This is a genomic window from Serratia sp. CoH_122_TC_1, assembly GCF_058191755.1.
The window spans coordinates 1-55511 of sequence record NZ_JBXWLA010000024.1; the positions used below are offsets into that span (position 1 = coordinate 1).

General features: G+C 52.2%; 62 protein-coding genes and 1 pseudogene (1 of these 63 running past the window's edge). 43 read left to right on the forward strand and 20 right to left on the reverse strand.

What is annotated here, in order from left to right; all coding sequences use genetic code 11:
* The 12 genes from AC2FC2_RS24110 to AC2FC2_RS24165 all read right to left on the reverse strand — a co-directional run.
* Positions 1-2120: prophage tail fiber N-terminal domain-containing protein (locus AC2FC2_RS24110; protein WP_490660013.1), on the reverse strand; the 2120-nt coding region annotated here is incomplete at its 3' end.
* A gap of 39 nt (positions 2121-2159) precedes the next feature.
* Positions 2160-5507 carry a TipJ family phage tail tip protein gene (locus AC2FC2_RS24115; protein WP_490660014.1) on the reverse strand — a complete coding sequence of 1116 codons (3348 nt, stop codon included), beginning with the start codon at positions 5505-5507 and terminating at the stop codon, positions 2160-2162.
* A gap of 60 nt (positions 5508-5567) precedes the next feature.
* Positions 5568-6185: a tail assembly protein gene (locus AC2FC2_RS24120; protein ID WP_490660015.1), complete on the reverse strand. Its 618-nt coding sequence runs from the start codon at positions 6183-6185 to the stop codon at positions 5568-5570.
* A gap of 37 nt (positions 6186-6222) precedes the next feature.
* Positions 6223-6810: a hypothetical protein gene (locus tag AC2FC2_RS24125; RefSeq protein ID WP_490660016.1), complete on the reverse strand. Its 588-nt coding sequence runs from the start codon at positions 6808-6810 to the stop codon at positions 6223-6225.
* A gap of 43 nt (positions 6811-6853) precedes the next feature.
* Positions 6854-7555, reverse strand: a complete 702-nt coding sequence (locus AC2FC2_RS24130; protein WP_490660017.1) for a C40 family peptidase — start codon at positions 7553-7555, stop codon at positions 6854-6856.
* 2 nt (positions 7556-7557) lie between these two features.
* Complete coding sequence (locus tag AC2FC2_RS24135; protein WP_490660018.1) at positions 7558-8307, reverse strand: phage minor tail protein L; 750 nt, start codon at positions 8305-8307, stop codon at positions 7558-7560.
* Between the two features lie 8 nt (positions 8308-8315).
* Complete coding sequence (locus tag AC2FC2_RS24140) at positions 8316-8669, reverse strand: phage tail protein (protein ID WP_261162349.1); 354 nt, start codon at positions 8667-8669, stop codon at positions 8316-8318.
* A complete protein-coding gene (locus AC2FC2_RS24145; protein ID WP_490660019.1) occupies positions 8666-12067 on the reverse strand; it encodes a tape measure protein in 3402 nt (1133 codons plus the stop codon). Before AC2FC2_RS24145 ends, AC2FC2_RS24140 begins: the two co-directional genes overlap by 4 nt.
* Before the next feature lie 32 nt (positions 12068-12099).
* Positions 12100-12390, reverse strand: coding sequence for a phage tail assembly protein T (locus AC2FC2_RS24150; RefSeq protein ID WP_116690144.1), 291 nt, complete (start codon positions 12388-12390; stop codon positions 12100-12102).
* Positions 12387-12809 (reverse strand): phage tail assembly chaperone, encoded by a 423-nt coding sequence (locus AC2FC2_RS24155; protein ID WP_116690143.1) that lies wholly within the window; start codon positions 12807-12809, stop codon positions 12387-12389. The genes AC2FC2_RS24150 and AC2FC2_RS24155 overlap by 4 nt, the downstream gene beginning before the upstream one ends.
* Positions 12810-12826: 17 nt before the next feature.
* Positions 12827-13546, reverse strand: coding sequence for a phage tail tube protein (locus AC2FC2_RS24160; protein ID WP_490660020.1), 720 nt, complete (start codon positions 13544-13546; stop codon positions 12827-12829).
* Between the two features lie 352 nt (positions 13547-13898).
* Positions 13899-14447, reverse strand: coding sequence for a hypothetical protein (locus AC2FC2_RS24165; protein WP_490660021.1), 549 nt, complete (start codon positions 14445-14447; stop codon positions 13899-13901).
* Between the two features lie 180 nt (positions 14448-14627).
* Here AC2FC2_RS24165 and AC2FC2_RS24170 point away from each other — a divergent pair, with 180 nt between their 5' ends.
* The 43 genes and pseudogenes from AC2FC2_RS24170 to AC2FC2_RS24380 all read left to right on the forward strand — a co-directional run bounded on the left by AC2FC2_RS24170 (position 14628) and on the right by AC2FC2_RS24380 (position 49444).
* Positions 14628-14873 carry a helix-turn-helix domain-containing protein gene (locus AC2FC2_RS24170; protein WP_174575234.1) on the forward strand — a complete coding sequence of 82 codons (246 nt, stop codon included), beginning with the start codon at positions 14628-14630 and terminating at the stop codon, positions 14871-14873.
* A gap of 2 nt (positions 14874-14875) precedes the next feature.
* The gene (locus AC2FC2_RS24175; RefSeq protein ID WP_490660022.1) at positions 14876-16915 is read left to right on the forward strand and encodes a transposase; all 2040 of its coding nucleotides are present in this window, start codon (positions 14876-14878) and stop codon (positions 16913-16915) included.
* 40 nt (positions 16916-16955) lie between these two features.
* Positions 16956-17849, forward strand: a complete 894-nt coding sequence (locus AC2FC2_RS24180) for an AAA family ATPase (RefSeq protein ID WP_060423623.1) — start codon at positions 16956-16958, stop codon at positions 17847-17849.
* A gap of 9 nt (positions 17850-17858) precedes the next feature.
* Positions 17859-18116: a hypothetical protein gene (locus AC2FC2_RS24185; RefSeq protein WP_490660023.1), complete on the forward strand. Its 258-nt coding sequence runs from the start codon at positions 17859-17861 to the stop codon at positions 18114-18116.
* Positions 18117-18295: 179 nt separating this feature from the next.
* Positions 18296-18934, forward strand: a complete 639-nt coding sequence (locus AC2FC2_RS24190) for a DUF3164 family protein (RefSeq protein WP_060423620.1) — start codon at positions 18296-18298, stop codon at positions 18932-18934.
* A gap of 652 nt (positions 18935-19586) precedes the next feature.
* A pseudogene (locus tag AC2FC2_RS24195) lies at positions 19587-19739 on the forward strand (ead/Ea22-like family protein); the annotation flags it as partial.
* 41 nt (positions 19740-19780) lie between these two features.
* Positions 19781-20005, forward strand: a complete 225-nt coding sequence (locus AC2FC2_RS24200; protein ID WP_060423615.1) for a hypothetical protein — start codon at positions 19781-19783, stop codon at positions 20003-20005.
* The gene (locus tag AC2FC2_RS24205) at positions 20002-20541 is read left to right on the forward strand and encodes a hypothetical protein (RefSeq protein WP_060423612.1); all 540 of its coding nucleotides are present in this window, start codon (positions 20002-20004) and stop codon (positions 20539-20541) included. The genes AC2FC2_RS24200 and AC2FC2_RS24205 overlap by 4 nt, the downstream gene beginning before the upstream one ends.
* Before the next feature lie 179 nt (positions 20542-20720).
* Positions 20721-21323, forward strand: coding sequence for a hypothetical protein (locus AC2FC2_RS24210; protein ID WP_060423784.1), 603 nt, complete (start codon positions 20721-20723; stop codon positions 21321-21323).
* Positions 21324-21403: 80 nt separating this feature from the next.
* Positions 21404-21829 carry a gp16 family protein gene (locus AC2FC2_RS24215; RefSeq protein ID WP_060423609.1) on the forward strand — a complete coding sequence of 142 codons (426 nt, stop codon included), beginning with the start codon at positions 21404-21406 and terminating at the stop codon, positions 21827-21829.
* A gap of 2 nt (positions 21830-21831) precedes the next feature.
* On the forward strand, positions 21832-22266 hold the full coding sequence (locus tag AC2FC2_RS24220) for a Mor transcription activator family protein (RefSeq protein ID WP_060423606.1): 435 nt from the start codon (positions 21832-21834) through the stop codon (positions 22264-22266).
* 11 nt (positions 22267-22277) lie between these two features.
* Positions 22278-22706: a hypothetical protein gene (locus tag AC2FC2_RS24225; RefSeq protein ID WP_490660024.1), complete on the forward strand. Its 429-nt coding sequence runs from the start codon at positions 22278-22280 to the stop codon at positions 22704-22706.
* A 115-nt stretch (positions 22707-22821) separates the two neighbouring features.
* Positions 22822-23460 carry a glycoside hydrolase family 19 protein gene (locus tag AC2FC2_RS24230; protein ID WP_490660025.1) on the forward strand — a complete coding sequence of 213 codons (639 nt, stop codon included), beginning with the start codon at positions 22822-22824 and terminating at the stop codon, positions 23458-23460.
* Positions 23451-23717: a DUF2644 domain-containing protein gene (locus AC2FC2_RS24235; protein ID WP_060423596.1), complete on the forward strand. Its 267-nt coding sequence runs from the start codon at positions 23451-23453 to the stop codon at positions 23715-23717. The genes AC2FC2_RS24230 and AC2FC2_RS24235 overlap by 10 nt, the downstream gene beginning before the upstream one ends.
* Positions 23707-24306: a hypothetical protein gene (locus AC2FC2_RS24240; protein ID WP_060423594.1), complete on the forward strand. Its 600-nt coding sequence runs from the start codon at positions 23707-23709 to the stop codon at positions 24304-24306. Before AC2FC2_RS24235 ends, AC2FC2_RS24240 begins: the two co-directional genes overlap by 11 nt.
* Complete coding sequence (locus tag AC2FC2_RS24245; RefSeq protein WP_060423590.1) at positions 24303-24560, forward strand: hypothetical protein; 258 nt, start codon at positions 24303-24305, stop codon at positions 24558-24560. Before AC2FC2_RS24240 ends, AC2FC2_RS24245 begins: the two co-directional genes overlap by 4 nt.
* The gene (locus AC2FC2_RS24250; RefSeq protein ID WP_060423587.1) at positions 24553-24777 is read left to right on the forward strand and encodes a hypothetical protein; all 225 of its coding nucleotides are present in this window, start codon (positions 24553-24555) and stop codon (positions 24775-24777) included. Before AC2FC2_RS24245 ends, AC2FC2_RS24250 begins: the two co-directional genes overlap by 8 nt.
* 2 nt (positions 24778-24779) lie before the next feature.
* Positions 24780-25280, forward strand: coding sequence for a DUF1804 family protein (locus tag AC2FC2_RS24255; RefSeq protein WP_308317533.1), 501 nt, complete (start codon positions 24780-24782; stop codon positions 25278-25280).
* Entirely contained in the window at positions 25273-25488 is a 216-nt protein-coding gene (locus AC2FC2_RS24260) for a hypothetical protein (protein WP_060423583.1), read from the forward strand. The genes AC2FC2_RS24255 and AC2FC2_RS24260 overlap by 8 nt, the downstream gene beginning before the upstream one ends.
* Positions 25489-25512: 24 nt before the next feature.
* The gene (gene terL / locus AC2FC2_RS24265) at positions 25513-27159 is read left to right on the forward strand and encodes a phage terminase large subunit (RefSeq protein ID WP_490660026.1); all 1647 of its coding nucleotides are present in this window, start codon (positions 25513-25515) and stop codon (positions 27157-27159) included.
* Entirely contained in the window at positions 27159-28739 is a 1581-nt protein-coding gene (locus AC2FC2_RS24270) for a DUF935 domain-containing protein (RefSeq protein ID WP_490660027.1), read from the forward strand. Before terL ends, AC2FC2_RS24270 begins: the two co-directional genes overlap by 1 nt.
* Entirely contained in the window at positions 28726-29988 is a 1263-nt protein-coding gene (locus AC2FC2_RS24275) for a phage head morphogenesis protein (RefSeq protein WP_060423575.1), read from the forward strand. Before AC2FC2_RS24270 ends, AC2FC2_RS24275 begins: the two co-directional genes overlap by 14 nt.
* Entirely contained in the window at positions 29985-30539 is a 555-nt protein-coding gene (locus AC2FC2_RS24280) for a phage virion morphogenesis protein (RefSeq protein ID WP_060423574.1), read from the forward strand. Before AC2FC2_RS24275 ends, AC2FC2_RS24280 begins: the two co-directional genes overlap by 4 nt.
* Positions 30540-30762: 223 nt before the next feature.
* The gene (locus AC2FC2_RS24285) at positions 30763-31899 is read left to right on the forward strand and encodes a phage protease (RefSeq protein ID WP_308363429.1); all 1137 of its coding nucleotides are present in this window, start codon (positions 30763-30765) and stop codon (positions 31897-31899) included.
* The gene (locus AC2FC2_RS24290; RefSeq protein ID WP_060423571.1) at positions 31896-32291 is read left to right on the forward strand and encodes a hypothetical protein; all 396 of its coding nucleotides are present in this window, start codon (positions 31896-31898) and stop codon (positions 32289-32291) included. Before AC2FC2_RS24285 ends, AC2FC2_RS24290 begins: the two co-directional genes overlap by 4 nt.
* A gap of 12 nt (positions 32292-32303) precedes the next feature.
* A complete protein-coding gene (locus tag AC2FC2_RS24295) occupies positions 32304-33212 on the forward strand; it encodes a Mu-like prophage major head subunit gpT family protein (protein ID WP_060423568.1) in 909 nt (302 codons plus the stop codon).
* Positions 33212-33610: an HI1506-related protein gene (locus AC2FC2_RS24300; RefSeq protein WP_060423565.1), complete on the forward strand. Its 399-nt coding sequence runs from the start codon at positions 33212-33214 to the stop codon at positions 33608-33610. The genes AC2FC2_RS24295 and AC2FC2_RS24300 overlap by 1 nt, the downstream gene beginning before the upstream one ends.
* Positions 33611-33619: 9 nt before the next feature.
* Complete coding sequence (locus AC2FC2_RS24305; RefSeq protein WP_060423562.1) at positions 33620-34048, forward strand: gp436 family protein; 429 nt, start codon at positions 33620-33622, stop codon at positions 34046-34048.
* A complete protein-coding gene (locus tag AC2FC2_RS24310) occupies positions 34045-34689 on the forward strand; it encodes a DUF1834 family protein (protein WP_060423559.1) in 645 nt (214 codons plus the stop codon). Before AC2FC2_RS24305 ends, AC2FC2_RS24310 begins: the two co-directional genes overlap by 4 nt.
* Entirely contained in the window at positions 34682-34909 is a 228-nt protein-coding gene (locus AC2FC2_RS24315; RefSeq protein ID WP_060423557.1) for a hypothetical protein, read from the forward strand. Before AC2FC2_RS24310 ends, AC2FC2_RS24315 begins: the two co-directional genes overlap by 8 nt.
* On the forward strand, positions 34896-36317 hold the full coding sequence (locus AC2FC2_RS24320; RefSeq protein WP_060423555.1) for a phage tail sheath C-terminal domain-containing protein: 1422 nt from the start codon (positions 34896-34898) through the stop codon (positions 36315-36317). Before AC2FC2_RS24315 ends, AC2FC2_RS24320 begins: the two co-directional genes overlap by 14 nt.
* Positions 36318-36330: 13 nt before the next feature.
* Positions 36331-36708 (forward strand): hypothetical protein, encoded by a 378-nt coding sequence (locus AC2FC2_RS24325; RefSeq protein WP_060423552.1) that lies wholly within the window; start codon positions 36331-36333, stop codon positions 36706-36708.
* A complete protein-coding gene (locus tag AC2FC2_RS24330; protein ID WP_436331103.1) occupies positions 36708-37094 on the forward strand; it encodes a hypothetical protein in 387 nt (128 codons plus the stop codon). The genes AC2FC2_RS24325 and AC2FC2_RS24330 overlap by 1 nt, the downstream gene beginning before the upstream one ends.
* A gap of 133 nt (positions 37095-37227) precedes the next feature.
* On the forward strand, positions 37228-39378 hold the full coding sequence (locus AC2FC2_RS24335) for a phage tail tape measure protein (RefSeq protein WP_230202070.1): 2151 nt from the start codon (positions 37228-37230) through the stop codon (positions 39376-39378).
* Positions 39375-40694: a DNA circularization protein gene (locus AC2FC2_RS24340; protein ID WP_060423543.1), complete on the forward strand. Its 1320-nt coding sequence runs from the start codon at positions 39375-39377 to the stop codon at positions 40692-40694. Before AC2FC2_RS24335 ends, AC2FC2_RS24340 begins: the two co-directional genes overlap by 4 nt.
* Positions 40678-41880: a phage baseplate assembly protein gene (locus AC2FC2_RS24345; RefSeq protein WP_060423539.1), complete on the forward strand. Its 1203-nt coding sequence runs from the start codon at positions 40678-40680 to the stop codon at positions 41878-41880. The genes AC2FC2_RS24340 and AC2FC2_RS24345 overlap by 17 nt, the downstream gene beginning before the upstream one ends.
* On the forward strand, positions 41870-42523 hold the full coding sequence (locus AC2FC2_RS24350) for a phage baseplate assembly protein V (protein WP_060423534.1): 654 nt from the start codon (positions 41870-41872) through the stop codon (positions 42521-42523). The genes AC2FC2_RS24345 and AC2FC2_RS24350 overlap by 11 nt, the downstream gene beginning before the upstream one ends.
* A gap of 54 nt (positions 42524-42577) precedes the next feature.
* The gene (locus AC2FC2_RS24355; RefSeq protein WP_060423531.1) at positions 42578-42925 is read left to right on the forward strand and encodes a phage GP46 family protein; all 348 of its coding nucleotides are present in this window, start codon (positions 42578-42580) and stop codon (positions 42923-42925) included.
* Positions 42925-43986 (forward strand): baseplate J/gp47 family protein, encoded by a 1062-nt coding sequence (locus AC2FC2_RS24360; RefSeq protein WP_490660028.1) that lies wholly within the window; start codon positions 42925-42927, stop codon positions 43984-43986. Before AC2FC2_RS24355 ends, AC2FC2_RS24360 begins: the two co-directional genes overlap by 1 nt.
* Positions 43983-44645 carry a YmfQ family protein gene (locus tag AC2FC2_RS24365; protein ID WP_490660029.1) on the forward strand — a complete coding sequence of 221 codons (663 nt, stop codon included), beginning with the start codon at positions 43983-43985 and terminating at the stop codon, positions 44643-44645. The genes AC2FC2_RS24360 and AC2FC2_RS24365 overlap by 4 nt, the downstream gene beginning before the upstream one ends.
* 2 nt (positions 44646-44647) lie before the next feature.
* The gene (locus AC2FC2_RS24370) at positions 44648-45658 is read left to right on the forward strand and encodes a hypothetical protein (protein WP_490660030.1); all 1011 of its coding nucleotides are present in this window, start codon (positions 44648-44650) and stop codon (positions 45656-45658) included.
* A 4-nt stretch (positions 45659-45662) separates the two neighbouring features.
* Positions 45663-46178: a tail fiber assembly protein gene (locus AC2FC2_RS24375; protein WP_490660031.1), complete on the forward strand. Its 516-nt coding sequence runs from the start codon at positions 45663-45665 to the stop codon at positions 46176-46178.
* Between the two features lie 2 nt (positions 46179-46180).
* A complete protein-coding gene (locus tag AC2FC2_RS24380; RefSeq protein ID WP_490660032.1) occupies positions 46181-49444 on the forward strand; it encodes a hypothetical protein in 3264 nt (1087 codons plus the stop codon).
* 113 nt (positions 49445-49557) lie between these two features.
* Here AC2FC2_RS24380 and gp17 read toward each other — a convergent pair whose 3' ends face one another.
* The 8 genes in view from gp17 to AC2FC2_RS24420 are tightly spaced (at most 42 nt apart) and all read right to left on the reverse strand, a layout consistent with a single transcriptional unit that may run on beyond the window.
* Positions 49558-49887 (reverse strand): tail completion protein gp17, encoded by a 330-nt coding sequence (gene gp17 / locus AC2FC2_RS24385; protein WP_490660033.1) that lies wholly within the window; start codon positions 49885-49887, stop codon positions 49558-49560.
* On the reverse strand, positions 49884-50300 hold the full coding sequence (locus AC2FC2_RS24390; protein ID WP_116690140.1) for an HK97-gp10 family putative phage morphogenesis protein: 417 nt from the start codon (positions 50298-50300) through the stop codon (positions 49884-49886). Before AC2FC2_RS24390 ends, gp17 begins: the two co-directional genes overlap by 4 nt.
* Positions 50297-50623: a phage head closure protein gene (locus tag AC2FC2_RS24395; RefSeq protein ID WP_116690139.1), complete on the reverse strand. Its 327-nt coding sequence runs from the start codon at positions 50621-50623 to the stop codon at positions 50297-50299. The genes AC2FC2_RS24390 and AC2FC2_RS24395 overlap by 4 nt, the downstream gene beginning before the upstream one ends.
* Entirely contained in the window at positions 50623-50949 is a 327-nt protein-coding gene (locus tag AC2FC2_RS24400; RefSeq protein ID WP_261139708.1) for a head-tail connector protein, read from the reverse strand. The genes AC2FC2_RS24395 and AC2FC2_RS24400 overlap by 1 nt, the downstream gene beginning before the upstream one ends.
* Positions 50950-50991: 42 nt before the next feature.
* Positions 50992-52155 (reverse strand): phage major capsid protein, encoded by a 1164-nt coding sequence (locus AC2FC2_RS24405; RefSeq protein ID WP_261139710.1) that lies wholly within the window; start codon positions 52153-52155, stop codon positions 50992-50994.
* A gap of 1 nt (position 52156) precedes the next feature.
* A complete protein-coding gene (locus AC2FC2_RS24410; RefSeq protein WP_182825090.1) occupies positions 52157-52837 on the reverse strand; it encodes an HK97 family phage prohead protease in 681 nt (226 codons plus the stop codon).
* A 17-nt stretch (positions 52838-52854) separates the two neighbouring features.
* Positions 52855-54123 carry a phage portal protein gene (locus tag AC2FC2_RS24415; protein ID WP_490660034.1) on the reverse strand — a complete coding sequence of 423 codons (1269 nt, stop codon included), beginning with the start codon at positions 54121-54123 and terminating at the stop codon, positions 52855-52857.
* On the reverse strand, positions 54123-55511 hold the 3' portion of the coding sequence (locus tag AC2FC2_RS24420) for a terminase large subunit (RefSeq protein ID WP_490660035.1). The gene runs 348 nt beyond the window's last position; only the last 1389 of its 1737 coding nucleotides appear in the window; its start codon lies beyond the right edge, outside the window; its stop codon occupies positions 54123-54125. Before AC2FC2_RS24420 ends, AC2FC2_RS24415 begins: the two co-directional genes overlap by 1 nt.

Consider the following 55511-nt stretch of genomic DNA (forward strand, 5'->3'; position numbering starts at 1 on the left):
GCCGTTTTGTATTTGTCATCGGCAACAAACGTTTTATCGCCGGTCTGGAAACGTATATCGAAACCATACAGCTTGCCTACCGGAATTTCTTTCGTTGCGATACACATGCCATAACACTGAACCTGACCGCTTTTAAATATCCGATAGCGCACGCGGAGTTTCAGCACCCCGGCTTCAAGTCCATATTTCTCTGAGTTGTAAACAATCACTTCTACCTCAGAGAATACCGGGCCGGTACTGATTTGCCTGACGATCGGTTTGTAGGAAAATCGTGTTAAATCCTCGACGCCAGAAACAAGCCCCCTGAACACAGCAAAATGACTCATGCCATGAACTACGCCATTTTTGTCAACGATAGCCCCCAGCAGGAAGTTGCTGTTATCACGGAACTGGAACGTGTTGCCACCGACAGTCATGTCATAACCATCGCTCACTGCGACCAGTTTCGGATAAATGCCGTGTGTTTGTGGCGTGCTATGGGCATTGAGTTGCACATAGAGCTGCTTCCCTGCCGCGATGTCAGCGTTGAAAAACACCGAGCCTGACTTCAACGAGCTATCAGCGTGCTTACCAATATCCAACTGTTTGCGCAGATTGGTATGGTATTCACCTGCAAACTGGCAATCAATGTTGTTTCCTTGCTCATCGTGCAAAACCAGACACGATGAGGATGGCACTTCCCCCTCTTCGAACGTACACTTCAATTCAACGGGATACTGCGAGAAATTAAGCCCAGTGTTGTTGGTTACATCAGCAACTTTTCTGATGTATTTATCTTCTGGCACGAACTTTAATTTATTGCGTTGACGGATAGTTGCCGCTACCCCCACATCCCCTACGACATCAATAGAATACTCCCCTGCAGGGATAATGATATCGAACTGATTCTCACGTAACGTATATGAACCATACTGGCCAGAATATGCCATCAGCAATGCGTCGTCTGTCTTATCAGCAATGAAGGAGAGGACGCCAGCCTGATCTGGCTGATAGCCCTCACTGACAATTTCAGACAAGACAACAAAAAATTGAACAATATTTTTAGTGGCATGCGCTGAAACGCACGACACCGTCTCTGATGTCAATTTTCCTGCAAATGACGGCTTAAATGTTCCTGATGTGTCTACTACACGATATCGATTATTTTCATCGACCAGGTTATAGTTAACAGGAAGAATATAGCGTACACGTGCGTAGCGATCTGTCAGTTCAGAAAACTCATTTAATGACAGATTCTGATAATAGAAAGGCTGATAGTTAGATGAAATAACACCATTGGCATATTGTGTATGATTTGGCAGATACCAGCGCTTCATCAAGGTAGAGGATGAAACCTGAGAAAACTGAATTGTACTCAGGAATGCATCATGTGTGTTTAAGTCAGTGATACGGATCAGTGATGTATCACCGAGATTAATATTGCCAATATCGTTGAAATCAATTGACGAAACAACGTCAGTATATAGCTCACTATGCAAGTAGTTATTGTTACGCGAGTAGTCATGGAAACTTGTTTGCAATTCAGTGACTGAATTAGCTCCAGCACTTGCGCTAATTTCCACCGCAACCCCATTGACGTTCATGTAGGTTTTTAAACCTTTACCTGGGCCTTGTCCAACACGGAATGATTTGCCGTTCGGCGTTCCGGCTAACCCTGCAATCGTACCGTCTGGATCCTCGGGTGTAATGTAGTAAGTGTTAGCGTCAGCTATGTTCTGTGCATTTTCTGCTGATACTTTGGCGCGCATTGCGGCATCAGAGGCAACCTCTGCATACGCAGCTGCCGCTGCACGCATTTCATCTACCATAGCCACTATTGCAGGCGACAGTTCATCCTGCCCTGGACTGTTCAAAAAAGCATTAAGCGTCCCCGGTTTTGAGTCGCTATATACCGTTATTTGCCCGACCTTTTCGAACGGACGCCCATAAGCCTCAATCATTACGTTATGCGTGCCGACTTCTACCGACAGCGAATAACTACCATCTGCACTGGTTGTTGAGCTTGATGGTGCGAGCTGAACTACTGCCGATGACGTTTTGACCGCTGTCAGCATAATGGTTACACCGGGGCGAGGGTCGCCATTTGGCCCAATGAGTTTACCGCTGATTAAAACAGCCATATTTTCTCCAGTAAAAAACCCGCCGAAGCGGGTTGCTTGTTAATCATGAAATCGGTTGTTCCCTTTTCGGAAAACCATAACAGTCATCGAACTATCATTACCCCAGAATTGCCCTGAAGCGGCCCCGGTTATTCCAAACTCCATATCAACCGTTCCATTCGCTGGAACAGTAACAACTATAGAGCTGTCAAACCTATTTCCCGAAGAAGCAGAACCTCGGTAATAATCCTCCCCATTCACTTTTATATATACTTCGCCACTCCCACCTGGTTTGGTTCCTGTATATAAAGATGGGTTAGGTACTATTAAAATCGATTCATACGGAAGACCACCGGTAAAATATCTATGCTTAGAGTCATTAACTCCATTGTTGGTAATTCGACCCCAGGCTCCAACGGAGACAACATCCCCAACGATATTCTCAGCATAAACAGTGCCTTTAACTACGCAGTTTTCATTGATAGTGACATTATCAAGAGTCCCTTGTTTAGCGTAAATACTCCCCCTTACTGTTGTATCCTGAAATTCTGACGAGCCATCTTTTCGAATAATCCATCCCATCATACCGGAAATGTAATTATTGGAACTTATGTACTCTCCAATTTTCGCATTCGTAATGGAGGCTTCCTTGATGAGGGCTGAGTTAATGAAAACTTGATTATTCTCGATAGCGAACGGCACGGACACCTCAGAGCCCTGCCCGTCGGCGGTGTTCAATACGGCGAATCGATCTGCAAGAATCAGAACCTGTGACTGCATCCCTTCGGGGGTGTTTTCAACGCCCACGCCGATCCCAGCGGTATACAGTTTGCCATCAACAGTCTGGCCAACTTTGACCGACCACATGTCCTTCAGCTTGCCGGCGTCCTCGACCGGCCCCAGTAGCTCCTGCCCCAGCTCCGTTTCGGTGATCTTCCCTTTCAGGTAGTCCAGCACCTCGCTGGCGTCATCGCTGGACGTTCCCTGCGTCCACCCCGTCCACGGCCCCGTATTTCCCAGCTTATCCACCAGACGTGCCTGGAACCAGAAATTCACACCTGCCGCCAGCCCCGTCATCGTGTGGCTGCGCTGCGGGTAGGCATAATCCCCCAGATGCATTTTATTGCTGCCGTCCGAGTTCTGGCTGTACCAGACTTCAGTCCTCTGCGTATCTTCTGCACCGAGAGGAAACTCCCAATTCAAGACGATGCCGAACACCTGGCCGATAGTTGTAAAGCTGACCAGCGCCGGCGGATCACCCAACTTACCGGTTAACACCATTTCGGGCGCGTTCGCCCAGACGCTGGAAATTTCAGAAGGGTTAATCGCACGCACACGGGCCTGATAGCGGCCAGCATAAATTCCCGAAACCTCAAAGCCGAGTGTTGACGTACGCGGTGCTGGTATCCAGTTGCCATTGTCCCTGCGCCACTCCGCCTCGTAGGCAATCGCGCTTTCAGCCCGATCCCATGTAACACGCAGTGTGGCCACGGCCAGCCCTTGAATAATGGCTGACGACTCACCGATCTGTACATTGGTCGGTGGCGGCTGCACACCAGGCGGAATAACGCTGATCGGCGGGTCTTCAATTCGTGCGCCAGTATCAATTTTGGGGTACTTATTCGGGTCATGTTCGACTGCGGTAATATCGAAAGAAACCCCGTCATCGCCTTCTTTAATTCCGGTAACGCGGAACTGCTGTAGCGCGAGGTCTGACGCGTCAACCGCCCACACAGCCTCGGCAACCGGTGTTTCAGAATACGCCGTTGTTACCGTAACGGTTTTACCCGCTACCGCCGCAATGGTTCGGCCTTCCGCTTTTCCGCTCGGCAGGTTCAGAACCAATCGCTCACCGACAACAGCAGAGGAAACGCGATCAAGATTGATATTGCGGCCATCTACAGAACTGATGCGGCCACCGAGCGGTCGCCCTGCCAGCATTTCATCCGCGATTGCAATAATCCACCCCGGCAGCGGTACCTTGCCATCAAGGCCAACAGTGAACGATACCAGGCGATCTTTATCGTTGGTGTGGAGCAGCCATTTTCCCCGGCGAATCCCTTCTGACTTTCGTATGCATCCGATCGCCGTCAGGTCAGCTTGCTTGATGCCATAGCGACGAATCAGCGACTGCTCTGCAACTGGCTCTATCGCATCCTGATAACCGTTTGCCGGGTCGCTCCAGCTCACCATGCAGGTGCTGTAATGCGTTTTTTCGCTGGCGCTGGCATAGGTGAATTTGCCATCTTTAACGTTGGCACGAGTGAAGATGTATTTAACATCTGCGGGCATGTCAGCCAGGGCATTCATGCCGTTATTTGCCCAAAAGGTAGAGCCGCGATAAATGGACGCTATGTCACGTAATACATTCCAAGCATCCTCTTGTGACTGGATATAAATGTCACAAAGAAAACGTGGTTCTTTCCCGTCACCACCCCGGCCATCAGGCACTAATTGATCGCAGTACTGCCCGATCTGATACAAGTCCCATTTTGTCAGCGCGAGGTTTTCCGCCTTAACCCGAGTGCCGATGGAGAACCGGTCATTTATCATTAGGTCGTAGGTTATCCAGGCGGGGTTATTCGTCCACGCTGTTTTAAATGTCCCGTCCCACACCCCGGTATATTCCCGTGTCTCAGGGTTATAATTCGATGGCACGCGGATAATTCTGCCTTTTGGCTCACAGGAAACTTGTGGGATATTAGGAAACTGCTTTGCATCGAACTGGATAAATAACAGCGCTGTTTCTGGATAGCGCAGTTTGGCATCTATCGTCTCTGTAATTGCCTCAATAACCATCTTATCGGCTATACGATTACTGGTGCTGTTCGGCGTCAAACGACGAGCGCGAACCTGCCAGCCAGTTAAAGCCGGGGGTAAATCGATACGGTGACTGCGTTCATATTTTGTTGTTGTTTTGCCATCAACAGCAGTGCGCAGAGCTTCTTGATAAGCGCCGCCATCGGTGGCAACGTCGATCGCATATTCAATACGATACCCCACAACGTCCCCATTATCCTGCTGTTGTTGTAATTGCGCCCAAGAATCCCTTAAACGCACAGCAGAAAGTTGGGTATTGGTCACCGAACGAACCCAGTCGCGCTCACTCGTCAACTCGGTACTGACCGTGATTTCATTTTCAACATCAGGCATTCCGGGGATGTAATCCTGATGTGGTGTACCTGAGCGGAACTCCCATTTCACGCCGGGGAAATTTTCAGTGCCATCTGCTGACGTCAGCGGAGTGCCATCGAGAAAAATTCGGGTACCATCAAGTTCGCCAGCAAACTCTCCCTCACCCAGCGCCAAAAGTATTTTTGCGTAAGATGTGGACTGCAAAGAATCGGGTGATTCTGTCGGAGTGCTTGGGCTGCTGCTGCCACCTTTACGGCCTTCAATAACGTGCATTCTTTTCTCCAGGCGTAAAAAAACCCGCCGGAGCGGGTTCTGTAAATCAGCGTATTTTAATTACTGCTGGTCTTCTGCGTAGATGCCAGCGGAGATAATGGCACCACCTATGCGGCGCTGGCCGTAGAGGATCGGAACCGGATTACCCTGCGCAATGCTATTTACCGGGCCGCCGAATGCGTATGACGGTTTATTGTCCGGATCTTGGCGTGATGCTAGTCCGCCCTGCATCGGTGATAGCATTTGGATAACCCCGCCAAGCATCATAGCGCCACCCATCTGCATCATATAGCTACCCCACGCCGCACCACCTAGCGCTTGCCCCCAGGGGGTAAATGCACCAATAGCGCCGATTACAACCATTACGGCCCCGAGAATAGTTTGGAACATACCTGCTTTTTTACTACCAATAACAACAGGGGCTATACGGATATCAGCCCCATTAGAAGGGAAGGATAAATCATCCTTTGAGATGTTACGCTTTCCCTCGAAAACAGCGAATGTGAGTCCGCGAACTTTGCTCTCTAAAAGAAATTTTTGCAAATCTGGAAAATTCACACATAGAGCTTTAATGGCCTCTTGAGGGCTATCTACAGCAAAGCGATGAACACGCCCAAATTTCTCACCAAGCACTCCATAAAGACGTATGGTTTTTATTTCTGGAATTAACGTTGGCATAAATCCTCGCACAAATAACAGCTCAAGAGAGCTTTACTTATTTTAACCCACAAGAACGCAGAACTTCAGCATATGAATCCACATAGTTTTTCATACTAAAATTCAAGTCCTCATAACCTTTACTATACTCCTGATATCTTACCGAAAGATTATCACCGACATTAACCTTCTCTAAAAACCCACCACGGACAATAAACGCACTACCACTCGGTGTTCTTGATATCATTACCTTGCTTGTAAATGGCTTTTTACTATCAAGTCTAAACATTACTGAATCACCAGTAACTATCCTGTCAACAGCCAAAATGGAAACAATAGGTTCTTTATATTTAGAGTTGCATGAAACACTCAAAATATTATCCATTCCTTCTTTGGATTGTATAGATGCTGTTGTATCCACATAATCAGTCATTGCATCCTTTTCCTTTTTCACAGTCCACCTTTCATCGTTCTGTGAATTTTCTCTATCTACATTTAATGATAAAGAATCTAGTTCCTTTCTGTAATCATGGTCAATTCCATAATTAGAAGGGATTAATCCATTATTTTTCACTCTGCCATCATATTGTGCCGATTGGCAACCAATAAGAATCAACGACACACTTATTAAAGCTAATTTTTTCATTGAGATATCCTTCTGTTGAATATCACAACATCATAGCAGCAGATCAGCTTTTGTAACGCAATACGGTGATCGTCCGTTCTTGCCAGTAACCGCCATAGGGCACCCGGTTACTGAGCTGGCCATACATGTGATGCACCATTACCCCCTCACCCAGGTAAACCCCGGCATGATTCGGCTCCGGTGCCTGAATTTGCATAACGATTACGTCGCCGGTCTGTAACTCACCCACCGCCGGCACGAAACCCGCCTCCACGTAGAGCTTCATATAGAGGTTTTCGCCACGATCCCACCAGCCATCCTCACGCGGGTAATTTGGCAGGGTGATTTCTCGCTCGAGCTGATACCAATCGCGGATGATGGCGTAGCAGTCCCAGAACCCATGCACGAACGGGCGGCCCAGCAATGGCTTAATGCCCTGCGTAGGCATAACCTCCCGGATATCACCTTCAGGCCAGCTGGCGATAATCCACGGCAGTTGTGACAAGTCACATTGTGCGATATCGAGTTGGCTGGGCTGGGTGGTAGCGTCGGGGTGACTGTGAACAATCGCAATGATTGTGCCGGCATCTTCAGCGGCGGCGTAATCCTCTGGTGCCAGGCTAAACTGTTCAGTGGGCTCCGGTGCCAAATTTCGGCAAGGAACGTAACGCTGCCGGCGTCCGTTTTGCACCACCAGCCCACAACACTCGCGCGGATACTCCGCCGCCGCATGCGCCAGAACGGCGCTGATTATCTGTTTACGCATTATCACCTCTTCATCAATGCGGAGCCGGGGAAACCACCAAACGGCAATTGCTCTGTTGCCCCCCAGCGTTTTTTGCAATCACTGAGTAGCCCGCCGCAGTCGTCTTTTGACGGATCGTCAACCGGGTTGCCGTCCTGATCAAAATAGTTTGTGCCGGTATAGCCGCATGATGGGCCTCTGTACTGCCCACGAATACACCAGGTACATAGGCTATGTATTTGACGTGATGGGATCTGCATACCCTGCAGGTCTGCCGGCGAGGACAACTGAAATTGAATCACCTCGTCGTCTTCGCTGGTTTTGTTTTCGATGTAGTAAACATCCAGCTTTTCTTTAGTGGGATCAGCTTCTGGGTTGCCGTCCGGGTAATTTCGCGCATCCAGATATTGGGCAAAGGTAAAGTGCCTAGTGACTCTGGCCTGAGCCATGTTTTGATATGCCAGGCACATGGCTGAGATTGTTCCGTCGAGGTTCGCCACGCTCAACGTGGGTGTGGGTGCGCTGCCATCGCTGGTGACTTCAAAACCTGTCGCCTCAACCGGCCACGGCTTGTACTCCTGCCCCTGCCACCAGATGGATTTAGCCGGCAACGCCTTCGGGTCACTGCCGGCAGCAACTAACTCTTCTTCCGTATAAGGGATCGGATAGTTATGAAAAAACAGCTCTGGCCCGTCGAACATGCTGCCGTCAACGTGGAACAGATACACCCGTTTCCCCGGCGCAAGTAGCTGCAGGTCTGCGTCAATGCTCATGGATAATCCTATGGTCGATTTGCTGTTTCAAACGTTGCGGCGATCTGGTACATCGGTTCGCCGCGTGAGTTTTTCCCCATCGCAGTAACCTGATGCCCGTTGCAGGTGTACAGCCCCAACTCGAAGAGCGGGTTTCGCCATTTGAAAGCCCGAAAGCCTTCATGCCGTTTCAGGAAACTGCGGATACCGACGATGTATTGCCAGTTGCCGACGAACGTCAGCGGCCAGCTCTGGTGCTCGCCGTTAATACCGTCGCCGGACTGCTGTTTGTACCCATCGCCGAATTGCACCTCGCGCACCCGCTGGGTGATATCCCCGGTAGGGTTTACCCTGGGGCTATAGACAAATTCTTCCAGCGTCATCGTCTACCCCCTAATCGTTGAGTCAGGACACCGTTTTGCCCCAAGTCCTTATCCCGCAATGCGCGGTAACGCTGATCGACAAACTGGCCGATCTCGCTGCCAAACTGCTCCCATCCCGGCGTGGTGGTCTGCGATGTTTGTCCGTTGCTGTCGATGCTGATGTATACCTGCGGTGCACCACCACCACCTCCACCAGCCCCACCTTGCGATATGGCGCGAACACCCAGTGAACCATCGGCTGCGCGTGTCAATGGCATGATCGCCTCTGGCCCCGCTTCCCCCATCAGCCCCGCCCCCTTGGCAAACGCAAACGTTGTGGGACTGCTAACGACCTGGCCGCTGAACTGACTCAGATCGCTGGAGGCCACAACACCGCCCTTTGCATACGCCATATAGCTTGTGCTCATCCCCATTGCGCCGGTGCTCCCCGCAGCCGCTGAAGCCCCACCGGCGGCACCGCCTGCAAATCCACCGAAAATGCCGGTAATGGTCTGCATAATGGTGCTGGTAATCAGTGCCTGTGCCGCCATATCCACCAGATTGTTGATAATGGATTGCGTCAACGTGGAGAACAGATTGAGCATGCCCTCTTTGAAGGTCTGCGTTCCGGTTAGCATGCCGGTCAGCATGTTGGTAACGCGCTCCTGCGAGCTCTGGAATAGATCCACGGCCAGCTTTTGCATGTCGCCCTGGGAGGAGTAAAGGGCCATAGCAGCCTGGTACCGCTGTTCGTTGGTTTCATTTTCAGAAGCCAGGATCAGCTGGTTTTTGCGCTGCTCCGAAATAACGCCGGCAGTAGCGTAGGTTTCTATCAGGGCTTGCCGCTTAGCCAGTTGGTTTTCAATGTTCTGCAGGGGGTCAACGTTACCGGCCAGCTCCTGATTGCCTGTCACCGCATTGCGTTGATTTGCCTCTGCTATCGCATTGAGGTAGGTGGTATTGATTTCCTGCTTGCGCCGCGCCAGTTCCTCAGCGCTCTTAATTTCATTGCCAGCAATCTGGCGCTGTAGTTGGGCCTCTGATTCTTTTCGGGTTTGTGATGCCTGCCGGTAAGGGTCGGAGGAGATCGCCGCGTTGTGGTCATCCCAGCGCTGCTTTGCCTCCGTTAACGTTTTGTTGAGTCGCTCCAGTTCGGCACGCTGCGTACCCGTCCATTTGCTGCCGGTTTCCATCGACGCAGAAAATAGAGACGCGGCTACATCCCCCTCTTTCAGCCTCACCCGTTCAACCTGAATTTCTTTGTTCAGGTTGGCGATTTTCTGCTGATAGTCACCCGTAATGGTTGCTGTCTTTTTTGCCTCACTGCCAGCCGCCGCAGTCGAGCTTTTCAGCTTGTCCTGATTCGTCCACGCGGCAACGGTGTCATCGATGTACTGTTTCCGCGCTTTCTGGTTCTCAGGGCTATTGGTCAATCCTTTATCGTCAGCCGTGAACTCAGCCTGCTTGCGAACACGCGTCGAACCGGTAAGCGTGGATAGCTCGCGCTCCCGAGAAGCTTGCTGAAGAAGCTGTTCTTGAGGTGAGGTTAAGGGGTTTTGAGGAATAGCCATCGGGGCACGTAACAGTGCATTACGCTCACGAAGAACAACGTTCCCCGCCATCAGAACGGAGTTAAAGCGAGAACCTTCCGCCGTCATTAACGGCAGTGATGAGGTAACGTTTTTTATCTCAACATAGTTTTCACGCAGCCCGGTGGTTTGCTGGGTGATCATCATATTGATTTGATTCTGGGTAGAGCTAAAGCGATCGCGGGCTTGTTGAAGATTAGATTGCGCGATCGTCTGCTCATCCTGAGCGGCGGTCAATTCCCGCTGCTTACGCACAAACTCATCAGTGCCCGGTGTCAGTTTGGCAAGCTGCGCCTGGTATCGCTCTACCTGGACGGTTACTCCCTGATAGGCAATAACCAGCTCCTGCAGGGGCTCTTTCTGCACTTCAAGTGACTGGCGAAGTTGCGCCTGATTGAGCGCCAATTGGGCCTGCGTCATATTCCTGATTTGAGAGGAAAGCGTCCCCATCTGATCAGCCAATGCAATCGCCGCCTGCCGTGACTGTTCTGTTTTTTCATACAAGAAATACAGCGCTGTACCGGCAAGCATTGCCGCGCCGGCAGGCCCACCGATTAACCCCAGCGCCTTGCTTGCCAGACCACCGGCAATATTAAGCCGACTTTGTGCTGTTGCCAGGGTTTCCGTCGCAGCCGCTTCTGCGCGTGTCAGTGATGCCAGCGCTGCCGAGTTAGCCGACAACTGAGTACGGATGGCCAGTCGTGTTTTTTCCGTCTGGGCAAGCTCTAACTGTGCAACAAGTGATTTTTGTACTGCCAGCGTCATCTCTCGCTCAGTCGATATTTGAGCTAAGGACGCGGCGGCACCCAGGCGTTGTGCTGCTGCCAGTGCTAACTGGTTCCGTGTCGCTGAAATTGTCGCAGCTGTAGAACTGGCAATACTGGTCGCCAACCCGCCGAAATATCGCGCTGCGCCAACAGCGACCAGCGCACCCAAAACAGCAGCTACGTTGTCGATATTTCCAGCCAGGCTATCCAGTGATCCGGAAAGCGTTGCTGTCACACCGCTGGTCTCGTTAATGCTGCCTACCCATTGCTGGAAGGCGTTTTCAACTTTTGTGATGGAACCACTGACCGTGCTCGGCATCGCGGCAAATTCGCTTTGCAAGGTGCCAAGTTGGCTGAGCAGAGCGGGTACCACTTTATCGATAGACAGCAACCCCTGATCGGCCATCGCTTTCAAATCTTTACGGGCGACGCCCATACCCGCCGCTAATGCGCGGATCACACGGTCACCGTTTTCGTTAACCGAGTTGAATTCCTCGCCACGCAATACACCCTGTGCCAACGCCTGGCTAAATTGCGTAATAACCGAGCTGGCTTCTTGTGTACCCGCGCCCGAGAGTTTCAGCCCTGTAGATATTGCCTCTGTTACTTTCAGCACATCATCAGATGCAAAACCAAACTCACGCATTGAAGCCGCAGAACGAGCGAACAGGCTGGCATTGTCACCAAAAGCGGTACCGGTACGCTGGCTGATCGCCATGAGGGATTGCTGACTTTTGGAAAAATCTTCGGACGATTGCGACGCCTGCTTCAGGCGGGCGTTTACCTGGTTCCATTGGTCGGCCAGGTTAATCAGATGGCCAGTTGCAAAAGCACCGGCGAATGCGCCCGCCATGCCCAAAGCCGTTTGCCGAACAGTTGCCAGTTGCCCGTTGAGATCGGCCAGCGCACGCTGGCTCTGTCGGGTAGCGTATTCGGCCTTACGGTTCCCCTGTTCCATCGTTTTGTAGTAATCGGCCCCCATGCGTGACGCGCGGGAAATTTCAGTCTGAAACGAGCTGGAATTCGCCGAAATTTTGATAATTAGTTCGCGCAAAGAAGCCATATTTCACCCATAAAAAAACCCGCCTAAGCGGGTTATCCAGCCATTTCATCGAGCCAGGACTCCAAACCGGTCAAACTCTCCTCCGGCCCGTCACCGCTGGCGCCCCACTGAATCACCATGTCGTTGAGATCAACAGGCTGACTTTTCGGGTCACGCTGCGCGTTATAAACGGCCGCAGCTATCTGTGCCGCATGAACATCACCACGCATATCCCCGATCGGGCTGATTCGGTCATAGGCGGCCCACAGACGCAGCTCGCTCATGCTGATTGATTGCTTGAGTTCACCCAGGGTTTTCCCCAGGCGAAGCGCAAGTTTCATCATGAATTGGGTGTCTGGCTCTCGGACTTTTTTTCGGCTTCCTCTGGCGAGGTGGTCAGATCCATAGCCTGTTTAAGCAATCGAGCATGCACCGGGCCATAAAACGCGATCACGTCTTCCAGTTCGTTCAATGCGAAGACAGGTTGCATATCTTCATCAAGCAGCACGTCAATGAACATCACGGCGTCGGCACGGATATTTCGCTGTGTTTCCTCCGAGATGGACAACTTAACGGGCTGTTCACCCTCTTTCGGTTCAGGTGGGGTCATCACTTCCCGCCACCGTCCCCAGCCTTCAGGAGAAGGCTCACGCAATACGACTTTTGCACCTTCCCATTCTTTTACCGGAACGGTTTTGGTTCTGAACCCAGATTGCGGCGCTGAAACCAGCGCCTTGAGGTTAAATTTCTTTTTAACGGACATGTTTTACGGGTCTCCGATTAAGCGGTTACGGTCGCCGCAAACGTTGCGGTAAAGTCGCCGTCGCTGGTTTTAACGGTGATGTTTGCCGCACCAGCAGTAGCACCGCCCGGTGCTGTGACTGTCACGGTTGAACCGCTGGCGGCGGCGGTGGCGCGTGCCGGAACGGATGAGATCAGAGTGAAACCCTTATTCGTGGCATTGGCCGGTGCAATGTTTACGGCAAAGGTCGTGGTACCGCCCACTGCAAGATTGCCGCTGGTCGGCGTGAGCGTCACCCCGGTCACCGGCACGTTATCGGATGCTTTGATACGCTTCGGTTTACCCTTGAGGCGCAGCGTGTACGAGGCCGAAACCACGCCAGATGTCGCTGCAGACCAACTGTTTTGACGCACTTCAGCCAGGTAGACATAACCATTACCGGAAGGAAAAACGACTTTGATTGCGCGTTTTTCGTCAGTTTCGTAGGCAACATGCAGCGATTCCTGCGCCTCTTCATCACCGACCCAGTTACGGTTAATCGTCATCTCACCCGGTGACGGCAGGCCGTTGGTGTTTTCCTGCTCTTCCGAGCACAGCGTGGTTACGTCGATATCCGCTTTCTGCCCGGCGGTATAGGTGATTTCCTTGGTGGCACATTGGCCTTCAAGCCAGATAATGCTTGGATCATCTACCGAAAGGGCTTCTGCCGCCGAGATGGAAATTTTCGTTCCCTGCGTTTTTTCGAACTTACTGGTCATGTGTTTTCTCCAGACATAAAAAAACCGCCCGGAGGCGGCTGGTAGAGGGGGATTAGTTTATTGCCACACCCTGAATTCGAATGAGGCGCGGTAAAGGGCTGTTGCGTGTGGGGGAGTGATCAATTTTACATAGGTGAGGCTGCAAGGAAATTCGGCGCGAGGCCGCATGAGAACTGGCTTAGGAAGGGAATTCTTGATTTTGCATAAGCGGCGCAAAAATGATTGAAACGGTCAAATATTGCGTTTTCTTTTGCACAACTTAGATCATCGAGTAGATCTGATTTGAACAGCTTTTAATACATTTTGATTTGAAGTGAGAACCTTGAGCAATAAATTCTTAAAGCTCAAGGTATTAGCCTTTTGAATTCGCTATATTCACAGTGGGGGTTGTTGTGCTCGGCGCATCCCCTTGCAAAATCTCTCTGACCTTCTCCTCGCTCAAATGTTCGAGCATCAGCGCTGCCTTTTTCTGCTTCTGATTCAGGTTTATCAGATGCAAGTTATCCTCTTCGGTCAGAGCCAACAAGGTCTTAATCCCCTCTCGAATAAGCACATTTCTCAGGGACTCGGTTTCGCTCTCACTAAGAACTGACATCATGTCGCAAATGAACTGGACGTTAGCATTCAGAGGGGTGCCGCTAGTGGTCTCTTTATTTGAGTTAGACGCCCCATATAGAATCCAGTTTGAATCCACACCTTCTGCATCTGCAATCTGCTTAACAACATTTGGTCGCGGCAGCGATTCCCGAGCAGTCAAATAGTTGTTTAGCGTAGCGTACTTGATCCCCCAATCCTCCGCAGCTTGCCTTCTAGAGCGCGTACCTATCAGCTGTAACAGACGATCTTTCATGGTTTCTTTGCTCTCACTTAGAAAAGAAATTTCATCCGAAGAGTTACTCATAACTTACTTTCCCTATAACAGTATGATTTTAAATGATTATTGTTAATTCTTTTTGGATTCAATTTGAAATCAAAAGAAAATTAAATAATTGACATGGTTTCTTTTGGACTCTATTCTTTCATCTGAACGGATAACCCGCAGGGATTATCTGCGCGGATAACTTTTTAGGGTAATCGAATGATGAAAAGAAATGAAGTGGCGTGTGCTGATTGGCACCGTGTCGACATCGTTGCCGCCCTGCATAAGAACGGCACCACAATGCGTGATTTGTCCCGTAAAGCGGGCCTAGCAGCCGATACATTGAAGAATGCATTGACCCGCCCTTACCCAAAAGCGGAGCGGATTATTGCCGCCGCGATTGGCCAGGAGCCTGCAATCATTTGGCCAAGTCGTTATTCCGATCAACAGCAACAGAAGGTGGCGTAGTTATGTTTCTCTGCGTGAATGAGCTGATCGGCTTACCTGGGATGCCTGGGACTGCGCCAGGGGTGAGAGCTGCTTTGAATAAGCGTGCTGGCACTTCACCTGATCTGAAACAAAAACGCGCTGGCACCAAGGCTTTCGAATATCACATTGACTGCTTGCCGACAGAAACTCAGGCAGCAGTACGTGAACAACATTTTAATAGCCTTTTAAAGGTCGATGAAAAGCCCGTTACAGTTGCCCGCCAGGCGTCTATCAGCGCCAATGACCAGTTGCAGATCCTGCGCAGTTGTCCTGCAATTTTGCAAAGGAAAACCGCAGAGTTAACGGCCGAGCAACGTGCCGCCGCTGATGCCCGTTCCCAGATAGTGGATCAAGTGCTTCGTCTGGAGCGCGACGGTTTGTCACGGATTAAGGCCATCAATTTCATTTGTGACCGGTCACGTAAAAAAGAACTGCCTAACCATCTGCAATCTGCTGTTGATATAGCCAATGCCCGTAAAGGCAACCGTGTTGGGATTGGCTCTCGTACCCTCAATGGCTGGGTGGTTGATTATCTGAGAGCTGCTGATGGCGCTGAACGGCTGGCCCTGCTGGCTCCTGGCTATCACCGGCCAAAGCCTGTTGAGTCGATTAACTGGATGCCGCTTTTCATGGCCAACTATCGGACGACGAACGGGGTTTCTATGGCTGAGGCTTATGAGGGCTTTTGCGCTGACTGGAAAACTCAATATGCAGATCAACCGGCCATGCTCGCGGCAGTACCGTCAATTTTTGCCGTGCGCCGCGCAATGGACAAAATGCCGCTGGTTGTGAAACAACGCGGGCGAGTAACCGGTTCGGCTTATCGTGCGTTGCAAACATATGTTAAGCGTGACTGGTCACAGATGCCGGTTAATGGCGTGTGGATCGGTGATGGTCATAGCATGAAAATGAAGGTGGCCCATCCCGATCACGGTAGACCATTCACACCGGAGATTACCCTGGTGATTGATGGCCGCACCCGCTACGTGGTTGGTTGGAGCCTGAGTCTCGCAGAGAACGTGATAGCGGTCGCCGATGCACTGCGCCACGGTATGGAACGGCATGGCATCCCATTACTGTATTACTCGGATAATGGCTCTGGCCAAACGGCAAAACTGTTGGATGCTGATATCACCGGTATTCTCCCCCGCCTTGGGGTCGATCACCCAACTGGTATTCCTGGGAATCCACAGGCTCGCGGCATCATCGAACGTTTGAACAAAGAGATACCGGCAAGAATTGCCAGGAAATTTGCCACATATAACGGCAAATCTGCTGATCGGGAAACCGTCCGTTTAACCAGCGTCGGCATTAACTCTGCGTTCACCGCGCAGGGGAATAATAAAGAGCTCAATGATGTCCAGAAACGCGCCATCAGCAAACTGCCGTCGTGGAATCAGCTGATTGATGAAATCGAACAGGAAATTGACCGCTATAACACCCAGCACCGCCATAGCGAATTGCCGCGTAAAAGCGATGGCCGTCACTATACGGCGGCGGAATACCGGGCCGAGCTGTTGGTTGAAGAACCTATTGAGCGCCTGTCTGAGTTGGAGCTGCGTGACATGTTCCGCCCAAGTGTGGTGCGTGTAGCTCAGCGTGGATGGATAAGCCTCTATAACAATAACTATTTCTCGGAAGAACTGATTTATGTCGATGGCGAAAATGTTCGCGTCGAATTCGATATTCATAATGCTGAAAGCGTCATTATTCGTCGTCTGGATGGTTCTTATGTTTGCACGGCCATATGGAACGGTAACACCCGTGCTGCATTCCCTGTTGAATATATCGAGAAAGTGAAGAAAGACCGCCATAGCCGCCGCATGGCGCTGGTGATGAACAAAGCCGATGAAATCAATGCTGAACTGAATCCACTCCTCACAGCGGAGGCAGCCCCTGATTACAGCGCTTTATTGAGTGGTTTTCAGCCTGTTGGTAATGAACCGGAACCGATGTTCTTTTTTGAATCAGATAAAGAAGAGTATTTGCAGAAGCAATTAAATAAAAAAGCGGCTATTTGACGCCCATCAAAAGCCGCTAATTCATTAACCGGAGAAGATTATGACTATTCAAAACGAACTTGTCGAGTTGATGGAACGTAAAGGCCTGAGCCAAACCCAGGTTGCCCGCGCCATTGGCATGAGTCCAGCTACTATCAGTACCTGGTTACGGGGTAATTATGCCGGTCGTTCTGACGAGGTCGCAGAACTCGTTTCCGCACTCATTGCCCGTATGGCTGAAAAAGATAAACAGCAACGCATTAAAGCGGAGTTTGTCGCGACATCGACCAGTAAAAAAGCGATGGAGCTGATTACCCTGGCCCATGTGGATGGTGAGATCAACGTGCTTTACGGCGAGGCCGGTCTGGGTAAGACAATGACGGTAAAAGCCTATGTGGCAAAGCATCGCGATGCCATCCTCATCGAAGCCGATCCAGGTTATACCGCGCGTGTCGTTCTGGAAGAACTGTCAAACAAGCTGGGGCTGACTGTTCGCGGCAATATGCATGAACTGAGTGAGGCCTGTATCAATAAGTTAATGGACTCCGGGCGGGTGCTGATAATTGATGAGGCGGAAAACCTGCCCTATCGGGCGCTGGAGTCCATTCGCCGTATCCATGATAAAACCGGTATCGGCGTTGTTCTGGTCGGAATGCCGCGCCTTATTATTAACCTTAAAGGTAAACGCGGTGAGTTTGTTCAACTCTATAGCCGTGTGGCTTTTGCTCTCAATATCGGCAATGCATTACCCGCTGGCGATATCGACACCATTGCCGGCAGTTTATTGCCAGAAGATAAACGGGATGAGCTGAGCGACGTGCTTTATCAAGAGTCGAAAGGTAATGCCCGTCGTTTGTTCAAATTGTTGCGCGGTGTTATTCGTACGAGTGCGATCAATGAAATTCCTGTCAATGCCAAAGCGGTGCATCAGTTTGCACAAATGCTGATTAACTAAGGGGAAGCTATGTGCCAGTTACCTATCAACAATCCTAAGCTGATGGCTCCTATTAATTGCCTGATGCGTGCGGGTTTAACAGTGGTTGATTATAACGATAAGTTTCGCATGCCGATCATCAAGGTCAATAAACCGTTGTCATCTTGGATTAATGACTCTTTCGAAATGACTGAATGTAAAAACGGTATTAATCGTACCGTCAACATGTACATCTGGCGGGGTGCCCGCATTGTCTGGGAGAGCAGTAATGGCAAAGGTAATCATTGAAATAACGGGGAAAGGCAGCGGATTTAGAGTCAGATGTAAAACAGATTGCAATGACGATGATAATGCCAGGGTGAAGGCCGTAGCGCATTATCTTTCACGAGGCTTGATTAGTTACGTATTCACAAAACTGAGAAAGTCAATATATAAGCCAGTACGTAGAACAGTAAAGGTGAAATCAAATGTCCACTGAAAACAAGCAATTTACCGAAACCACTGCCCCAGATGGCTATTGGGTCGACGCAAAAGGTGTATTAACCCCCGAGGGTCTGATTAAGGATATCGATAAATCCCGCGATGCCTTGGTGGGTGAAATCATCCTTAAAGCCATTTCGTTAAATAAAGTCATGGCGGAATTTAAACAATCCACTTTTGCAGATATTGCCGCATTCGTTGATTTATCTGCCAATGAATACAACGTCAAACTCGGCGGCAAGAAAGGCAATGTCACGCTTTATACGTTCGATGGCCGCTATAAGATCCAGCGTGCAATGGCTGACCGACTGGCTTTTGATGAGCGCCTGCAAGCGGCAAAGGCATTGATTGATGAATGCCTTACCGACTGGACGGAAGGTGCCAAACCAGAGCTACAGGTGTTGATTAATCGTGCGTTCTCGACAGATAAAGAAGGCGAAGTCAGTACTAGCGCCGTTCTGGCACTGCGGCGGTATGATATTGCCGATACACGCTGGCAGTTGGCGATGAAAGCGATCGGCGAAGCATTGCAGGTCATTGGCAGCAGTGCCTATGTTCGCATCTATGAGCGGATCGGCGACAGTGACCAATACACGCCTATTTCCCTTGATATGTCGGCGGTGTGATATGGGCTCTAACGCCAGGTTATTTAACCAAAAGTACGCTGTTGGCAGTACGTTTATTCATCAGCCTAACCGAGCATTACGCGGTGGCCCGGTAGTAAGAACGGTAGATGTTGCTAGGGATTTAAAATCAGCGACGGTGGTAGAGATCAATGTTGCGCCTTACTTTGTCAATATTGAGTCATTAACGCCGGCAATCTGAATTTAAACGAAAATAATCAACTTTTTAATTATGGCGTAAACCCGCAGGGGCGCGCTTACGCCTAAAACATGAGGTTTGCATAATGGATAAGAAATCAATTTTGGATGCATGTGCAAAAGATATCTGGGTGACCATATTTGTGGGGTGTGCAGTTTTTTGGGTTCTCCTTATCTCTGGCGGTGTTGGTATTTACTTCATTTTTAAGGGGTGAACGAAATGAAACGATATACCCCAGACTGTTCAATGCATATGTCACACGAAATGGCGTTTATGCGTGAAACACCAGACGGTGCATATATCGAATATCAAGACCACCTCGCCGTAAAAACGCAACGGGATAGTTTGGCCGCTCGGGTTACAGAATTGGAGTTGGTGCTTCAAGGGGTGCCGCAGTCAGCTCTTGATGGCGGTTGGAAGGCAAAGGGAATTAGTGAGCATGCATCAAAACTGGAGAAGCAAGTAAAAGAGTTAGAGGCCAGAGAAACACAACTGATTCAGGAACGAGACGAAGCTCAGGATGCCTTGGCAGATATGTATGATGCGGCTACCGGTAATCGTCCCGAATGGAGCAACTGGTTTGGATTTGGAGATGCGATTGACGAGGTCGCGGCAATCGCAGCTGGCTGGCAACGTGGGGAGGTTGAATAATGACTACTTTCCTTTCAGTGGCGGGCTGTCAACACCTCGATGCCGGCGCAAAACGTATTTATCACCTGACCAATAAGGCCACGGTGATCGAATATCCGCGTTTACCTGTACGTTCTCGTTTTCAGTTCTATGACCTGCGCGGCAACAAGGTTCATACCAATGGCGAACGTGTCGTGATGAAACAGGCCGTTGAACGCCACAAAAAGCTTTGGAGGTTCGAATGAATAATCCATTAACGAGTTATTTATATAAACTCGAGGCGCATCAATGGACGATGTATAAGGTAAGAATCAAGCAGTGGCATCCAATCAGAATTGCTCTTTTATTAAGGCTTGGCCCTAAAATTCCTGCGCCAAAATTGGCAATTCTATTGAAATGCCACGTCAGCACGTTAAGACGAAAGGCCGTTAAGTACGGAGTCGAACTTTATCAATGCCACAAAAATTTTGAGGAGTGGGAAATAAAGTTCATGCGGGAAAAAAGACAAGTTATGTCGCAAAGGGAAATCGCTGAGCTTTTGGGGAGAACGGAAGACACCATTCGCACAACTATGCGCCGCCATGGGATGCAACCGGGCCGCCCTTACGGTGAGCGCCACTTATTTTGTCGATATAGGAAGGACGAGGTAGAGCTGGCACGAAAACTATCTGACGTCGGGCTAACGTCAAAAATGATAGCCGAAAAATTAGAACTCAATGACAGAACGGTTCGTAGTTGGGTGAGTTTCGAAAACAGAAAACATTATGAGGGGGCATTGTGAACTCTAAGCTAATGCGCTCTAAATCCGGAGAACAAACGATGAACAATGTGACCCTGAATATTCGCCAGCAATACGCCGCTGCCGCCATGCAAGCATTAGTAATTAGCGGTCTAAATACCGGTGCCTGGTCTGATTACTCCGACCTAGCCAAATCGGCCTACAACATGGCGGATGCCATGATGGATGCCGAGCTATTGACGACTTGCGTCGAGATCAATCTGCGGGAGCCTGCATTCCATTACATCCGCACCCATAGTGGCCGTCAGTTCTGGTATGAAGCTATCAGCCCAAACATGATTGATATTGGCGACATTGCCCAAGCACTTTCCAATATCTGCCGGTTCTGCGGGCATCTGGATGACTTCTACAGCGTCGCGCAGCATTCGGTTCTGGCCAGCCGCCTTGTTCCGCCAGATCTGGCCATGGAGGCGTTGCTGCATGATGCCAGCGAAGCTTACTGCCAGGATATCCCGGCACCGCTCAAAGCGCTGCTGCCGGATTACCGCGACACCGAGGCTTTAGTTGATAGCGCCGTTCGTCGCAAGTTCGGTTTGCCAATTCAGCAAAGTCCTGAAGTCAAACGCGCGGATTTGATCATGCTGGCCACAGAACGCCGCGACCTCGACATTGACGATGGCGATAAATGGGACATTCTCAAGGGGATCGAGCCTACCGATAAATTCACCGTTTGCCCGCTTAATCCACGCCAGGCACGTAGCCTATTCATTACTCGATTTAATGAGTTGTTGCATGATACTCAACCTGCGCCTTTTGTAGATTAGCCACCATTTATCAGTTGCCATTACAGCAGGTACTTTGCGGAGTACCTGCGATAATGTCATTAAAATATCGGAGTGAAGCTATGGCGTTAACACCATCACAACGTGGCCTTATCGGCGCGATTAAAGCTGGCCAGGCATTTCTAGGTTGGGACGATACAACTTACCGTCAGGCACTTGCTCGGCTTTGTAACGGTAAAACCTCGTCAACCAAATGCAGTCTTGAAGAATTGCAGATCGTAAGAGAATATATGCATGCACAAGGCTTTCCTCGGCAGGTCACTAAACATGGGCGTAGGCCGCGAGTTGCCAACTCACGCAAGGCTTCATTGTCAAAAATTGAAGCCTTGCTTGCAGATGCGAAACGTCCGTGGAATTATGCCGAGGAAATGTGCGATCATATGTTCCAGGTTAAACGCATCGAATGGTTAACTACCGACCAATTAAGTAAACTCATGCAAGCGCTTATTATAGATGCCAAAAGGCGTGCGAAACGCGAAGGAAAATAACTATGGAACTTGAGCAGGTTAAGAAATTGCTACCGGAGTCAGTTTTGCAGATAGCTGAACTGATCGGCTACCCCGCAACCCAGCGCCTGCTTGAGCTCTTTGGTGGTACTACTTTCCCCGTAGGTAAAGGGCTGCGTGCTTTAGGTGCCACGCGTGCTTCGATGCTGCGTGAGGCTATCGGTGCTGATAATGCACGACTGTTGGTCAAGCATTTTGGCGGTGAGGTTCTTTACCTCCCCCGGTGCGATAGGGCTCTGCGTGAGCTGCGTAATCGCTCATTTCTGCAAGAATTTACCGAACTCCGCGATAGTGGAGTTTCGTCGTTAATGGTTATGACCAGGCTTTGTCCAAAGTATGGATTTAGTGATCGTTTTGCTTGGGGGCTTTTGGCTGAGAATAAAGCAAACACATCATCACAGCAAGACTCTTTATTTTAAGGATGGATATCATGAAACTAAAATCAATTTCTCTTGGGGTGTTTTTATTTGCTGTGTCATCTTCTGTTATGGCAGTTGATGGTTATAAAGGGGTTAAGTTTGGTTCAAGTGTTAATGAACTGAATGCCGGGAAGTTATGCTCATGGAAAAAATATGAAAAAAACAAAACAGATGGAGTAGAATATTACTCGTGCGAGAACTTCAAGTTTTCAGGTAAGAATACATTAGCAATGGCATTTTTTATTGATAAGAAGTTTGAAAGAATTGCTATATCTATTGATAGTAATCAAATGGCGCTTATCGAAAGTTTAAAGAAAAAGTATGGTGAGCCTTCATCTACCTTCACTGCTGACGAATTTGAAAAAGCCCAGAAGTTTGGGGGTTCCATTAGTGTTAAGTTTGATGCTGATACAGTAATTGTTAATGTAACCCGAAGATAAATGAAAAGAGTATGGAAAGTGACATTTAGGTTTCCACTGAACCCTTTCAACTGAATTCATAGTCCCCCACTCGTAATACTGGCACCATCTAAATCAATTGGATGGTGCCTTTTTTATGTTCACTCCCGACTCTTTTTGCCTTGCTGTCAGCATCACACCGGCACTATCACAACGGTGGTTTGATCTGCTGGTTTCCACGATGGCGGAATTCGGCATTGATACCCCACAGCGGCAAGCGGCATTTCTCTCTCAAATCCGTGTTGAGTCAGCAGGATTCAAACGCACCGTTGAAAACCTCAATTATTCCGTGCCCGGCCTGTTGAACACGTTCCCACGCAAACGCATCAGCCGTGTCGATGCTGAACGCCTGGGGCGTAAAGCCAGTGAGATCATCGTTCCGACTGCACGGCAGGCGGAGATTGCCAACCTGGTCTACGGCGGTCGCTTTGGCAATGTGCATTCCGGGGATGGCTGGCGCTACCGTGGTCGAGGTCTCAAGCAGATCACCTTTTACGATAACTACCTGCGTTGTGGTCATGCCCTGGAGCTGGACTTGATTGCGCATCCTGAGTTGCTCGAGCTGGATGCTCATGCAGCCAATTCTGCCGGCTGGTTCTGGTTCGACAATGGCTGCAATGCCTACGCTGACCGAGCCGACATTGCCGGACTTACCCGCGTAATTAATGGCGGCGATAACGCCCTGGCGGAGCGCCAGAACTACTTTACCCAGGCAAAGGGTGTCCTATGCCGCTGAGAACGCTTTTCCTGAGTCGCCTGGCTGAGCTCGTGACCAATCCCGCCACCGGCCGTCTGTCCACGTCTGATACGACCCTGGTCGGCGCGTTCCTGGTGGCTTCCATCGTGCTGATTTGGGTGACGGCCGCTGGCCATCTTGAAGAATGGCTGTACGTCGCTTACCTGGGCGCGTTTGTGTTCCAGTCCCAGGCATCCAAGCACGTGGCGATTAAGCGAGACAAGGCCACTGCAGGAGGGACTTCCGATGCCAACTGAGTTCTTCATTCTCCCTTACCTCTGGCAGCACATTAAAACTTACTGGCTTGCCTACCTGTTCGCTTTGGGCAGCGCCGCGATCGCTTACAAGGTAGGCGCAGGAACACGCGCCAATGAGCTGCAGGCATCACAGACCACCATCAGCCAACTGCAGGCGCAGCGTGCCAACAACGCCGAGCAGCAGGCAATGGCATTGGCAGACGCCGTGGCCAAATACCAGCAGGCGGAGCTAAAATCCCAATTGCTCGCCAGGCAGTTACAACAGCGTGAACAACAGCTACTGCAGACCTCAACCAAGCTGAAAAAGGCAATCAAAGATGCGGTTAAAAATGATGTGGGCTTTACCGGTATTGGCCCTCGCGGGCTGTGTCTCTACACCTCCGCCCTCGGCTATTCCGATTGTGACGAACGTCTGTCCAATGCCGCCCCCGGAGCTGCTGGCCATTCCACCGAAACCGGCAGAACCGGTGGCGGACTCTCTGCCGGCGGCATCATCAATCACGCCGCCGACTACGGCGAATGGTGCCAAACACTAGAGGCCCGGTTGCAGGGGCTTAACGCCTGGTACAAACGGGAGGGCCACCCATGAATACCGATCTCATCGTTAACACCGTGTTGGGCCTGGCTACAGCCGGACTCATTGGTTTTGTTCGCTCACTCTTTAATGAGCTCAAAGAGCTTCGCCGTTCTATCGAGGCCATCAGGGCTGATTACCAGCGTCGTGATGATGCTATGCGTACTGAGAACTCATTTTTTCAATTGCTACAAGACGTTAAACGCACAGTTGAGCATATCGACCAAAAATTAGACCGCAAAGCGGATAAGGGAAACCATCATGGTTAAACGCGCGACGCGTCATCGTCGGGGGCCGGCAACAACAACTGAGCTGGCGCTGCTGTCCGAGATCAATCAACGCCTGGAACGGATTGAAAACAACATCGATGAAGTGAAATCCGTTGCTACACGCCAGGGCGCGATTGCCGGTGGTATCGCCGGGACGATTGGCGGTGGTGTTGTCACTACCGGCATCCTCTTTATTAAAGCGCGATTGGGGATGTAAGTATGGCGTACTCGCCGGAAATAAGGGACAAGCTGCGCAGGGCTTACATCTTCGGGCAGATGTCGCTGGAGATCGCCGCGTCGCAGGTAGGCGTGTCTTTCGTATCCGCTCGCCGCTGGAAGAAAGAGGCGCAGGATAAAGGCGATGATTGGGATGCACTACGCTCAGCGCACGTGCTTGCAGGCGGCACAGTGGAAGAAACCGGCCGCGCCATTTTAACCAGCATGCTCGTCCAGTATCAGACCACGATGGAGCTGTTGACCAATGACAGCGAGTTGAAAGCCCCTCAGCGTGTCGAGCTGCTGGCCAGCCTGGGCGATTCGTTCAACAAGGCAATTTCGGCCAGTAAGAAAATCCTGCCTGAAACGAACCAGTTGGCGATAGCCCTGGATGTGATCAACAAGCTCAGCGCCTTCATTGCCGAAAAGCACCCTCAGCATCTTGTGGCGTTCGTGGAAGTGTTAGAGCCCTTTGGTGAAGAGGTTGAAAAACTGTATGGCTGACAAACTCATTAAAGTCTCGGATGGCCAATACGTAATGGCCAGCCAGGTCATCCGCGTAGAACGCTATGAGTTCAGCGATAACTGCACGGTCGTAACAAGCGACGGCGAGCGGCTTTCTCTGATGCCAAGATATGGCGAACGCATCTACCAGGCGCAAGAGCGTTTCATCAATGCCGTTAACGAGGCATTGGCCGGCAATGAAGATTAATGCCTCTTTAACAGGCTTTTAAATATGGCTAAAAAATTCTCTGCGCGTGACTTCAAGTTAGAGCTCGCCGAACTTGCCGCCAGCCTGCGCCGTACTATTGAGGCGGAGGATGTCGGCTTTGACCCTTCGGCTACCGCCATCGCGCAACGCCGGGATCATGTGAATGACCCGGTTGGCGGGTATGCATATTTCGTCGAAAACTATTTCCCGCATTACGTCCGCCACCAGGACAAAAGCGAGCTGCATAAATACCTGTTTAAGCGTCTGCCGGAAATTGTGGCCAGCGCCAAAGGTGAGAACGACGCCATAGCGGCCCCCCGTGGCGAAGCCAAATCTACCCTGGTCAGTCAGTTGTTCGTGCTGTGGTGCATCATTCGCGCCATCAAGCATTACCCGGTCATCGTAATGGACTCCATCGACCAAGCCTATCCGATGCTGGAAGCCATCAAAGCTGAACTGGAATTCAACCCCCGTTTGCTGATGGACTTCCCGGAGGTGTGCGGTCAAGGCCGCGTGTGGCAGATAGGGACTATCCTCACCCGCAACGATATCAAGGTGCAAGTGGCCGGTTCTGGCAAGAAACTGCGTGGCTTGCGGCATGGGCCATACCGTCCCGATCTGTGTGTTCTGGACGATATTGAGAACGATGAGCAGGTACGTAATCCTGATCAACGTGACAAGGTTGAGAACTGGCTCAAAAAGACTGTACTGCCGTTAGGCGGTGCCGGCGCGAAGTTCGATGTGGTCTACATCGGCACCATCTTGCACTATGACTCGGTATTATCCCGCACGCTCCGCAATCCGCTATGGCGGTCTGCCCGCTTCAAGGCGTTGATCGCCTGGCCCCACAACATGGAGCTCTGGGACAAGTGGGAGGAAATCCTGCGTAATAACGATCAGGACGGTGAAGCGCTGGCCAATGCCTTCTATATGTTGCACCAGTTGGAGATGGAAGCCGGCGCGGTGGTGTCCTGGTTGGCTCGCCCGCTGCTTACCTTGATGTTGATCCGCGCCAGGGATGGCCACAGTACCTTTGATGCTGAATATCAGAATGACCCTGTCAGCGGCGAAGATGCGCCATTTACCGGCTGCATCAACTTCTGGGTGAACAGACTGAATGAGTGGTTGTTCTATGGCTCCTGTGACCCGTCGCTCGGCAAGGCCGGGGCCAGTCGAGACCCCTCAGCGTTACTCGTCGGCGGCTTTAATCGGCACACCGGCATTCTGGATGTGGTTGAAGCGCGTATCCGCAAGCGTGTTCCCGATCGGATTATTTCCGACATCATCGAGCTGCAGCGCGAATATGCCTGCCTGGTCTGGGCGATTGAAACTGTCCAGTTTCAGGAGTTCCTGCGCACGGAGTTGGTGAAGCGGTCGGCCATTGCCGGTGTTCCCGTTCCCGCCCGCGCCGTACAGCCCCATACAGATAAATTGCTGCGTATCGAATCGCTGCAGCCACATATGGCTAACGGCCTGATCCGCCTGCACCCGAGCCAAAACACCTTGATTGACCAACTGCGTCATTTCCCTAAAGCCGATCACGATGATGGGCCGGATGCCCTGCATATGCTCTGGGCACTGGCGGTGTCGGGTGCCGGCAATTTTAATTTTACCCGCGTTCCGCGCCGTGGCGATAGCCGTGGTAGCCGGTTCGGTTCTGGAGGTTGGTAATGGTACAAATCCTCGACCAGTTTGGTCGCCCGATTAATCGCGAAGTGTTGAAGACGCCCCAAACGACCAAGATGGCAAGCCTCAACCGCATGTGGCCGGAGCATCCTTCAAAGGGGATGACCATCCGCCGGCTACCGCGCATCCTGGAAGCGGCTGAGCGCGGTGATTTGGCCGCACAGGCTGACCTGTTCGAGGACATGATCGAGCGTGATGGTCACATATTTTCTGAGATGGCCAAGCGCAAAAATGCCTTGCTTACCCTGGACTGGAGTATTGAGCCCCCAGAGAACGCCACGGGCGAAGAGAAAAAGATAGCTGAAATGGTGTCCGCCTGGATGAAGGATATCCCGGAGTTTGAAGATATTACTCTCAATGCTGCCGATGCGATCGGGCATGGCTTTGCCGCACAGGAAATTGAAAAGTGGGAGCTGGAAGATAAAATCTGGCTCCCGAGCAAAATCAAGCTGCGTCCACACCGTTGGTTCTGTACCAATCCAGAAGCCGGCGATGAGATCCGCCTCAGTGATGGCAGTATGAACGGTGCCGAGCTCTGGCCTTTCGGCTGGCTGGTGCATACCCATAACGCCAAATCCGGGTATGTGGCCCAATCAGGGCTCTATCGCGTGCTGGTGTGGCCATACCTGTTCAAGAACTACGGCATTCGTGATCTGGCCGAATTCCTGGAGATCTACGGTTTACCTGCACGCGTCGGCACCTACCTCGCCGGTGCGACGGACGACGACAAAGACCGGCTATTGGAAGCCCTGGTGACGTTAGGGCATGATGCCGCTGGCATTATTCCCGAAGGCACCAAGATTGAATTCCTGACGGCGGCCAGCGGTCAGGCAGATCCGTTTGTTGCTATGGTCAATTGGGCCGAACGTACCGCATCAAAAGTAATACTGGGCGCAACACTTACCAGCCAGGCCGACGGCAAAAGCTCCACTAATGCCCTCGGCAAAGTGCATAACGATGTTCGCCATGACATCTTGATCGCCGATGCGCGTCAAATCGAGGGCTTCTATCGCGGTTTCATCCGTATGTTATTGGCCATCAATGGCTATCAGGTGAGCTCTCGCCGTCAGCCACGACTCGTCTTCGATACCCGCGAACTGGAGAGCATCAAGGAGTTTGCCGAGGGGGTATCTACCTTGGTGACGGCAGGCCTGAAAACTATCCCGGCCTCCTGGGTACATAAGAAAATTGGTATCCCGAACCCCCAGGAGGGTGAAGCAGTATTGTCGCCCCCGGCTACTGCGCCGGTATTGCCGGGTGCGCGATTGTCACAGCAACAATCCCGGTACCGTTCCTTTGCCGCGCTGAGCACGGAAGCGGATATTGACGACCCGGCACAGGTGGCACTGGATAATGCGCAGACGGTGCCAGACGCCATCAACAACGCCATGCAACAGCTGATAGCCCCGTTGGTTGCTGCGCTTAGCCAGGGTAATACCCCGGATGATGCTCTGGACATCATCGCGGCCAGCTATCCCGACTTGGATGATAGCCAACTGCAGCAATTGCTGACCCAAGCACTCTTTGTCGCTGATATCTGGGGGCATCTGAATGCCGACAGCTGATGTGGATCTGGCCTATGCCATCGGGTTGAAACCGGCAGAGGCCATTCGTTACTTCGAGAGCAAGGGCTACACCCTCGGTTTCAACTGGCATGACGTTGAAGCACGAGCGCATGCAACGGCCTTCACCGTGGCCGGTGTACTCAAAGTGGACGTGCTGGAGGACATTCGCAACGGGTTAACGAGCAGCCTTAAGGAAGGCAAGACGCTCGCTCAGTTTGAAAAACAACTGATGCCTTACCTGGTGCAAAAAGGCTGGCTGGGTAAAGGCCTGGTGGCCGATGAAGATGGTGTGTTGGAAGGGAAGCAACTGACGCCGCGCCGGCTACGTACCATCTTTGAAACCAATATGCAGTCCAGCTACAACGCTGGCCGCTATGAAGAACAGTTGGCCAACGTGGAGTTTCGGCCGTTCTGGGAGCGCGTTGCCGTCATGGACAGGCACACACGCCCACGTCATGCGGCCCTCAATGGGTTTACTGCCCGCTATGATGATCCGGTGTGGCAGTTTATGTATCCGCCCGATGGATATGGATGCCGTTGCCGTGTCCGGGCGCGTTCGTCCGCCGACGTCGAGCGCCATGGCATCCAGGTTCAGTCCAGTGAGGGGCGCATTGTCACTGTGCAGCAAGCCTGGGGGCCAAGCGATACGCGGGAAGTCCAGGCCTTGCGCATCAACAATGAGCTCTATACCCCGGATGCCGGTTTTGGTCACAATCCTGGCCAGGGAAACCTTGCCGCGCTGGGGCAGCGGCTCATGGATAAATCCGCCACTGCCGCACCCCGGTTAGCAGCAACGGCAGTCAATGAAACACTGGCTGATAACACCGTGTTAAACGCCGTTTCAGGGGGCGTTAAACGTTGGGTTGATCAGGTGCTTATCCGCCAGAAGCCCAGCGGTGACTTGCGTCACCTGGGTGCAGTTTCGCCCAAGACACTCACCGCGCTGGAAATGCGCGGCCGTGCGCCGGCATCGGCGATTTTGTCCGCCCGCGATCATGATGTTGTTTCTTCTCCTGGGCCACTGTGGCAAGAATTGCCGGCAATGCTTCGATCGGCAGAGGCGACCCTGTTGGATGGGGATAACCTGGTGTATGTCTGCCGCCAGGGTAAACAGCAATTTGGCGTAATGGCCTCACCGGATACTGACGTTTCGGGGCTTGCTATCACGCTGATGCATCAGGGGGATGCACTCACGCCGGCACAGCTGCAGGAGCTTGGCCAACTCCCTATCGTCAACGGAGGGTTATGATGTCTGCGGTCTATCACATCACATACAATGTCACCGACTTTGAGAATGCCCTGGGAGAGCTCATCAAGAAGCTGGAGCACCGCGAGCCGCTGATGCGTGAGCTGGCGGCCGCAATGGGTGATGCCGTCGAGGAGAACTTCAAGAATCAGGGCCGTCCGGCCTGGATGGGATGGAGTCCGGCTTATGCCAGGAAACGCGCTGGCGGTAAAATTCTGCAACGTTCCGGGCGACTGGCCAGCAGCATCAGCCAGCAGAGCAGCAATGATGAGGCCCTGGTTGGCACCAATGTTGTTTACGCCCGCATTCACCAGGAAGGCGGCAGCATTAACATCCCGGCCCGCAGTCAGCGGGCATACTACCATCAGCGCAAGGACGGCTCGCTCAACAACCGGTTTGCCAGGAAATCGAAAGCCAACTACAGCGAGTGGAATACCATACCGGGCTATCAAATCAAGATGCCGGCGCGGCCATTCCTGCACCTGACCGAAAGCGACGTTGATGGTATGGAAGAGACGGCAAAAACCTACCTTCAACGCGTTATTGATTCATAAGCTAAAACGTCCTGTAACGTCCGTGGCGCACTTTTCTTTCCTCCGGCTACACACGTTCGTCTCTACACCCGTTTGGCGTTTTTAAAAACGGTTTAAAAACGATGGGGCGTCTTGTCATTGCCTACAGGGTAGTGGCAAGATGATCGCCGACCATTTCCCCCTGATTACCCCACTGAACCCCTTCACCTGAATCCAGTTTTCGCCGATGCGTATTCTCGGCGGCATGAAACTAAAAATCGCCGCACTGGCCATCGAAATCACCAAAGCGAATCACGGCACTATCCAGCTTTTCCCTGCTGGTGAATTCCGTGCTCGTGATGGTCGCCCAACGGAATGCGATCACTGGCTGATGACGGCTGAGATTGCCAAGCCGCTTATTGCGACTGCGGTGGAACGCGCCACGCCGTATGTCATTGACTACGAACACCAGACTTTGCGTGCAGCGACCAACGGCCAGCCTGCGCCAGCAGCCGGCTGGTTCCACACACTGGAATGGCGTGAAGAAGGTCTGTTTGCTGTCGATGTGCAGTGGACGGACGCTGCAGCAGAAATGATCGCCAAGGGCGAATATCTCTTTATCTCTCCTGTTTTTACCTACAACGAATCTGGCCACGTGGTGCAAATCATCAATGCCGCGCTGACCAATACACCGGCCCTGGATGGGATGGAGGAAGTGATGCTTGCTGCCGCCTCTCTCCTGGCCGCTGGCTCAACCTCAAAAGGTACTTCCACAATGGATGAACTACTCGAACGCCTTCGCTGGATGTTGAATCTGCCGATCACCGCCACGAAGGAAGACATTGTTGCCGAGCTCAACAAGTTGATTGATCAACTGCTCGGCGCTGATGCCGGCACGGCTGCAGCCTCGTTTCAGACGCTGTCGGCTAATCCCTTCAACCTGATTGACAAGTTGACCCAGGACGCCGCCCAAACGGCTGCACTGAGCGCCCAGGTGGAAAATCCTGATCCGTCCAAATGGGTAGCGGTAGCCGTCATGCAGGAGTCCATCACCCAGGCCGTTGCCCATGCAGGCGTAACCTCTGCCGCTGATTTGGCTACGCGTGATTGTGACACCTTGATCACTGCTGCACTTTCCGATGGCCGTTTGCTGCCAGCACAAGAGCCCTGGGCGAAGGGACTGGCGAAAGCCAACCCGGACAGCCTCAAGACGTTCCTAGACAAGGCTCCGAAAATCGCGGCCCTCACGACTACCCAGACCGGTGGCCAACCACCTGCAGGGGCAAAACCGGCACCATCGTTGGACGATTCGGATGATGAATTGGCCGCTGCGGTAGCGCTCAGCGCCATGATGGGTACTGACCCGGCAGACATTGCCAAATATGTGGGAGACAAGAAATGACCGATCGCAATACCCCTTATAAAGATGGCGAGCTATTCCCGGTTCCCATCGCGGCCAGCACCGAAATCTTCGGTGGCCATATTGTCGCGGGCAATGCTGCCGGCTTTGCCGTACTGGCCACCGCTGTGGCTGCGCAGGTGACGCTGGGTGTTTCGGATGGCTATGCCGACAACAGCGCCGGCACAGCAGGCGATACTGTCGCCCTGGTGCGTCGGGGCAAGTCCTGGTTCTTTGCCAACCTGGGCGGCGATGCCGTCACCCAAGCGGATATTGGCAAAGAGTGTTTTGTTGCCGACAGTCAGACTGTGGCGAAAACCAGCAACAGCGACGTGCGTCCTGTTGCCGGTAAAGTGCTGGGCGTGGAAAGCGCCGGCGTTTGGGTTCTGATTTAAAGGAGTAGGCCCGTGATTGTTAACGTAAAAAATATTAAAGCGATCTTCATCAACCTGAAAACCACGTTCCAGAAGGCGTTTGACCAGACGCCGAGTGACTGGCAGAAAGTGGCGATGAAGGTGCCTTCCACAAGCAAGCAGAACGATTACAGCTGGCTTGGCCGTTTTCCCAAAATGCGCAAGTGGATTGGCGACAAGGCGGTAAAAGCCCTGGAAGCCTTCAACTATTCGATTGTCAACGATGACTTTGAAGCCACAGTTGAAGTTGACCGCAACGATATCGAAGACGATCAAATCCTGGGACTCGCTCAGCAAGCCCAGGCTGCAGGCCAGTCAGCAGCAGAGTTGCCGTCAGATATTGTTTTTGCCTTGCTGAGTCAGGGGTTTACCAACCTGTGCTACGACGGTCAGCCGTTCTTTGATATCGACCACCCGGTAAACGGCGTATCGGTTTCTAACAAAGGCACCAAGAAGCTGTCAGCGGCAACCCAGGTTGCGGCGAAAGCCAGTTATGGCGCGGCTCGTGCAGCCATGCGTAGCTTCAAGGATGAGGAAGGTGCGTCGTTGAAAGTCCGTCCGACCATTCTGGTTGTGCCACCGGCACTGGAAGATGAAGCCAATTTCCTGATGACTGCCGATCGCTTCCCGGACAACACGCCGAATATCTATAAAGGTACTGCTGAGGTGTTGGTTGTGCCGGAGCTGACCTCTGACACGCAATGGTTCCTGCTGGATACAACGCGCCCGGTGAAACCGCTTATCTATCAGGAGCGTAAAAAACCGGAATTCGTTGAGCAAACCGACTACAACGCGGACAACGTCTTTATGCGCAAAAAGTTCCTGTTTGGCGCTGAGGCACGTGCTGCAGGTGGGTACGGCTTCTGGCAGATGGCGTATGGCTCAACCGGGGAGACAGCATAATGCCGATTCAAATCACTGCACGCCGTGAGGGTTTTCGCCGCTGTGGCATCGCCCACAGCGCCAAGGCCACCACCTACGAAGACGGTCACTTTACGCCGAAACAGTTGGCTGAGCTAGAGAACGATCCGCAATTGGTTGTGGTGCGCATTACAGCCGGCGCAGCAACGGATGCTCAAGGCCTGGACAAGCAGTTGACACTGGCCGGGGAAACCATCACCCGCCAGGAGCAAGAACTGGTCACGCTGAAATCGCAGTTAGATGATGCTCAAAAGACTATCGCTTCTCAGCAGGAAAGTATCGCGGCGTTAACCACTGCACGCGATGATGCGATTGAAAACAGCACGGCTCTGGCAACTGAACTGGCCGCGTTGAAAGAACCGCCTCCGGCGAAGAAATAAGGCGGCGCTATGTATGCCACTCAAGCAGATATGGTGCTGGCGTTCGGTGATAAGGAATGCATCTCTCTTACCGATCGCAAGTACACCGGCCAGATTGATGCTGAGGTGATGGCACAGGCGCTGGAGCAGTCCAGCGCCGAGATCGACGGTTATCTCGCGGGCCGCTATCCAACACCCTGGCCTGATACACCGCGTGTTCTGGTCGGTCGTTGCTGCGACATCGCTCGCTATAAATTGTGCGGCAGTGGTACGCAGTGTACCGACCTCATTCGGGAACGGTATGAGGATGCGATCCGCTATCTGGAGCGTGTGGCAGATGGGCGCATTACCCTGGGCCGCCAACCGGATGGCAGCGTGATCCAGGGCGGAACCAGTGCCCGCTTTGTCTCCGCCGGCAGGGCTTTTAGCCGAAAATCGACCAATGGAGGTGCATTTTGATTATCGCCAACACTGAGCTGGCCATTGTGGAACGTCTCCGCCAGGGACTCGGCAAGATGGTTCACAGCGTGGAGTCCTACGGTGGCGAGATGGACGGCGAGCCGGCGGAGATCATCCGCCAACTGCCCGCGGCCTGGGTAACATTCGGCGGTGTACAAAAGACCGAAAACACCAACCTCACCAAGAGAAAATACACCGTGCATGGCCGCTTTGTGGTGATAGTCGGTGATCGCAACCTGCGCAATGAAAACGCCGCTCGGCTCGGTGGGCCGGGATTCGATGAGGTGGGTACGTATCGCCTGGTGATGGCCGTGCGTCGTCTGTTATCCGGGCAGGATATGTCGCTGCCCATCAAGCACCTTATCCCTGGTCGGGTTCGGACGCTGTTCAATACGCAGGTGGAGGCGGCAGCAATGTCTGTTTTTGCCTGTGAGTTCGATACCGCCTGGATTGAGTCCGCTCTGGAGGAAGGCAAATTCCCTCTGGTTAACGCGCCGGCTGACCATCCTGACAACCTCTTTAATGGGTTTGATGGTGTGTCCAGCGAGCCAGACGCCGAGTGGCTGCGCACCCATTTGAACTATGACATACCGCAGACGGCGCAAAAGCCGGATGCCGTGGACATTATCAATCATGAATGAGATCAGCATTAAAGCGGTGGCCGGTGTGCGTGTTCCCAGAGAAGACAATCCGCGTCGCTACATCACAGCAGATGAAGCTGTGGCGGTTCCAGACTCAGCGTATTACCAGCGGCAGATTGCCGCCGGCGATCTGCTGATTATTGAGGGCGATGCCAACGCGGCCGCGCCAGTTAATCAGGGTAAGGCCGTAAAAACGGAGGTTAACCGTGGCGAGTCCTAACATTGCATTCGACAGTATCCCGAGCAGCATCCGCGTTCCTGGCCAGTATCTGGAGTTTAATACCCGGTTGGCCGTTCGCACCTTGCCAGGCAACCCACAGAAGGTGTTGCTGATTGGTCAGATGCTCGCTGGCGGTACTGCAGCACCACTGCAAGCCATTGATGTTTTCTCAGATGAACAAGCGGCCGTCTATTTTGGTCGTGGTTCTATCGCACACCTGATGGCCACCGCAGCCATCACCAGCAACAGCTATTTGCAACTGCAGATGATTGGCGTCTCCGATGCTACAGCAGGTAAAGCGGCAACAGGGACAGTTACAGTAGCCGGCTCGGCAACGGGCAGCGGTACCGTTTCTGTCTGGGTTGGTGCCACGCGTGTTGATGTTGCTATTGACGCCGGCGATACAGCGGCCGCAATTGCTACTGCGCTTGCGACCGCGATCACCCAACAATCTAACCTGCCGGTCACAGCAGTTGCCGCCGCTGCCGTCGTGACGCTGACCGCCCGCAATAAGGGTGAAGCCGGCAACGACATCGTCCTGCAGGGACAGTCGACAGCATCCGGAGCAACGGTGACTGTGGTGACCATGACCGGCGGTGAAGTTGATCCGGATATCGCGCCGGCGCTGGCGGCAGTTTTTGCGGCCGGTCATAACATTGTGGCGACACCGTTCTCTACCGCTGCTGCGCTGACGGCACTGCGCACGCATCTGGATGAAACCGGCGGCCCGCTGGAAAAACGCGGCGCAATAGGCGTTGCAGGCTGGCGCAAATCGTTATCGACCGGCACCACGTTGGCCAGCCAGATTAACGCCGGCCGCATCACCCTGGGATGGCACAACGGCTCGGCCAAACTGCCGGCAGAAATCGCGGCCTCCTACGCGGCCGTTATGGCCAGCGAAGAAGACCCGGCCCGTCCGCTCAACACGCTGCAGTTGAAAGCCCTGGACGTCACGGCGCTGGCCAGCCGGCCGGGACGCAATGAGCAAGAGAATGCGCTGCATAACGGTTTGACGCCGTTCGTCGTGGGGGCGGGTGACAAGGTGCAGATTGTTCGCGCCATCAGCACCTACACCAAAAACGCCCAGGGTGTAGACGATGTGGCGTTGCTGGATATCACCACCATCCGCACCCTGGACTATGTGCGCAAGGCGTGTGGCGATCGCATCGCGTTGCGTTTCCCGCGTGACAAGTTGAGCAGCCGAACCCCGGCAAAGGTACGCAGCGAACTGCTGGACGTGCTTATCAAGCTGGAAGAGTTGGAGATTGTGGAAAACGTCACAGAGAACCAGGCTGCGCTGATTGTGGAGCGTGATGCCCAGGACGTTAACCGACTCAATGCGGCAATCCCTACCGATATCGTCAATGGTCTGCATGTGTTTGCCGGCCGTATTGACCTGCTGTTGTAAGGAGTAACAGACGATGGCACTTGAAGAATATGTAGGCTCGATCATCCTCGAGATGGATGGCCAGGAAATTGAGGTGACTGACCTCAAAGAAGACGTGACCACGGGCCGTAAGCTGGTCAAGACCATGAACAAGACCGGGCGGGCCAAAGGCTTTAGCCGTGGGATTGCCGAGTATCAGTTGACGATCTCTGTCGTGGTTCCACTGACCGGCGATCTCAATTGGGAGGGTATGGAAGGCGCAAAAATCACGCAGTACCCGCTCAGCGGCAGCGGCGGCAAGCGTGTTTCGTTCCTGGACTGCTTTTCCACTCAGGTGGGCGCCAGCTACACCGTGGACAACGAAGCGAAACGTGACATTACTGTGAGCGCATTGCGCCGGGTTGAAGAATAATGACGGAATCAGGTTCTTTACTGCTTGGCGTGCCGTTCGGCGACACCTTCCACTTTGCCTTTACGGTAAAGCTGCCCGTGGTGCGGGACACCATGAACGCCCTGGAAGCGACGATGGAAGAATGCGGCACGACCGAAGGCCCGGTTGCCGGGATGTTTTACCGTGCGGCCGTGATGGCGTCGGCATTGGTTTCTTTGGGTGATATACCAGCGGAGCAGCTCACCCCACAGCTATTGTGTGACGGGCTAACCGATGATGATTTTGACCTCATCGACGCCCAGATCTCCGCCCTTAAAAAAAAGCGGATGGCATTGAATCCCGTCTTAGCGGCTACCGAACAACCGTCCTTGCCCTCGGAAAGTACGGATTCACCGAGCCCCAAATAGGCGCAATGACCCGCGCTGAACTTGACGGCTATATCAATGCGTTATACCGGCTGCACGGTAAAAAGCCCCCCGCAGCCGGCACCTCAACCCAATCCCGCCGCGTTAAGTCCAAACGCCAGAAACGGAGGAAATAATGCGTAATCTTGCCCTGGCGTTAACCCTGTCCGCCAAGGATGCCGCCTCTAAAGTCTTGCGCCAGGCGATGCAGGATGCTGTCAAACAATCCAAAGCCGCCGAAAAGGCCGGCGACGAACTGGCCAAATCACAGCAACAGAATGCCACTGCCGGCATTCGGGCATCGCGCACGCTGTCGGATGAGTACCGCCGAGCATCAAGCGCCCGCTCAACGTTGGGGATCCGTTCCGAGCGTGAGGTTCAACGCGAGATCCAACAGACGCAAGCGGCATACATGCGCCTTACCCGTAGCGGCGTTATGTCTGCCAACGAGCAGAGCCGGGCCTTTACAGCGATGACTCAGCGTGTCGGCCGGCTGCGTGATGAGCTTAAAGGGGCCACCAACGAAATGAGCCGCATGGAGCGTGCTCGTGGTTGGGGTTCGAACGCGATGGCTGTTGCTGGGGGTGTTGCTGCCGGTGCTGCCGTGGTGAGCCAACCGGTCAAGAACCAAATGACCTATGAGCAGCGACTTGCCATGATGGCTAACACCGCTTACGCCGAGCAAGGTGTTTCTGGCCGTAAGACAGGGATGCAAAGCATGGATCAGCTTATTCGCCAGGCGGTGACAAATGGAGGCGGTACAAAAGAAGGCGCTGCCGATACTCTGGATTCCTTGCTCGCATCAGGTGCGGTGACCATGGACTCGGCGAAAACCTTATTGCCGCTGATACAGCGTTATTCGACGGCGACCGGCGCAGCGCCGACTGATTTGGCGCAGATTGCAATCCGTGCGAAACAGACCTTCGGTATCCAGGATAATGAGATGGGTAAGGCATTCAACATGGCTATCTCTGCAGGACAAGATGGCTCATTTGAACTGGCCGACATGGCGAAATGGTTGCCTCAGCAACTTGCAGCGGGCAGTAACAACGGCATGAGAGGTCTGAATGATTTTGGCGTTCTGCTCGGAGCTAACCAGGCTGCCGCCATCACAGCGGGCACCAGCGATGAAGCAGGTAATAACCTGGTCAACCTGTTGGCTAAAATTGGCAGTGCTGATGCCGCAACGTCTGCTGCGAAAATCAAGGTCAATGGCAAGGGTATCGACTTGCCTGGTAGCCTGGCGGCGGCCAGGGGGAAAGGCATTAACTCTCTGGATGCCTTTGTGGGGATCGTGGATAAAGTCGTTGGTAATAACCCAGCCTATAAGAAGCTGGAGAGTAAGCTGGCCACAGCTAAGGGTGGCGAACGCCAGGAAACAGTGGAGTCGATGGCAAAAATACTGGAAGGCTCTGCTGTTGGGAAGATGATTGCTGACCGCCAGGCGTTGATGGCGTTAATCGGTTATCGCAGTAACCGGAAATACGCGCAGGACGTTGTTAAAAATGCGAATGCGCAGCGTAACCTGCCTGAGGGGCAGACTGCCGGCGATCTTAACTATGCGCTGATTTCAGATACAAACGCCTTCAAAGTCCAACAGTTGGATAATGCCCGTGATTTTGGTCAGATGGACTCAATGAAATCTTTATCTGATCTTCTAGGACGTCTGTCGAAAGAATTAGCTGAATATTCTAAAGAGTATCCTGGGCTTACAACGGCTCTTGCTGGCGCAGAAATTGGCATCAAAGCAATGACCGTTGCTGCAGTAGCTTTCGCCGGTATCAAATTCCTTTCGGGAGGCGGCGGTGGTGTAAATGTCCCACCAACAATTCCTGGAGGGGCTAAGCCCTCAGGAAGCTTTGGCCGTGCAGCTGGAGCTCTAGGTCGCTGGGCTGGCCGTATTGCGGCACCACTCATGCTCTATCAGGCATCGCAAGATGCCCCCCTTGTGCAAGTTGAGCGCGGCGACGGCGATGCACGCAAACGCGTCCAGGCGGGCCAATACTCCGACGACCTTAGCCGGCTGAAAGATTCAGCTCGCGCCCAACCGGGCCTGCTGGATGCCTGGGATGAGGTTAAATCCTGGTGGAGCCCGCCGACGTCGATCGGCAAGGGTGACATGGCCACTGCCGGTGCACCGTCCTACTTGTTCCCACAACAGAACCAAAAGCCTCAGCCTATCCAGGTGACGACCAAGCTCGAGCTTGATGGCCGCACCATCGCGGAATCCGTCAATGAATACAATGGTAATCAGGCTGAGCGTGGCCCAACAGGAATGCCTCAATGAGCTGGAATGACAGTATGTTAGATGCCTCATTCAGGGGCATTAAATTCGACGTTATCAACACCCGTGACACCTTCTCCAGGGACGTGGCGCAATATGAATATCCGTTCGTGGATGGTGGCGATGTAGACGACCTGGGGCGCAAGCCACGTAACCTGCGTATCACCGGGTTACTCTGGGGTGACGACTACGAAAGCCGGCTACAGACGTTGCTGGCCGAATTTGACAAGCGCGGCAACGGCGAGTTGATCCATCCTGTGTTCGGCTCTATGCCGAAGATGCAGCTCATCGAGTGCCAGGTTTATCACGAGGCGGAAAACGTCGATTATTGCGTTATTGAACTGGTATTCTTGGAGGCTGGCACCAACATCCCATTCTTTACCCGCGAGTATCCAACGGCAAAAGCGGACATCATTTTTAACCAGGTGCAGTCTGTACTTGACGATGCTCAGACGCTGATTGATAACGCCCTAGCACCCCTGCGCAACACACAACGCCTGATGGCCAAAGCCAAGGCGATGGCCTCCACAGCGGCCAACATGGTGACAATTTTCCGCAGCGATATCACCGGTTTTATCAGCAGCACCACGGACTTTATCAATTATCCTGGTGCGTTTATGTCCGACCTGCAGAGTGCGCTTAGCCTAACCTCCAGCCAGTCCAAGTCGAGCGTCAGCAATAATACCGGCACTTATGCGACGGTTGGGGCAACCAATATCGTGATGGCAGATTGGGGTGAGAGCCGCAATCAGCTTGACGCAGTGGCCGCGCTGCCGGCAGCGTTGGCATCAGGCGAACGAACCGCGCCGTTACCCATGCCTATCATCGTTACCGACAGCGATATTGCCGAGCTCGTTGTGTTGACCTATCTGCAGATGTCACTGCAGTTGGCACTGGACGCCGCCGACTTGCTTAGCGACGACGGTTTAATTACCACATTGTCGCCCGCCGAGATTGAACTTGTCGCCAATGACACCCGCAAGACGCTGCAGAACGCTATCGACAAGCATCGGGCGCTCTATGAAGCAACGACGCAGGACGTCAGCGCCAGCACTACCGATGTCGGTATTACCTGGCAATCGGTGGTTGATGGTCTGAAAGATATTGCGCTATCGGTGCAGCAGCTGGCAGCCAATATCATCACCACACGCCCGCCGCTGGTGCAGCGCCGGGTGGAAAGTGCCGGTAACCTGCATCTGATCGCACATCTGTGGTATGCCGACTACACCCGAGCGACCGAACTGGCCCGCCTAAACCCTCAAATTCGTAACCCGAACAGGCTGCAACCTGGAGACGTGCTCTATGCCTATGCCCAATAACGATACCGTTAGCGTGCTGATTGCTGGCCGTGTGCATAGCACCTGGAGCCGCTACCAGATTGATAGCGATTTTCTGATCCCATCGGATGCCTGGTCTGTGACACTCGGCCTGCCGGGTGGGACTTTCCCGGCCTACGTCGAGCGCGGCGCACCTGTGCAGGTAAAAATCGGTGACGATACCGTGATGGTCGGCCGAGTGGCCAAGGTACAGCGTCGTGTGTCCCGCCAGCAGATGAGCCTCAGTATCACAGGGTTCGACGGTGCAAAAGTCCTGGTGGACTGTGCATCGCCCATCTTCACATCCCGAATGTTGAGCCTTGAAGAAGTGATCGCCAAGGTTGTACGGCCGCTCGGTGTGACCAACATCCGAATTGAGGCCGAGAGTTCGATACGCAGCGATAAGGTTTCTGTCGAGCCTGGCGAGCGTGCCTGGGATACGCTGGTGCGTGCGGCTTCTGCTCGCGGATTATGGCCTTGGTTCGCACCTGATGGCACGCTGGTTATCGGTGGGCCTGACTATACCGCAGAGCCGGTGGCCACTCTTGTTTTGAACCTAGACGGACGGGGTAACAACATCCTCGACCTCAGCGACGCATCATCCATTGATGGCACCTATTCGGAGCTCACCGTTCTTGCCCAGGGCCATGCGCAAGGCTCCAAGTCCTCCGCAGACCTTGGCATTATCGACGTTGATTCGTTATCTGCAGCTGTTGCTGAGGAAGCTCAGGACGATGATACGCCAGCAGCCGGCACACCAGAAACCGGGTTCCACGGTCTGAAAGCCGTTGTGCGTGATCCAACGGTGCCGTACTACCGGCCACAAATTATGGTGGTAGGTGATGCCGATAATCTGGAACAGGTACGTTATCGTGCCCGTAAGGCGATGGCGGATGCCCGTCTTAATGCCTATGAACTGACGGCCGTTGTCAAAGGGCATCGCAACGATGCCGGCGAGCTTTGGCAGCCAGGCCAACGGATTCGCGTCAGGAGCGAACCCCACGGCATTGATGATGTGTATTTCCTGATGGGCCGTGAGTTCTCTGGCGGTCGGCCAGATAACACTGTGACTATGCTGCGGCTAAAAGAAGACGGTATTTGGATACCGGACGCTTACCCGAAAAAACGCAAAGCCAGGAAGCGTAAAGCCAAGGTGAACAAGGAGCTCGCAATTGTCGATGTGGAATAATGTTGACCAGCGTATTAGTCGTGCTTTAAACGGCATTCGAATGGCCTTTAGAGGGGTGTTAACACGCGTGAACAGTGCTGGCCAGGTGCAGACTATCCAGGGTAAAGGGTTAGCTGGCGAACAACTGCAGGACAACGAGTTGTTCCAGCATTATGGGTTTACCTCTAACCCGCTGCCAGGAACGGCGGCGATTGTACTACCCCTGAATGGCAAAACATCCCACGGAATTATAATTGCCACCGAACATGGCAATTATCGACTTAAGGAGCTCCAGCCTGGAGAAGTCGCCTTATATACCGATGAGGGAGCGAAAATAGTTTTAAAGCGTGGTCGTATTATTGATGTTGACTGCGATATATATCGTGTGAATTGCAAAATCTATGAAGTCAATGCGGAAAATAATGCCGACTTTAATACGCCGATGGTTAATGCCAGCGAACAAATTACCAGCCAGGATAAAATTACCGGTAATGGTGGTATGTCGATTAAGGGTGGCAATGGCGCGACGTTTGAAGGTAATATCAACCAGACCAGTGGTAGCTTTGAAACTGATGGTGATGTTAAAGCTGGTACTGTTTCCTTAAAAGACCACGAACATCCGAACGGCGATGGTGGCAGTCCAACCGGTAAACCCACTCAATAACCCACTGAACCTCTTCACCTGATTTATTCCCAGCCATGCCGTCACTATTGCGGCATGGAAATGCTCATTGATCCACTCACCGGCGATTATTCAGGCCAGCGCACTGCGCTGGCAAATGCTGTTTATTTACGCCTCATGACACCGCTCGGTTCCTACTGGGCTGATCCAATGCTGGGCTCTTTGCTGTACACGCTAAAGCGTGAAAAAGATGTGTCCCGCGTCAACAAGCTGGCGGTGCAATACAGTGAACAGGCATTACAGCCCATCATTGATGACAGCCGCGCTACCAGTATCACAGTTACAGCAAGCCGCCCTCAGCCTGGTTGGCTTGTGCTGGCGATTGTCGTAGTGAGTGCCAGCGGGCAATCCGAAACCTTTAATCATCCTGTGAGGGTTATCTGATGCCGCACATTACCCCTGTCATTGAGGCGATTCGCGAAGATTTATTGCGTGATATCCGCAACCAACTGCCCGATGCCAACATTGGCAAGGACAGTGACTATTACATCCGCGCCTCGTCAGTGGCCAGTTGCGCCGAGGGTATCTACCGCGATCAGGGTTGGATTGTTCGTCAGATTTTCCCTGACACCGCCGATACCGAGTATCTGGAACTCCATTGCAGAACTCGCGGCATCACCCGCAAGGCTGCTAACACCGCCTCGGGGCCAGTATCTCTGACAGGCGAACCAGGTGCAAAGGCTTCTGCCGGGCTAGCCATCACGCGTGATGGCGCGACCTGGACGACCACTACTGAGGCCATACTCAATAGTGAAGGCAAAGCCACGGTTACTGCACGTACATCCGTTGCCGGCGCTGCAGGTAATACCACCACTGTAATGTCCGGCATGTTAACGACAACGCCGGAGGGTTTTGATAGTACCGTGATTATCGGCGTGATGGGGGGCGGAACTGACCGCGAGTCCGACTCGGAGCTGCTCGCTCGCCTGCTGGAGTTGATCCGCCGCCCGCCAGCCGGCGGCAATAAATACGACTATAAGCGCTGGGCACTTGAGGTTCCTGGTGTGACCTCCGCTTATGTTTACCCGCTGCGTCGAGGGTTAGGAACGGTTGACGTTGTGATCACCTCATCCGATGGCTTGCCCTCTGCCGAGGTTGTAGAACGCGCCCAGACACATATAGACGATGTACGGCCGGTGACGGCTAAAAATTCTTTGGTGCTCATGCCAACAATTAAGACCTTTAATATTGACGTTAAAGTGTCGTTAAGCGGTCTAAATATTGATGATGCCACCATTCAAATTAAAAAGGTGCTGACTGATTTTGTCGGCCGATTAGAGCCAGGGGCGACTTTTGTTCGTAGCCAGGCTGGTACGCAGATATCGTTGATTGCCGGCATCATTGACCAAGTGATTGTTGATCCTCCTGGCAATGTCGCTCCTGCGGTCGATGAAACTGCTGTTGAATGGCTGCGTGTCGGTGATATCACGGTAGATTTGTTATGAGCTATAACACGTTATTGGCGCTATTACTGCCACAGGACAGTTACAGCGCTGCACAACCTAATCTATCCGCCGAGTTGCTGGCAGAAGGCAACGTGTTGGATAAAACCGCACTTTACGCGCAAAAGGTATTGAACGGAGTAACACCGTTTTTTGCTGCTGATTTAATCGCGGATTGGGAGCGTGTGGTTGGCATTACGCCAGGGGCCAATAGCACCTATCAAGAACGCCGCGAACGGGTGCTCATTAAGCTGCGAGAATTTGGTGGTCTCAGCATTCCGTACTTTATTCGCCTGGCTGAAAGTATCGGTTATACCATCACTATTGATGAATTGGAGCCATTCAGAGCTGGGGTCAATCGAACTGGAGAACCGTTGTATTCCGAAGACAGTATTTGGATATGGCGGGTCAATGTATTTAATTCAAACCAAAAAGCCTACCGTTTCAGGGCTGGAGCATCAGCGGCGGGTGAAAGTCTAATGTCGTTTGGTGATGATATTTTAGAAACCACATTGAATGACCTAAAGCCGGCTCACTCATTTTGTTATTTTGCATATAACGTTGATCGCTTGCGAGCACCATACTATGACGGTTCATTTTCCTTTGATGGCGCTACGTCATTTTCAATGCAAAATTATATCCAGGACACAACAGAGGATTAATCATGCAAACTCTAATGCCCCCTATTAATACTGAGGATGGATTGTTTCACGAAGGCAATCCTTCTCAGGGAACTCAAGGCACGATTGTTACTGCACTACATCTGAATAACCAGCAAGCGGCGACTCGTGACATACAGAAAGAATTAACAGCAGTGTTGGCTGAGGCTGGAATGCTTCCTGATGGAACTAAGCCTAATCAAGTTTTATTGGCTATCCAAAAGCTTTTCACAGGTACTGTTTCCGACAAATATCTGCCACTTACAGGCGGGGCATTGACGGGAACTGCTAAAGCACCTGCTTTTATCGGTCAAGATAGTGGCTTGCGTGTTCATAGTGAAGGAAACGCAGGTTTAGTATTCGCTAACGCTGCGGGAACTGTAGATAAAACCGCTATCTATTCAGAACCAACAAATAACGGGCACCGGTTGGTTTTTAAGTCTGGAAGTAACTCATCAACCGGCGGTAGCTATTGGATTTTAGAGCCAACAGGTAAAACACTCGTACCCAATTCTATTGTTTGGTCAGCGAACAATGGAAGCCAAGGAAATATCGAAGTGGGTATATTTGGTTCAGTAAACCGACTGTCCGTTATGGAGTGGACTATCTCTTCAGCTGGCGCATGGGGGATGTTCCTTGAGCATGACTCGAATAATGGAATTGGTTTCGGAGTCAATGGACGCATAACCGCACAGGGGAAAATTGAGTCTGTAGGTGAAGTAAATGCAGGTGGGGAAATAACTTGGAGTGCAGGGAGTTGCCGTGCCTACGCTGATGGCAATATATCCGGCCCTATCTGGGGCGGATATTTACGTGATTGGTTGAGTAATAATACTATCAGTCGTGTACTTCGTGGCGCTCAAGGCTCTATGACAATGGATGGCGGCTTGGTTGAGGCTCCTGCAGGGTGTGTCTTAACCGGCGGCAATGGAAATGAAGGCAATCAGGTTGGCGTGGCTTTATATCGTCCATTACAGATTTTTCGTGGCGGTGGCTGGGTAACAATTGAAGGTTGATAATATGAAACTAGTAAATTTACAGCGTTATGTTCCTGACGAGCTATTCAACGGTGAAGGTATCCAATATTTTATTGATGCAGAGGGTAATGACTGGTTCAAGTCGCTGCCTAAATTCACCAAGAAGTTCAGCCTGGCGATTGATAATGATACAGGTGTCATTCGCAGTATCAGCGAGGATACCTCCCGCCTTTATCCAGTAGGAATGACTGTTGTTGAAATAGACTCATTACCAGAAGGATGTGACATTTTCGGAAATTGGGTATTTAAAAATGGCGATATTATACCTCGCGAAATTTCGCAGGCAGAAAGGGAGCAAATTTCAAAAAAAGCAAAATCCTCTCTGCTTGATTTGGCGGCAAAGGCTATGGCACCGTTACAGGACGCCAAAGAACTTCGCATTGCCACAGATATCGAATTGTCACAGCTAAACGAGTGGATGGCATATCGTGTTGCCTTAAATCGTGTCGACATATCCAAACCAGCAGATATTGAATGGCCAGAAGCGCCAAAGGAATAAAAATGGCTAATTTACCAGAAACACCAGGCTGGGAAGAAAAAATTTATCAGCTCGAACATGATGATAAGGCTGTCGGAGGTTCTGGCGGTATTGCGAACTTGCAAGCCACACAGCTAGCCAATAGAACTCAATTCTTAAAGACGTCTATGGAGTCAATGTCTGATTATAGAGAGTACACATTCTACATATCTGAATCAGACCCTGATGGAACTATCTCAGGTATGGCTAAGACGCCAATCGGTCATGCATTCCGTGTAGGATTAGGCGTAGGTAAAGGGTTTAAATACTACATAAATAACAATGGTGTCCCCCTTGGCATAAGCGAACTCCCAGGTATCAACGATATCAATTCATTGCAGGATGAGTTAGCCAATGTCAGCTATTTGCAAAGCGAGCTATACACTGAGATTGTATCGTCAGTTGATTTCAATGAAGTTGGGTCGATTAAAATAAATGACACATCTTTAATTAGAATTACGGATGTGAATACCCACGATGCATTTTTGAGTACGATCCAATTTTCTCAAGTGTCATCACCTGCTTTCACGAAGCGCTGGTATCTTCCAAATCACACACAATATTCAAATGGTGTAATATCGTCTAACTTTCAGCCGTTTTATTTATCCGATTTAACGCTGAATGAGTTCTCCGAGCTAACCGAGCGCTACGCACGTGTACGTTATACGTTGCCTGCTAATTTTAATGTGATTAACGAAAAAAACAGATTTCGGGTTATCGACACATCGGGGGCGTTCAAGCCATCTTACGCGGAAGTGTTAACATCTGAGACGGTTTCCTGTATATCCGCCCACGCCAGCAAGAATATCATGCAATTTCTTGTTGTTTTAACGGATGTTGTGAATGCGGGTTATGAGGGTAATGCATCGGGCGTTCTGGCATACATTGCGACCATGTTAAACGGCGCTCTGATGATGGCATATTCAGATACATACAGATCGTATGTATTACGTGAAAATCAGTTTGATATTATCGTCCCTCCAGGCGCGTATACTGTTGATGTTGCCGGTGATGTGGGTGTTGCCGCCACAATACGTCAGCGCAAAAAAATGAAATTTTCCCCAGAGGATAAATACACTCGCAAGATTGCTGACGTAACGAACAACACCGGGCTTGATTTTACCCATTATCCGGTTGAATTAAAGGTGACCTTTGAACAGGGAGAGGCCCCCTCGTCTGAATGCCTTGTGTTACTCGATGAGAAAGGAAACAACATCGATTGTCAGTTTGCGGGGGAATACCATACCAACCTGCGCAAGCAGTTGGATATCGGCAAATATGACGATGGTTCGTTGAAATCGGGGGCGGTATTCTTCAACGCTGATATTGCGGCGGGGAAGCAACTCTATGTACAGCTGAATGCCCATACCGCGCAGCAAACACATGGAGCTTACCCGCAATTACGACACGTTAGTGACGGTTATGATATTACCGTCGGCGACAACACCTTCCGTTTCCGTGACAGCAGTAATTTCATGCTGGGCGCGATTGTAGACAAAAGCGGCGTTGTACATGGCATGAGCCATTTTGCGACGTTTGCCGGTATGTTAAACGGTGCGTCAGACCTGACCCGGTTTTCATTCAAACCCTTGGTGCGCCTTGTCAGCACGGGGCCCGTATTCTCTGAGGTTGAAGTCATTGTTTATAACTCAGAAAAATACGGGATAGAGGCCGGATCGTTAAAACTCCGGATACGTTACCGCTTCTTCAAGTCTGGACAGGTTCAGATTTACGGCATGTGCAATGCGATGAAGGAAATTCCTGTTGGTAAATTGTACGGATTCGATATTCGTCTGCAGACGGGGGATACGACGTTTGTCGCGGACGACAAGTACAAAACGGCGCTGACACCTGCGGCGGGAACGTTCACCACGCCAATGTCATTGGCCGTCGTTCGCGCCTGCGGTGATACGCACCGCAATGGCACACAGTATGGTCCCAATCGGCCCCTGACCGCCTCTGCCGGTGGTGTCGGTAGTGGTGGTGTCCAGATGTATGCCGGTTGGCGATATACCTCTGTCAATGACAGCAGCTTCCTAAACTGGCCTGTTGAGAAAAATTGGGCATGGCCGTTTGAGTTCTGGATCGACTGCAATGAAAGGCAGGATAGCCCGCGTAATGTGGCTATCGAAGTCTTCAATCGTCCTGTCGGTTTCCTGGGTGCTGCCGCTTACCCAGGGCTTAAGCGAAAACAGATTTTGCCCGAACTCGCAGAGCTGTCTGAGTCTATTCTCGAATTCTGGGACGACGCTGCAAAGATGCCTGATTACTATGACTACTATGTCGGCAAGGGCGGGACAAAAACGTCGTATCACCGGCCATACACGACAGAGATTATTAAATTTATCCGTCACAAAAACAGCACATTCCAGAAGCTGTTCGGTGACTTTAAAAATTACCTGAACGCGAACTTTGGCCCGCTGGCAAACCTCGGCGATAATTACCTGTCAGAACGCTATGGGCTTGAATTCGCGGCGACATGCGTCATTCCTCCCTTGCAGTGGATGTATTTTACGGCGGTGAAAGAAAATGACACCGCAGCGATTGCGGAGTTGAAAGCGGGAATTAAAAACTTTGCTGACGCGATGGTTGACCGCTACAACACAATCGGCGGCATTCCCTTGCATGGCAAGTTCCAGACTGACGTTGGCAACGCAAACGCAATGGGTATGCGCGTGCTGGGGCTGGCGCTTTATGCGGGGTTAGATTCCGGCGACGTGTACAAAAATACGTTCGCCGGCGTCTTAAATCGCCTGGCAACGGTTTACCAGCTCATACCTGGCATCGTAACGGACAGCCAGAACGCATCACCGGCTGCTGATTTGTGGCTACCGTACCAGTCGTGGATTGCCTATTTCGCTGCATTCGCTTACAAGCTGGTTGGCCGTAAGGATCCGCCAATTGACAACGTGAATCTGTTACTGAGGGCCACGTCCGGCGCAGGTGCTCTGCGAGAGCTTGACTATTGCTGGTCTGAGGCGCGTCGCGGCCAACCACCTACCGTGGCCTGGGCTATGGCTGTATTGCTGATGGATAACCGACAGTCAACAGTAAACGCCGCTATTTCGCTTGCTGAGGCATTCAAGGCGGAGTTTGGCCCGCGCCCCGGTTATCCTGGTCGATTTTATGGATTCAGTAATGTTACGTCGGAGGACGTAAACGGTCGGCCTGGGACTAACATTCCATACCTGGCTTCCAATCTCAGTGACTTGTGGTTGTACTACCATTTCTATCAAACATCCTTATAACCAAAGCCATACCGGGTCTATTACAGACCCGGTCATTCTCAATCACAATCATTGCGATATATTTTGCATTATGCAAAATCCACTTTTATAGCTATGCATAATTAACCGCAAATCTATGCAAAATATTTCGCCGCGCTACATGCGGGTTCATAATCTTTAAAGGCCCGCATCTCCGCCGGTGCCAGAGGTTTGATCGCTTCCTGCGCTAACGCTCGGATAGCCGTCGCCTCATCCACGGTATCGGCATAGACATCGACCTGAACCATCACAGCAGTTTCCGCCGTGCCGCAAAACACATCTGCCGAATCCTCGCTGGGCAGCGAATACACGATCCACGGGGGACTCACTGCCGGCTTACCCTCGGCTGTCAGTTTGACGACATAAGGGTATGCCTGCCCGCCAACCAGTGGTTTCAGCAGGGGTTTGATATCGGCTTCAGTCATTTGGATAGCACCTTGTCGATAGCGGCGTTGGCTTTGTCGAACGCGGCCTGAACTGCCACCTCCTGTTTGCCGTCATAGGCGGGACGAATAAACGGGATCGCCACCATGTCAGACGTTCCCAATTCAACAAAGCGCCAGTAGAAAGCATTATTGCGATTACTGGCCTTACCCTTGCTTCGCACATGAACACCTGCGACGGCCTCACCCTGACGGCCACGCTGACTCACTACCACAATGTTTCTGGCCAGCTTGCCGGTTCGCTTAGGGGCCAGGCGTCGCGCTTCATCACGGAACACCGCAGCAGAAGCACGGGTGGCCTGTCGTAAAACGTTGCCGCTTTCCGCTTTGCTTAACACTTCCAGCTCTTTTGATAAGTCCAGAAGGCCGGAGAAATCCAGTTTCCCGCCGATCATAGCTTCACCCCCGTTTTGCAAAGTAGCTCCAGGCGCGTCAGGCGAACATCCGGCAGGGCAGATTCAATCTCGTAGGCCAATCCACGAAAAACCACACGGGAAGCGCTGGACACATCGTCTCGGTAGCGCATCCAGATGCGTACGGTTGCCTCTGACTTCTCCGCGCTGGAGGCCATCAACTCACGGCCGCTGATGGCTTTTACTTCGGCGGGAATTTTGTTGATAGCCACATCAACCCAGACTTCTTTTTCTTGCCCGGATGGCAACTCAACGGTTTCGAAATTCTGGATCATGATCCGATGCCTGAAGCGCCCAGGTTCCATTATGGTTCCTCCTCCACCGGTTCCACGCCGCGCCAATTTCGACATGACCACATTAAATTCTCTGCGGCCGCATTGGCATAAAGCTGTATCTCGCTCTGGCTGGTGCGGTGCTCAAACAGATCACCGAACACCAACAACATCGCTGATACAACCGGCTCCGGAATATCTGTTGCAACCTTCCATCGTGGGTCATCGCACCAACGCAAACAATAATTCAACGCGGCTTGCGCATAGCGCTTGATCAGCGCGTCGCGGTCGTCTCCATCAAATTCGATATGCTGGCGGAGCTCCTCGATCTGGACTACATCAGTGACAACAATCGCCATAATTAATCAGGGCGGCAAACACCGCCCTCTCCACAGTGGTTATTAGCCGCCAGCCGGCGGTGTGAAGCTACCTTTGATCAGCGCTGATGGGCGGTAGTGCGCCAGCGCCAGGCGCTCTTCACACAGAATGGTCAGCATGTTTTTCACGAAGTTGTCACGGTCTTCGCGGCTCACTTCAACGGTGGCATCCATGCGATCCCAGACCTGAGAGGCCAGGTCAAAACCACCCACGGTGAAGGTGCCCGCCGTTTGGGCGCGGGTAGGAACAACCGGCAAACCCCACATGATGTTACTGGTGAACGCTTGCGGCCCGCCGAAGATATAGCGGCCTTCACCGTCTTTCAGCAGGGCAATGTTATGCCAGTCACGCGGGTTCAGGATGATGCCCGAGGCGCTAAATTCTGACTCGGTGACCTGGAAGATCGCATGGGCGATCATGTCCGCTTTGGTGTCACCGGCCACATTCAGCGCAGTGTCATAGGCGGTTGCTACCGCATTGATGCCGGTCAGGTTATCCCCGGAACCGTCGCCGTTAAGCAACTGGTCTTCTTCCACCAGCGCCAGCCCGTACATCAAACGGTTATTGACGTAGGATTGCAGCATGGGCGCATCGTCCATCACCTGACGGGATGCCTGCACCCAGTGGGCAATGGTTTTCACGTTCGCCGTTTGCTTTTCGAAGGTCAGGTCAGATTCCGGCTTCTGCGCCTTCTCTTTCACCGGCTTGGCGCTGTTGGTGAACAGCTTTTCACGCACATATTCCAGTGAGTTACTGGAAATACGTCCCTGCGCCAGCAGGTCACGGATAACCAAACGGCGAAGGCCCGGCGCAACAATACCCGGTACCTGCATCGGCTGGATCAGCGAGCCGGCAGAGGTGGCATCACTCCCCAGGGATTTGTTGAAGGTCTTCGCTTCAAAGGAACCTGTGCTGCCGTTCCAGGTCTTAATCAGACCTTCTGCGGCACGCTCGGAAAAGTCTTTCTTGGCGTCTGGGTCTTCAGCGCCTGCGCCGCCTTTTTGCTCCAGATCGAACAGGCGGGTGCCGGATTTAGTCAGTTCCTCTTGAACCTTGACCAGATCGTCCTGCAGTTGTTTGGACACACGGCCCGTCTCTTCAATCTCTTTTTTCTGAGCATCGAAAAGCTGGGTCATGTTTTTCTGCGAATCTTCGATCGCCTTTTGAATTTGGGCTAATTCGGACATGTTATTTTCCTAATGATTGAGGGAATGAACTAATGCGCTCGATCAGCGCAGAGATATCTGTTTTGTTTTCGTCAGTTTCGGACTCACTCCGAACAGCCGACTTAAACCGGGCAATAAGCCCCACTGCCTGTGATTTGCTTAAACCCACTGAGTCCCTCAGCCAGTTCTCAACATCACGAATAGTTTCGATACCGTCGATGCTCTTCATCGCCGATATCCCGGCCTGTTCGTTTGCCGGGAAGGTGCACACGCTGATCTCTCTCAGCGCCGTAATGTTTTTGAAAATGCGTCCGCCATTTGCTGCCAGCGAGTAATCGTCTTTGGTCACGGAGAAACCGACGGACATCCCCTCAACGGTGCCATGCTGCATGGCTGCTTTCAGGTCGCTGGCACCGCTATGCCCTGGGGTGAGTTGCCCACGGACAAATAAACCTTTCGTGTCTTCCTGCAACGCATCCCACTTACCGACAGGCAGCTCCCAGGCGCGGTGGTTGAAGAACATCGCCACTTTGCGGGTTTGGGTTTGCAGGGTGTTTTTGAATGCGCCAGCGAGGATAATGTCGCCATCTGAATCGACATTGCCGAACACGGACGCATAGCCCTCGAAAATGCCCTGCGTACCGTCCCCAAGAAATTTGATTTCCGTCTCTTCAAAGGACAGCGTTTTTTTAATGTCTGGCATCAAAGCCCCCTAAAAAACTAAACCCCGCTTTCGCGGGGTTCTTTGCCTAAATCGGTGAGTGGTACGTTTTGCGATTGCCGCATAGCGACGTCTCCACCCGGTAACGGCGGATAGTTATCCAGGCGCCGCATTTCGTTAATTGTTCGCAAGCCTGCATCCCCCATTGCTTTCATGAAGGTGGCACGCGATGCAGAATCACCACGCAACAACCCATCGAGATTGTGTTCGGCGTGGTAACGCCCCAAATCAGCCGGCTTCACAATCCAGCGCTGAATACACTGCTCCCAGCGCGTGATATATGGCTGCAAGGTGTACTGAAGAAAACCGAGGTTCTGCTGTTCAAGGCCGGTACCAAATGACGTCGATTTTTCAACGTCGCCGACAAGGTGCGGCGGTACGCCAAAGAAACGCGCCAGCTCGCTGACCTGAAATTTGCGGGAGGCCATTGTTTCGGCGTCTTGCGGGCTAACACCGATATCGTGAGCCGTAAAGTTTGCCTCCAATATCCACAAACGTTTTTTCACCGGCCCACCGGCAATTTCCTTAAAGTTCTCCTCGACCTGATCGCGCTGTTCTTTCGTCATCACCCGGTCACCAACCGAGAGGATTTTCGGAGACTTGGCGCCATTGGCGTAAAAATCTCTCTGTTGGTCTTCCATCGCTACGGCAACGCCGCCAGATTTGGCCGCATGGGCGATAGGCGACAGCCCCACCAGGCCATTGAAGCCAAACCCTTTCAGGTGAAATATGTCGCGCTGTTTAAAGCGGGCGAATTCATGATCGCGTTGGTACTTGTAGACAATTTGCTTACCTTCCAGCAGCACATCCATATTTGCCGACTGCAACGGGATCAGGCTAATTACGTCGCCCAGCCCATTACGCTCGATCAGCGCATAGGCGTTGCCGTAGAAACACAGCTGCATGGTCATTGCCTCGCGAAACTCCTGCGAGGTCATGTAGGGGTTAGGTGAATACCGCAGCAGGCGGGCCAGAGAATTATCCAGCCCCACTTTGGTTCGGTTATCTGCCTTACTGGTTTCGAACACGTCCAGCGGTAGGCAGGCGGTCAGCGTCGATATCAGGCTAACGCATCGCCACACGGTAGATATTTGTAATATCCGTTCATCGGTAATAACGGAATCACCGAGAGAGCCGCCAGCGGACACCGGGCCAGTTTGCGATCCCTGATTAGGGGTGACCAGGCGTCCGCCCACGAACCACGACGCCGCACGCGCCCACCAGCCGTTATTGGTGCGCAGGTCAATACTGTAATTATTTTCTGCCATCACATACTCAACGGTCTGGAAAGGAAATCATCCAGGTTGAAATCGTCCTCAACCTCCCCATCAGCTGCCCCAATGGCCATTGCTGACGCAACCACACCATCTATTCGACCGGTGCTTTTTTTCTTCGCAAATATTCTGTTGTTCTTCTGATCCGTTTCTATAACCGCCGAGGCTGCATTCCAGCGCAGACAAGGGTTAGTCAAAATCTTAACCTCCTTGTCATCCAGTAGCCCTTCAAACAGCTCGATAGAGTGCGGCATCCACAACCCAGAATCGGCCGCCTTGTAGAAACCCTGCCCATGCTGAATAAGTGGCACGCTCACATCAGCCTCTTCCAGTTCTGGCTCCAGGTATTTGATTCGGTATTGGTCGAAGGCAATCGCTTTGATGTGAAATCGGAGGGCCAAGTCGGCGATCCGCTCGGCAACGAATCCGTACTTCACCGCATTACCCGGCGTTGAGAAAATAAAACCTTTCTTTTCCCACATGTCATACGGAACACGGTCAGTTTTAGCACGGTGAAGCAACGTTTCTTTCGGCGTCCAGAACTCGACCATCAACCGCTTACGCTTCGGAAAATAAAGCGCAAGCGCGGTTAAATCTCGCGTCCCTGACAGGTCAAGCCCGCCGTAACACTCCTCCCCGATCATCTCGTCCGGGTCAAAATCAGACTCGCACCCCATCCAGACATCGCTACCCATCCACGGGTTAGCCGCATCAACCCACTGGCAAAAGTTAAGCCGGCGGACAATGCTTTCTTTGCCTGGCATTCCGCGTGCCTGGGTAACCTGTTCACGCAGATATCGCTCGTTGAATGTGTGGCCCAGTGACGGGTTGGCCTTCTTCCAGCACGACTCATCCTTGAAAGGATCATCGCCTTCATCAAGGGAGCAAATGAAACTGAAGAAGCTGTCATCCTCTTCCATTCCAGCCGCAATCTTCCGACCATATTCGTGATAGTCGTAGCAGACGCTCGTTTTATCGTGGCCGCTGTTGGTTATCATGAAAATGAGCGCTTGCCGGCGACCTTTCGTCCCCGCACGCATCATCTCAACAACCTGGTTGCTTTTGTGCTCGTGTACCTCATCGATCAGTGCGCAGTGTGGGCGCGGGCCAGACTGGCCATCGTCGGAACTTATTGGACGGAAAAACGAACCTGTCTGAACAAATGCCAGGTTCCACTCCTTCCCGGTACCGCCTGACTTATCTATCCGTTGTGATAACGCGGGCGATTGGTCAACCATTGCAACAGCATCACGGAAAAGGATCATCGCCTGGTCTTTTTTGGTGGCCGCTGCGTAGACTTCAGCGCGAGGCTCTTTGTCAGCAACCAGGCAGTACAACCCGACACCTCCCGCCAGCGGGGATTTACCCGATCCTTTACCAGA

What these genes read in the sequence shown, in the direction of transcription:
- AC2FC2_RS24125 (WP_490660016.1), bottom strand. Translation starts at nt 6,810, where the DNA reads ATGAAAAAATTAGCTTTAATAAGTGTGTCGTTGATTCTTATTGGTTGC.
- AC2FC2_RS24405 (WP_261139710.1), bottom strand. Translation starts at nt 52,155, where the DNA reads ATGTCCGAATTAGCCCAAATTCAAAAGGCGATCGAAGATTCGCAGAAA.
- AC2FC2_RS24400 (WP_261139708.1), bottom strand. Translation starts at nt 50,949, where the DNA reads ATGGCGATTGTTGTCACTGATGTAGTCCAGATCGAGGAGCTCCGCCAG.
- AC2FC2_RS24300 (WP_060423565.1), top strand. Translation starts at nt 33,212, where the DNA reads ATGCCGATTCAAATCACTGCACGCCGTGAGGGTTTTCGCCGCTGTGGC.
- AC2FC2_RS24160 (WP_490660020.1), bottom strand. Translation starts at nt 13,546, where the DNA reads ATGACCAGTAAGTTCGAAAAAACGCAGGGAACGAAAATTTCCATCTCG.
- AC2FC2_RS24270 (WP_490660027.1), top strand. Translation starts at nt 27,159, where the DNA reads ATGGTACAAATCCTCGACCAGTTTGGTCGCCCGATTAATCGCGAAGTG.
- AC2FC2_RS24285 (WP_308363429.1), top strand. Translation starts at nt 30,763, where the DNA reads ATGAAACTAAAAATCGCCGCACTGGCCATCGAAATCACCAAAGCGAAT.
- AC2FC2_RS24150 (WP_116690144.1), bottom strand. Translation starts at nt 12,390, where the DNA reads ATGATGAAACTTGCGCTTCGCCTGGGGAAAACCCTGGGTGAACTCAAG.
- AC2FC2_RS24230 (WP_490660025.1), top strand. Translation starts at nt 22,822, where the DNA reads ATGTTCACTCCCGACTCTTTTTGCCTTGCTGTCAGCATCACACCGGCA.
- AC2FC2_RS24290 (WP_060423571.1), top strand. Translation starts at nt 31,896, where the DNA reads ATGACCGATCGCAATACCCCTTATAAAGATGGCGAGCTATTCCCGGTT.
- AC2FC2_RS24135 (WP_490660018.1), bottom strand. Translation starts at nt 8,307, where the DNA reads ATGAGCATTGACGCAGACCTGCAGCTACTTGCGCCGGGGAAACGGGTG.
- AC2FC2_RS24240 (WP_060423594.1), top strand. Translation starts at nt 23,707, where the DNA reads ATGCCAACTGAGTTCTTCATTCTCCCTTACCTCTGGCAGCACATTAAA.
- AC2FC2_RS24360 (WP_490660028.1), top strand. Translation starts at nt 42,925, where the DNA reads ATGCCGCACATTACCCCTGTCATTGAGGCGATTCGCGAAGATTTATTG.
- AC2FC2_RS24260 (WP_060423583.1), top strand. Translation starts at nt 25,273, where the DNA reads ATGGCTGACAAACTCATTAAAGTCTCGGATGGCCAATACGTAATGGCC.
- AC2FC2_RS24415 (WP_490660034.1), bottom strand. Translation starts at nt 54,123, where the DNA reads ATGGCAGAAAATAATTACAGTATTGACCTGCGCACCAATAACGGCTGG.
- AC2FC2_RS24120 (WP_490660015.1), bottom strand. Translation starts at nt 6,185, where the DNA reads ATGCCAACGTTAATTCCAGAAATAAAAACCATACGTCTTTATGGAGTG.
- AC2FC2_RS24115 (WP_490660014.1), bottom strand. Translation starts at nt 5,507, where the DNA reads ATGCACGTTATTGAAGGCCGTAAAGGTGGCAGCAGCAGCCCAAGCACT.
- AC2FC2_RS24370 (WP_490660030.1), top strand. Translation starts at nt 44,648, where the DNA reads ATGCAAACTCTAATGCCCCCTATTAATACTGAGGATGGATTGTTTCAC.
- AC2FC2_RS24340 (WP_060423543.1), top strand. Translation starts at nt 39,375, where the DNA reads ATGAGCTGGAATGACAGTATGTTAGATGCCTCATTCAGGGGCATTAAA.
- AC2FC2_RS24350 (WP_060423534.1), top strand. Translation starts at nt 41,870, where the DNA reads ATGTGGAATAATGTTGACCAGCGTATTAGTCGTGCTTTAAACGGCATT.
- AC2FC2_RS24210 (WP_060423784.1), top strand. Translation starts at nt 20,721, where the DNA reads ATGGATGCCGAGCTATTGACGACTTGCGTCGAGATCAATCTGCGGGAG.
- AC2FC2_RS24365 (WP_490660029.1), top strand. Translation starts at nt 43,983, where the DNA reads ATGAGCTATAACACGTTATTGGCGCTATTACTGCCACAGGACAGTTAC.
- AC2FC2_RS24315 (WP_060423557.1), top strand. Translation starts at nt 34,682, where the DNA reads ATGAATGAGATCAGCATTAAAGCGGTGGCCGGTGTGCGTGTTCCCAGA.
- AC2FC2_RS24245 (WP_060423590.1), top strand. Translation starts at nt 24,303, where the DNA reads ATGAATACCGATCTCATCGTTAACACCGTGTTGGGCCTGGCTACAGCC.
- AC2FC2_RS24225 (WP_490660024.1), top strand. Translation starts at nt 22,278, where the DNA reads ATGAAACTAAAATCAATTTCTCTTGGGGTGTTTTTATTTGCTGTGTCA.
- AC2FC2_RS24140 (WP_261162349.1), bottom strand. Translation starts at nt 8,669, where the DNA reads ATGACGCTGGAAGAATTTGTCTATAGCCCCAGGGTAAACCCTACCGGG.
- AC2FC2_RS24255 (WP_308317533.1), top strand. Translation starts at nt 24,780, where the DNA reads ATGGCGTACTCGCCGGAAATAAGGGACAAGCTGCGCAGGGCTTACATC.
- AC2FC2_RS24380 (WP_490660032.1), top strand. Translation starts at nt 46,181, where the DNA reads ATGGCTAATTTACCAGAAACACCAGGCTGGGAAGAAAAAATTTATCAG.
- AC2FC2_RS24280 (WP_060423574.1), top strand. Translation starts at nt 29,985, where the DNA reads ATGATGTCTGCGGTCTATCACATCACATACAATGTCACCGACTTTGAG.
- AC2FC2_RS24250 (WP_060423587.1), top strand. Translation starts at nt 24,553, where the DNA reads ATGGTTAAACGCGCGACGCGTCATCGTCGGGGGCCGGCAACAACAACT.
- AC2FC2_RS24155 (WP_116690143.1), bottom strand. Translation starts at nt 12,809, where the DNA reads ATGTCCGTTAAAAAGAAATTTAACCTCAAGGCGCTGGTTTCAGCGCCG.
- AC2FC2_RS24305 (WP_060423562.1), top strand. Translation starts at nt 33,620, where the DNA reads ATGTATGCCACTCAAGCAGATATGGTGCTGGCGTTCGGTGATAAGGAA.
- AC2FC2_RS24410 (WP_182825090.1), bottom strand. Translation starts at nt 52,837, where the DNA reads ATGCCAGACATTAAAAAAACGCTGTCCTTTGAAGAGACGGAAATCAAA.
- AC2FC2_RS24325 (WP_060423552.1), top strand. Translation starts at nt 36,331, where the DNA reads ATGGCACTTGAAGAATATGTAGGCTCGATCATCCTCGAGATGGATGGC.
- AC2FC2_RS24355 (WP_060423531.1), top strand. Translation starts at nt 42,578, where the DNA reads ATGGAAATGCTCATTGATCCACTCACCGGCGATTATTCAGGCCAGCGC.
- AC2FC2_RS24205 (WP_060423612.1), top strand. Translation starts at nt 20,002, where the DNA reads ATGAATAATCCATTAACGAGTTATTTATATAAACTCGAGGCGCATCAA.
- AC2FC2_RS24175 (WP_490660022.1), top strand. Translation starts at nt 14,876, where the DNA reads ATGTTTCTCTGCGTGAATGAGCTGATCGGCTTACCTGGGATGCCTGGG.
- AC2FC2_RS24170 (WP_174575234.1), top strand. Translation starts at nt 14,628, where the DNA reads ATGAAAAGAAATGAAGTGGCGTGTGCTGATTGGCACCGTGTCGACATC.
- AC2FC2_RS24330 (WP_436331103.1), top strand. Translation starts at nt 36,708, where the DNA reads ATGACGGAATCAGGTTCTTTACTGCTTGGCGTGCCGTTCGGCGACACC.
- terL (WP_490660026.1), top strand. Translation starts at nt 25,513, where the DNA reads ATGGCTAAAAAATTCTCTGCGCGTGACTTCAAGTTAGAGCTCGCCGAA.
- AC2FC2_RS24165 (WP_490660021.1), bottom strand. Translation starts at nt 14,447, where the DNA reads ATGAGTAACTCTTCGGATGAAATTTCTTTTCTAAGTGAGAGCAAAGAA.
- AC2FC2_RS24190 (WP_060423620.1), top strand. Translation starts at nt 18,296, where the DNA reads ATGTCCACTGAAAACAAGCAATTTACCGAAACCACTGCCCCAGATGGC.
- AC2FC2_RS24130 (WP_490660017.1), bottom strand. Translation starts at nt 7,555, where the DNA reads ATGCGTAAACAGATAATCAGCGCCGTTCTGGCGCATGCGGCGGCGGAG.
- AC2FC2_RS24200 (WP_060423615.1), top strand. Translation starts at nt 19,781, where the DNA reads ATGACTACTTTCCTTTCAGTGGCGGGCTGTCAACACCTCGATGCCGGC.
- AC2FC2_RS24395 (WP_116690139.1), bottom strand. Translation starts at nt 50,623, where the DNA reads ATGGAACCTGGGCGCTTCAGGCATCGGATCATGATCCAGAATTTCGAA.
- AC2FC2_RS24235 (WP_060423596.1), top strand. Translation starts at nt 23,451, where the DNA reads ATGCCGCTGAGAACGCTTTTCCTGAGTCGCCTGGCTGAGCTCGTGACC.
- AC2FC2_RS24180 (WP_060423623.1), top strand. Translation starts at nt 16,956, where the DNA reads ATGACTATTCAAAACGAACTTGTCGAGTTGATGGAACGTAAAGGCCTG.
- gp17 (WP_490660033.1), bottom strand. Translation starts at nt 49,887, where the DNA reads ATGACTGAAGCCGATATCAAACCCCTGCTGAAACCACTGGTTGGCGGG.
- AC2FC2_RS24335 (WP_230202070.1), top strand. Translation starts at nt 37,228, where the DNA reads ATGCGTAATCTTGCCCTGGCGTTAACCCTGTCCGCCAAGGATGCCGCC.
- AC2FC2_RS24220 (WP_060423606.1), top strand. Translation starts at nt 21,832, where the DNA reads ATGGAACTTGAGCAGGTTAAGAAATTGCTACCGGAGTCAGTTTTGCAG.
- AC2FC2_RS24215 (WP_060423609.1), top strand. Translation starts at nt 21,404, where the DNA reads ATGGCGTTAACACCATCACAACGTGGCCTTATCGGCGCGATTAAAGCT.
- AC2FC2_RS24390 (WP_116690140.1), bottom strand. Translation starts at nt 50,300, where the DNA reads ATGATCGGCGGGAAACTGGATTTCTCCGGCCTTCTGGACTTATCAAAA.
- AC2FC2_RS24345 (WP_060423539.1), top strand. Translation starts at nt 40,678, where the DNA reads ATGCCTATGCCCAATAACGATACCGTTAGCGTGCTGATTGCTGGCCGT.
- AC2FC2_RS24375 (WP_490660031.1), top strand. Translation starts at nt 45,663, where the DNA reads ATGAAACTAGTAAATTTACAGCGTTATGTTCCTGACGAGCTATTCAAC.
- AC2FC2_RS24275 (WP_060423575.1), top strand. Translation starts at nt 28,726, where the DNA reads ATGCCGACAGCTGATGTGGATCTGGCCTATGCCATCGGGTTGAAACCG.
- AC2FC2_RS24145 (WP_490660019.1), bottom strand. Translation starts at nt 12,067, where the DNA reads ATGGCTTCTTTGCGCGAACTAATTATCAAAATTTCGGCGAATTCCAGC.
- AC2FC2_RS24185 (WP_490660023.1), top strand. Translation starts at nt 17,859, where the DNA reads ATGTGCCAGTTACCTATCAACAATCCTAAGCTGATGGCTCCTATTAAT.